Below are 55,123 nucleotides of genomic sequence, written 5' to 3' on the forward strand. Positions count from 1 at the left end.
CGTCATCAGGCTGCTCTGAGCCAGCTCCTGTCTGTTCCCGACGACATAACCGATACATGCCCCCACGGCCAGCACCACCAATAACTTCACGATTTGGGACATAAGGCCTCTTCTATATGCCGACATCAACACAGCCGGTTTCTTTTCACTATACGCGACCATGCCGGATTGATACGGATAAACAAAGAGTTAACCGGTCGCGATGCTGCTTTCACCCCGGTTTTGACGCGCAGCAAGCCGTAAAGTTCGCTCCAGGATCTGGGAATAGATAGGGCGCCCCCCCAACCATTGCGCCACCAGGGTTGCCCCTATGGTGGTGATCATCATGGGCAGGATCAGCTGATAGTTGTCGGTCATCTCGGTCACCAGCACGATGCCGGTAATGGGGGCACGCACGGTGGCGGCGAAGAGCGCCCCCATGCCGGCGATGGCAAAGGCGCCTGGTTCGATGCCGAGATCGGGAAATGCAGAGTGGAACAGGTGACCAAAGATCACCCCGAACAGGGTGCCCAGCGCCAGGGTCGGCGCAAAGACACCACCAGGGGCCCCCGAGCAAAAGCAGATGAGGGTACCCACCAGTCGCACCGAGAAGATGATGAAGAGCGTCGCCATCGCATAGTCTCCCCCCGTCAGATGCGGGATGAGCTCGATTCCCCCTCCAGTGACCGAAGGGGCGAACAGCGACAGCATGCCAAAGGTTCCAGCCACCACCATGCCGATGATGACGAAGCGGTGGCGCTTGTTCTGATGCAATGCCAGGTAACCATCCTGACAGGCGAGCACCAGCTTGTTGAAGACGAACCCCAGCACACCAAAGCAGCCCCCCATGAAAAGAAACAGCCAGAGCGCCTTCAAGGCCGGAGCGTCGTAGTGAGGCAGCATGATGACGGGGGATTGCCCTTTCATGTTCTGCAGCATCAGGGTCGCCATGACGGCCGAAATCCCGACCGCCTTGATGGCGAGGAAGGAGTAGCGAAATTGCGGTCGCATCTCTTCCATGACAAACAGTATCCCTGCCAGCGGGGCATTGAAGGCCGCAGCGAGACCACCCGCCGCACCGGCAGCCAGCAGGGCATGGCCATGCTCCTTGGGCAACCGGAAGATATCCGCCACCATCTTGCCGAGGTTACCCCCTATCTGCACCGAGGGCCCCTCCCGCCCCAGCACCATGCCGGAACTCAGGGTACAGACCCCGCCAAAAAACTTCACCGGCAACACCCGCCACCAGCGTACCGGGCGCAGGTCGTCCATGGCCCCTTCAATTTCCGGGATACCGGATCCCCCCGCCTCGGGGGCAAAGGCATGAGTGAGGAAATAGCCAACCAACCCCAGCAGGGCGCTGAAACCAAAGCCGAGCAGGCCAAGCTGCCACCAGGGGCGATCGGCCAGCAAGTCGACACGCTGCTGGGCCAGCCAGTGAACGCAAGACTCGAACAATCCGCACACCAGGCCTGCCAGCAGGCCGACCAGGGCCGCCAACAGAAGCACCAGCAGCGGCATCTTGTCCCGCCGTATCAGGCGCTGCAAGACTGGAGGACGACGCAGCGAGGCCGCGTCGGCGGAAGGAATGGCTTGTTGCTCCATGGATAATCACGCTCATCTAACGAGGACCAGACACACCTCGGCCTCGGCTGCCCAGCTCTGGGCCTTTCTGCTATAGTCGGCCCGTTTCATGTATCACGGGCGAGAGTCCGGGGCGAGAGCGCAAAGCATACTCCTCCCGCCATCCCCTGCCGAGCCGCAATCGGCAGCCTGCGCCCGGGTAACGACCAAAATCCCATTAAGGATGATCCATGTCAAAATCAGATCAGCTGTTTGAACAGGCCCGCCAGACCATTCCCGGTGGCGTCAACTCACCGGTCCGCGCCTTCAACGGGGTCGGCGGCACACCCCGCTTCATCGATCACGCCGATGGCGCCTACCTCTATGACGTGGACGGCCAGGCCTATGTGGATTACATCGGTTCCTGGGGCCCCATGCTGCTGGGCCACAACCACCCGGCCATCAAGGCCGCCGTCATCAAGGCAGTGGAAAAAGGGCTGAGCTACGGTGCCCCGACCGAGATCGAAGTGCTGATGGCCGAGAAAGTGCGCCAGATCGTGCCCTCCATGGAGCAGGTACGGATGGTCAACTCCGGCACCGAGGCGACCATGAGCGCCATCCGGCTGGCCCGCGGCTACACCGGTCGCGACAAGATCGTCAAGTTTGAAGGCTGCTACCACGGCCATGCCGACTCCCTGCTGGTCAAGGCCGGCTCCGGCGCCCTCACCCTGGGTCAGCCCAACAGCCCGGGCGTACCGGCCGATTTCGCCAAACACACGCTCACCTGTGTCTTTAACGATCTGGATTCGGTGCGCGAAGCCTTTACCCAGTACGGCAGCGAGATCGCCTGTATCATCGTCGAGCCGGTCGCTGGCAACATGAACTGCATCCCGCCGGTGCCCGCCTTCCTGGAAGGGCTGCGCGCCATTTGTGACGAGTTCGGCGCCCTGCTGATCCTGGATGAGGTGATGACCGGCTTTCGCGTCTCCCTGCGTGGTGCCCAGGGCCACTACAACATCGACCCGGATCTCACCACCCTCGGCAAGATCATCGGTGCTGGCATGCCGGTGGGCGCCTTCGGCGGCAAGAAGAAGGTGATGCAGCACATAGCCCCGACCGGCCCCGTCTATCAGGCTGGTACCCTCTCCGGCAACCCGGTGGCCATGGCCGCCGGCCTCACCATGCTGGATCTGCTGCTGGAGCCGGGCCTCTATGAGCAGCTGAGCGCCAAGACCGCCCGTGTCGCCGAAGGGCTGAAAGCGGCCGCCGCCAGGCACGGCATCCCGCTTGCCATCAACTACGTGGGCGGCATGTTCGGCTTCTTCTTCACCGACGAGACCGAGATCACCCGCTACGAGCAGGTGACCCGCTGCGACATGGAACGCTTCAAGCGCTTCTATCATCTGATGCTGGAAGAGGGTATCTATCTGGCACCGAGCGCCTACGAGGCGGGCTTCCTGTCGCTGGCCCACGGCGACAAGGAGATTGAACACACCCTGGCGGCCGCCGAGCGCAGCTTCGCCAAGCTGGCTGGCTGACAAGCCGCAAGATGTGCAGAGGGCCCCGATGGGGCCCTTTTTTGTTTGCCCGCCCCGACAAGGCACCATAGTAGTGCATCCTTAAGTCCCTCACCGGAGCCTTGCCACCTGCTGGTGCGCCGCGCCGTACACGGGCTGTCATAAATCGGGCCCACAATTTGCAGGCCCCTGCTCAGGAGCCCATTGGACCGAGGTGTATATGGCAGAGATGAGCCCCATCGATGTGCTGCGGCGCTATCAGGAGTACGAAACCGAGCTGGCCCCCCTGCTGCTGGGGCTGCTCACCCTCCCCGAGGCGTCTCTCAAGACCTATGCCTTCGTCGAGGAGGTGAAGAGCCTGGCCCCCCAGCTCAGGCCTGCCATACTGGCGCCCGTTCCGGCGGCCCAGGGGCAACTGCGCCTGCTGGTGCAGGGCCATGGCCGGGAGCTGGAGATCAACCTGCACCAGCTGATCGCCTGGCTGATGGGGGACAGGGAGCGGCGGCGCGCCATTCCCTGGTTCAGGGCCGTCTACGTCGTCCTGAGTCTGGCCCTGTTTCTCATCGTCGGCACCCTCATCTGGCACGGGCTGGAACAGCTCTATCTGCTCCTGTGCGGCACCCAGCAGAACCGACTGGGGGCCTTCAGCGCCATCATCTTCCTCACGCTCGCCCTGGCGGTGTTCGATCTCGGCAAGACCATCCTCGAAGAGGAGGTGTTGCTGCATAAGGACATCTTCCGCCACAGCGCCATCCGGCGCACCATTACCCGCTTTATCGCCGCCATCCTGATCGCGGTCTCCATCGAGGGGTTGTTGCTGCTGTTCAAGGGATCCCTCGGCCAGAGCGAACTGCTCTGGCCTGCGGTGGGGGTGATGGGGTGCGCCGTGGGGTTGCTGCTGGCGCTGGGGCTCTATGTGTTTCTCGGTGCCAGGGCGGAAGCCGCGCTGGTCGCCTCCAGCCAGCAGACCGCCCACCCGGAGGGGGCTGCCAGAGGCATCAGAAGACGCACCAGGACCGGGCGAGCGGGATGACATACCAACGTGGGGCGCCCGTGCAGGCGGGCCTCGCCGACGCCAGCTAGCTCGTCGCCTCTGCCAGCGCGGGCGCTGGCTGTCGCCGCGCCGCCCGCCAGGAGGCGTACATGGTCCAGGAGGTATAGATGACGATGAAGGCCACCAGCCATTTGAGCATCTCCATCTCCATGGATTTGACCAGCATGGCCGCCAGCACCACGCCGATGGGGCCGAAGATGGCCACCGCCAGCACGGCCCGCGCATCGAAAGCCCCCTTGCGAATGAAGGTCCCCGCCGAGAAGACGCTGAGCACGGCGGTGGATCCCATCATGATGGGGAAGGCCACCAGCGGGTTCATGCCGAGCAGATAGACCAGGGTCATGCAGGGGGCGAACAGGCCGATACCGACGTTCATCAGGGCTCCGAACAGGAAGTTGCCGGCAAGGGCGATCCCCAGCTTGTAACCGCTCAGCCCCATGGCCTCACCACCGAGGGGGAAGAGCCCAAGCAGACCGGCAAAGATGAGACCGGCGACCACCAGCAGGGAGACCGCCATGACCAGCCGGATGGTCTGGCGATCAAAGGAAGCCACGTAACGGGCGCCCCAGGCCGCACCGGCCGCCGCTGCCGCCATCATGCTGATGAGGGTGACGGGATCCACGTTGACCACGCCGATGAAGATGAGAGCCTGGGTCACGGTCGGCAGCACGCACTGGCCGTTGAGGGTACCGGGCAGCACCCGATCATCGATCAGCCTGAACTGCTTGTAGCAGGCGGTCTTCACCGCAAAGCTCCCCACCCCCAGGGTATCGAGAAAATTGGCCACAAAACCGATGGCCGCCACCGGCCAGAAAGGGGTGGCTTCGAGCTGGCCATGACGCCGTTTGTGCCACCAGGCACGGACCAGCATAAAGAGAAAGACCAGGGCACAACCGATAAACAAGAGACGCAGAAAAGTGACAAGCATGGGGAGACCTCCAACAACGGGCGGCGATTCTAAGGCAGCGGAGGGAAAAAATCCTGGCCAGGATCATGAGACGACGGGTGCAAACGTTTGGCCGCGACTATTTTGGCTGGCAGAATCCGAATGGGGCTATCCATACTGGTTGGGAGGGCGACAGCCCGGGCTCATCGGGCGTAGTCCTGGTCATTTCGCGACGACCACAGCACCGGTGAGGCGTAAACGAAAGAAGGCGGGGTGACCCGCCTTCTTTTTTCATTCTCCGTCAGGCAATCCAGCGTGGCAGCCGGGGAGCCAGGCGGTCGATCAGGCGATCCGACACGGGAGTGAGCAACAGCAGCGGCAGGCAGATCAGGGAGAGGCAAAGAGCGCCCACATAGACGTCCGTCATCCAGTGCGCACCCGCCAGGATACGGGGCGCTGAAAACAGGGGCACCATCACCACCGCAACCACCCAGGCCCAGCGCGGCAGATAGCGCAGGGCAAAACCGGCGAAGATCATCAGGAAGAGGGCGTGATCACCGGGAAAGCTGTCACCAGCGGAGTCCTTGGTGGGAATCGCACTGATCTCGGTCAGGCGCAGTGCCCCGTCCACCATCAGGGTGGGGCTGGGACGGCTGACCGGCAACAGATGCCCGAGCTGATTGATCACCAGGGCCCCCAGCAGCATCACGACCCCCATGGCCACCAGACGACGGCGCTCCTGCCCGTCGGCACGGAAGAAGCAACTGGCGAGGATCCCGCCCATGCAGGCCAGCGCGGCCAGATCGAACAGGCGGTTGTTGGTGATGGCCACCAGATCGGCCCAACGGGGGGAGTGGCCAATCCAGCCATTGACCAGCTGGAAGAGGGCGAGATCCCACCCATCCCAGGGGCCGTGCTCAGGCAGGGCGCCCCAACTGAAGGCGATGAGGCCCCCGGCCAGATAGAAAGGAATGAACTTGCTCATGCCGACGTGTCCTTCGAAAAACGCTCATTCTAGGCCAGCCGCAAGATGACTTGCATCACAAAAGTGTAAGAATTCGTGTAACAAAGGTATTCCATCGGCTCTTCTTTTGGCGCCGCCGACCAGGTGGGCAAGCGCGCCCCCTCCTTGGCTCTCCCACCGGTTGCGGCTAGTATGGGCGCTCCCTTCGTTCAGGATGATGATGATGCGCAGCTACCTTCGCATGATGTTGTTTGCCCTCGGTTTGCTGGCAGGTGTACAGATCCCCGGGCTGGTCGATCTCTACTTCCAGCGGCTGGATGCCCGGCTGCAGCAGGCCGGTCTGGCGCTGGCCCCCTTCCAGCGCACGGCGGACCAGCACTTCAATGGCGATCTGCAGGCGCTGGTCGCCCATTACGGTGCCAGCCAGGATCCCGTCTTCACCCAGGATGCCACCAGCCTCCAGCAACTGGTGAACCAGCAGCAGCACCTTCAGGGGGAGATCGCCGTGCGGGAGAGCCCCTGGTACCAGCAGCTCTCCCACCTGTTGCTGCGCGCCGATCCCGCCCTCTGGCAGGATACCCTGCACAACTACGGCTATGTGGTCCCCCTCAAACAGGCCGCCATTTTCTGCGGCGTGGCGGCGGGTCTGCTGGCCTCCCTGGCGGGGGATCTGCTGCTCGACCTCCTGCTGCTGCCATTTCGCTCCCGCCAGCGCGTCCCCCGTCACGGCCTGCGCTGATCCCCTCTCACTGCCAACCGGGGGGCCCGCCCCGGTTGGCGGCTACTCGAAGGGTTCGAGATAGGCTTCTATGGCCTTCTTCAGCCAGGCCAGCACCTTGCCGTGATGGGCGTTCTCCGACAGATAGACTCCGTAATCACGCCACTGCAGGCTGAACTTGTGCTTCAGGGTCAGCAGTTCCCCCTGGCGCAGCTGGCTCTGGATAAGGGGTGAAGGCAGCACCGCCCAGCCCAGACCATCCAGCACCGCATCCCGCATCAGTTCGAAACTCGACAACCCGATATGCTGCCCCCCGATGGGCAGCAGGCTCTTGACCGAAAACGCGTCCACATAGGAGAGAGTGACCTGGGTGTGATCGGTCAGATCCTGCTGCAACACCCGCTTCAGCCCAGCCAGCGGGTGGCTTGGCGCGACCACCATCAGGGTGCGGATCGGGTTGAGCACGTCGATGCAAAGACCGCTGCGCTCCTGTTCCTCGGTGATGAGGCCGAAGGCGGCATCCACGAACCCCTCTTCCACCAGGGCCGGCAGCTCCGGCGGTGAGGCCAGCACCAGGGAGATGCTGGTGCCCGGAAACTGGCGACGCAAGGCCCCCAGCATCTCGCGCCATACCACCTCGGGAATGGCGTCGTCCCGGGCTACCCGCAGCGCCACCTCGGCACCGGAGGCATAGTGCTCGCACTTGAGCTTCAGGCTGTTGGCGGCCTGCAACAGCCGCCGACAGTCGTCCAGCACTTGCTCGCCGATTTCGGTCAGTCGGCTCTGGTTCGCCCCTCGTTCGAAAAGTTCGACGCCAAGCTCCACTTCCAGGGTTGCTATCGCCGAGCTCACGGCGCTGCGACTCTTGCCAAGTCGTCTGGCGGCATTGGCTATCGAACCACTGTCTGCTGTTTCTACAAAGAGTTGTATCTGATTTAGCTTCATGACTTCAAACTGGCGGCAGATTATTCCATCACCACCTTATCCCCTGGCCCGCCCCCAAGGCAAACTAGCAGCGACAGCTTTCTCGACGCTCAGCGATAACCTTGCCCGTTTCGGGTGCCGTTATCCTCTCATCGTCGCAGCAACAGAAGGAAACTGCATGTCATCCCGTCCCCTGCTTTTGGCCCGCCTCTTCCTGACGGGGGCCATCCTGACCGAGGTCGCCGGCACCTCCTCCATGGCCCTGATCCCAAAGAGCGAGAGCGGCTGGATCCACTATCTGCCGATGTGGCTCCTCATCACCCTCTCCTACCTGCTGCTCGCCAAGGCCGCCAGGACAATCTCCATTGGTATCGCGTTTGCGCTGTGGGAAGGGTTGGGGATCGCCCTCATCACCGCCGTCTCCGTCCTGTTCCTCGGCTACGAGCTGAGCATCCAGGAGTGGATCGGACTGACGCTGGCCATAGTGGGGATTGTCATGGTGACCCTGGGCGAGACCCATGATGTACCAGCCCCCACCCGCCAGAGGAGGGAAGCACCATGCACCCGTTGATCATCGTACTGGGCGCCGCCCTGCTGGATATCGGCGCCAACATGGCGATCAACCGCTCCGTCGGTTTTCGTGACAAGGGGTGGGGCGTCCTCGGCATTCTGCTGGTGCTCTGTGCCTTCACTCTGCTCAGCGAGGCGGTCAGTACCGGCAAGATCGATCTGGCCGTGGCCTATGCCACCTGGGGCGCCATCGGCATCCTGGGCACCGCCCTCGGGGGCCTGCTGCTGTTCGGCGAGCGCCTCAGACCCGTCGGCTGGCTCGGCATGATGGTGATGGCGGTGGCGGTCGCCCTGCTGACCACAGCATGATCCCCTCTCCAACCCCATGAAAAAAGCCGCCCTGTTCCCAGGGCGGCCTTTTCATGGTCAAACCGATCATCCAGATTGCAACAGGCAGCCTAACGCGCTGCCTCGTACAGCTCCAGCGGCAGGCCGTCGGGGTCGGCGAAGAAGGTAAAGCGCTTGCCGGTCAGCTCGTCCACCCGCACCGGCTCCACTTCCACCCCGTGCTGCTCCAGGTGGGCGATGACCCGGTCGAGATCCGCCACCCGAAACGCCAGGTGGCGCAACCCGCACGCCTCCGGCCTGGAGGGGCGGGGGGGCGGCGCCGGGAAGCTGAACAGCTCCAGCTGGCTGCCGTCCGGCAGCGCCAGATCCAGCTTCCACGACTGGCGCTCTGCCCGCAGGGTCTCGGCAATGATGGGCAACCCCAGCACCTGGTGATAGAAGTGGCGCGAGCGCGGATAGTCGCTGGCGATGATGGCCACGTGATGGATGGCCTCAAACAGAGGATGGGTCATGGCAATCCTTGCAAAACGGGCAGCCTGCGCTGCCCGTCTTCGTCAGTTGAAGAAACCGTTGAACCAGTTGTCCAGGGCATTCGCCGGGTCCGAGACCGGGCTGGCACAGCTCATGGGCTCGGCCAGACCGGCCAGCTTGGCCGGCACCTGGAGACTGCCGGGACAATCGCTGGCCACCCGGGCACCGCTCGAGCGGGAGAAGTTGGCCCAGCTCACCCCTTCGGGCATCTTCAGCCCCAGGCTGTTGACCCCTCGCTGGCTCATGTAGCCGCTGAACAGCTGCAAGGCGCCACTGGCACCGGTCAGCCCGGCCGGTGTGTTGTCGTCACGGCCGACCCAGACGCTTACCAGCTCGTTGTTGTCCATCCCGGCAAACCAGGAGTCACGCAGCTCGTTGGTGGTACCGGTCTTGGCGGCCATGGTGGCCCCGGGGAACTTGGCACCGAGCGCCCGGGCCGTCCCCTGGCTCACCGTCTTGGTCATGGCGAACAGGGTCAGCCAGCTTGCCTGGGGATCCGTCACTCGCTTGGCCGCTTCGTCATGCTGGTAGAGCTGGCGCCCCTCGCCATTCACCACGGCCCGGATGGCCGACAGGGGCTGGGTCAACCCCTGGTTGGCAATGGGCAGGTACATCTGGTTCACCTCCATGGGCGAGAGCGCCACCGCCCCCAGCACCAGGGACGGATAGGGCTGGATCTCCTGCTGCACCCCCAGCTTGTGCAGGGTGTCCACCACCTTGTCCAGGCCTATCTGCATCCCGAGGTTGACGGTCGGCACGTTGAGGGAGCTGGCAAGCGCCTCCATCAGGGGCACGCTCTGGCGGAACTTGCGGTCGTAGTTCTGCGGCGTCCAGATCTGGCCATCCTGGCCGCGAATCCGGATCGGCTGATCTTTAAGCGGCGTGCCCAGGGTCAGGCCGTTGGAGAGGCCGGTCAGGTAGACCGCCGGTTTGACCAGGGAGCCAATCTGACGGCGGGCATCCAGCGCCCGGTTGAAGCCGGCGTAGCGGGGATCCCGTCCCCCCACCATGGCGACCACCTCGCCCTTGTGCCAGTCGGAGACCACCATGGCCGCCTCCAGCTTCTTCTTGCCACGCTGCTTCTCGATGGTGGCCAGACCCGACTCCACCGCCTGCTCGGCGGCGTGCTGGGCGATGGGATCCAGACTGGTGAAGATCTTGAGGCCGGACTGCTTGAGCAGATCCGGGCCGAAGCGGTTCTGGATCTCCCGCTTGAGCAGCCCCATGAAGGCCGGGGTACGGCCATAGCTCATCTGGCCGCGGGCGATGATGCCAAGGGGCTGCTTGCTGGCCAGGTCATACTCGGCCTGGGTCAGGCTGCCGTGATCCGCCAGCAGTTTCAGCACCAGATCCCGGCGCGCCTTGGCCCGGTCCGGGAATCGCCAGGGATCGTAATAGGAGGGGCCCTTCACCATGCCCACCAGCAGGGCCACCTGATCGATGTCCAGCTCGTTGACCGGAATGCCGAAGTAGAAGTAGGAGGCGAGCCCGAAACCGTAGACCCCCTGGGAGAAGTTCTGCCCCAGATAGACCTCGTTGAGGTAGGCCTCCAGGATCTCGTCCTTGCTGTAGCGGTAGTCGATGAGCACCGCCATGTAGGCTTCCTGCAGTTTGCGCCACAGGCTGCGCTCACGGGTCAGGAAGAAGTTCTTGGCGAGCTGCTGGGTGAGCGTACTGCCCCCCTGCACGGTGCGACCCGCCAGCAGGTTGGCTGCCATGGCGCGCATGATGGCCACCGGCGAGACGCCGCCGTGCTGGTAGAAGTCCCTGTCTTCCGTGGTGAGCAGCGTCACCAGCAGGCTGTCCGGCACCTCGGAGAGGCGTACCAGCAGGCGGTCTTCCCGATCCTCGGTGTTGAGGCGATCGAGCAGCACCGGGTCCATCTGGGCATAGCCGAGCTGGCGCTGGTTCTCCAGGGACTGGATCCCCTCGAGGCGCGCCCCGTTGAAGGTGAGACGCAGGCCACGGGCGCCGTCGGCACCGTCGTGGAACTCGAACGGCCGGCGCACCAGCTCGATGCGGTTGCCGCTCACCGCGTACTCACCCGGGGTATGGGGCTGACGCACCTGCTTGTAGCTCAGCATGTTGAGCTCGCGCAGCATCTGGGTCTGGGAGAGCCGCTGGCTGGGATAGAGCTCCAGCGGGCGGCTGTAGACCATCACCGGCAACTGCCACTTCTCCCCGTCGAAGCGCTCGCGCACCTTGGTGTCGAGATAGATGCCAAACACCACCATGAAGGCCGCCACCACCAGAGAGAGCTTGAAGCCCAGCCAGAACAGGGTGCGCCAGATGGTGCGTTTGGGCGCCGCCTTCTTGGGCGTGCGCTTGCGTCGTTGGGTTGCCATAAATCCTCTTGTCGTTCTCCTCGCCATCCCGCTGATGCGAGCGGCCTGCGATGCCTGTTGTGGAGGGGACTGTGCCACCGCCATCTTGTTCTGATCGTACCGACCGATCACTGCCCCGTCGGCTACTCCTGCAATCCCATCTTTTTCTTGGTCACCCGGGTCGGCATCGCCTCCAGCGGGTTGTCCGGCCAGTAGTGACGGGGGTAGCGCCCCTTCATCTCTTTTTTCACCTGCTCATAGGATCCCGCCCAGAAGGCGGCGAGATCCGCGGTGATCTGCAAGGGGCGCTGGGCCGGGGAGAGCAGCTCCACCACCAGGGGCACCCGGCCATCGGCCACGCATGGGGTGGCGCCCAGCCCGAACATCTCCTGGATGCGCACCGGGATCGCTGGCGCCTGACCCGGCTGGTAGCGGATCCGCACCCGGCTGCCGGTCGGTGCGGTGAAGTGGCTCGGCAGCGCCTCGTCCAGCCGCCTTGGCAAAGGCCAGGGCAGAGACTGGCGCAGGATGTCGCTCATGTCGAGCCGCTTCAACTGCTCCAGCCGGGTCATGCCGCTCACCGCCGGCAGCAGCCACTGCTCGAGGTCGGCCAGCAGGCTCTCCTCATCCATGGCGGGCCAGGCTTCGTCGGGCAGCCAGTCGCGGGCGCAGCGCAAGCGGGCCAGCAGCCCCTCGCTGCTCTCGTCCCAGGGCAGCACGTGCAGCCCCTTGCGCCGGATGCCTTGCAGCAGGCAGCGCCCCTTCTGTTCATCGGAGAGATCCGTCAACGGCCGCTGGCCGAGCACCAGCTCGCCGAGCACCTGCTGGCGCTCCGCCCGCACCCGTTCCTCCCGATCGTCCCAGTCGAACCACTGGCGCTCGCCGACCAGCTCGGGCAGCTGGCGCACCAACTCATCCAGCGCCACCGGCTCGGCGATGAAGATGCGGCTGCCGCGCTCGTTCTGACCCATTTCGACGGCCACGATGGCCCCCTGCCCCTGGCAGGGATGCCCTTCTACCAGATCGCAGCTCACCCCGCCACTGAGCTGATAGCGGCTGCCACTGCGCAGCTTGCCGATGCGATCGGGCCAGGCGAGGGCGCACAGCAACCCCAGCCATTGACCCTGCGGGCTGCTTGCCCGCACGCCGAGCCGCTCGAACCAGCGGGCCGCCCCCTGGCGCAGGGCGCCCTGACGGCGGTGGAACAGCACGGACAGGCGCTCCGATCCTCGCAGATCTTCTTCCAGCAGCGCCACCAGGAAAGCCGCATCGGCGACAATCCCTGTCAGACCCTCGGATTCCAGCTCCCGGGCCCGCAGCAACATGCGGGCGAGGCGGGGATGGGTGCCGAAGGCCGCCATGGCACGGCCTGCCGGGGTAAGTTGTTGCTCACCCTCCGGGGCCATGGCGCCCAGGGCCACCAGCAACCGCCGGGCGCTGGCCACGGCGGCAGGGGGCGGCATGTCCAGCAGGGGCAGCGCCTCCACCCGGGCCCCCCACTGGGCGGCGTCCATCAGCAGGCCGGTGAGCTCTTGCGTCAGGATGTCGGGGGGACTCTGCTCGGCGAGGCGCTCCTGCACCTCGCTGCTCCAGAGCCGGTAGCAGACGCCGGGGCCAAGCCGCCCTGCCCGCCCCGCCCGCTGGGTGGCGGAGGCTTTGGCGATGGGCCGGGTCTCCAGCCGGGTAACGCCGCTCTTGATATCGAAGGTGGCGCGCCGCTCCAGCCCGCTGTCGATGACCACGGAGATCCCCTCGATGGTGAGGGAGGTCTCCGCCACGTTGGTGGTGAGCACCAGCTTGCGACGACCCGCAGGCGCAGGCTCGATGGCCGCTTGCTGGGCCGCGAGGTCAAGACGGCCATAGAGGGGAGCCAGGGTCACATCCCCTGGCAACCGCCCTTCCAGCCACTGTGCCAGCCGCTCTATCTCCCCCTGTCCCGGCAGGAACACCAGGGCACTGCCAGCCTGACTGGCGAGCGCCTCCAGCACCACGGCGCCGACCTGGGGCTCCAGCCACTGCTGGCGATTGGCGGGGCGATAGTGGTACTCGATGGGAAAGCCGCGCCCCTCGGAGCGCACCACGGGGGCACCTGGCAGCAGGCGCTCCAGGGCCATGCCATCCAGGGTGGCGGACATCACCAGCAGCTTGAGATCATCGCGCAACCCCTGCTGGCTTTCGATGGCGAAGGCCAGCGCGGTATCGGCGTGCAGGCTGCGCTCGTGGAACTCGTCAAAGATGACGAGCGACACGCCGGTGAGCTCAGGATCCTGCTGCAGCATCCGGGTCAGCACCCCCTCGGTCACGATCTCGAGCCGGGTCTGGCTGCTGGTGCGGCTCTCCCCGCGCACACGCAGGCCGATGCGCTCGCCCACCTTCTCCCCCAGCTGACGCGCGAGGAAGCTCGCGATGTTGCGCGCCGCAAGGCGCCTGGGCTCCAGCATGATGATGCGCCCGGGCAGCCGGTGCTGGCGCACCAGCTCCAGGGGCAGCAGGGTCGATTTGCCCGCGCCGGGGGGTGCCTGCAGGATCACGCTGGTATGGTTGTCGAGGGCTGCAAAGAGTTCGGGCAACACCGGGACGATGGGGAGGGAAGACAAAGCGATGGGCACCTTCTGTGACACTCCTGAAAAGGGGTCCATTCTGCCACAGCCTCCCGGCCATCGTAAGCGCCCCTGCCGGGCAGGGGCAGGAAGCGTCAGGTGCAACACGGCAAGACATCCCGGGAGCGGCTGCCATAGAATGGCCCTTATCCGATGCCCATCACGAGGACCGACACGCCGCATGCCCAAACTCTTCTTTGCCCTGCCACTGCCAGAGCTTGCCCCCGAGCTTGCGACCTGGCGAGACCAGCGCCCCTGGCCCGGCCAGCCGGTGCCCGAGAGCAACCTGCACCTGACCCTGGCCTTTCTCGGGGAGGCCGACGAAACGACCCAGGCTCGCCTGATCGCGGCCGCCGAGCGACAGCACTGCCCCCCTTTCACCGTCCATCTGGATCAGACCGGCTGGTTTCAGCGCGCCAAAGCCGCCTGGGTGGGGCCCGGTGAGTGGCCGAACGAGCTGACCGTGCTCGCGAGGGCACTGCGCCGCCACGGTGAAAAACTCGGGCTGGGCAACGGCGAGCAGGGCTATCGCCCCCACGTCACCCTGTCGCGCAAGGCGGGTGAGGCCCCCGACGAGCTGCCTGCGCCGGATTTTCTGCTCAGGGCCGATCGCTTCTGCCTCTATCAATCCGTCAGCACGCCGGACGGCGTCCACTACGAACCGCTCGCCTGCTGGCCCCTGCGGGCCCGCGTCAAAAACCCGCACCGCGAGGAGCTCACCCCATGATCTTCGATCCCCCCCTGCAGTCCGGACAGCTGATCTCCCGCTACAAGCGCTTCCTGACGGATGTCGCGCTCGACAACGGCGAGGTGATCACCATCCACTGCGCCAATACCGGTGCCATGACCGGCTGCGCCCTGCCGGGCACCCGGGTCTGGTACTCCACATCCGACAACCCCAAGCGCAAGCTGCCAAACAGTTGGGAAATCGCCGAGAGCCCGGCGGGTCACTTCATCTGCGTCAACACGGCCCGTGCCAACCAGATCGCCCGGGAGCTCATCGAACAGGGCGCCCTCGCCCCCCTGGCAGGCTATGCCAGGCTGCGCACCGAAGTGAAATACGGGGAAGAGAACAGCCGCATCGACCTGTTGCTGGAAGATGACCACAGACCGGATTGTTACATCGAGGTGAAATCCGTCACCCTGCTCGACGAGCGGGAGCAACCCGGCATGGGGTACTTCCCCGATGCGGTCACCACCCGCGGCGCCAAGCACTTGCGTGAATTGATGGCCATGAAGGCGGCAGGGCACCGGGCCGTGCTGCTGTTCATGGTATTGCACTCCGGCATCGCGAGAATGCGCCCTGCAGCCCATATCGATCCGCACTATAGTCAGCTTGTTGAACAGGCGATGGCGGCAGGGGTTGAAATTTTATGCTATCGCCCCCATGTTGGGGTGCAGGGCATGGTGGCTCAGGATTTTATCCCATTTGAATCTGACCATATGCTACCCGAGGGCAGAGAATAAATGCAGAAGTGGGTAACATTATTGATAAGGCTTGTTTGCCTCCCGTTGACCCTTCTGCTATAGATGTCGCCCTCAATTTATGGATGGCACGGGTAGCGTGCTGAATTAGGAGACAGGGCATGCCAACAGGCGAAAACAGGAAATCTCTGGGCCCCCTGGCCATTGCGGGTGTAGAGCCTTACCAGATGAAAGCCGGTGAGGAGTACATGAATGACCAACAGAAGGTACATTTTCGCAAGATCCTGGGAGCCTGGCGCAACCAACTGATGCAGGAAGTTGACCGCACCGTCGACCACATGAAGGATGAGGCTGCCAACTTCCCGGATCCCGTGGATCGCGCCGCGCAAGAAGAAGAGTTTGCTCTCGAACTGCGCACCCGCGACCGTGAACGCAAGCTGATCAAGAAGATCGAGAAAACCTTGCTGCTGCTCGAAGAAGATGACTTCGGTTACTGCGAGCATTGCGGCATCGAGATCGGCATCCGCCGTCTGGAAGCCCGTCCGACCGCAGACCTCTGCGTGGACTGCAAGACGCTGGCCGAGATCAAGGAAAAACAGATGGCTGGCTGATGCCGCCCATCCACAGAAACGAAAAGGGAGCCCAGGCTCCCTTTTTTATTGAGCTTTTGGTCGGGCCGTCCCAGAATGCAGCCTCAATGCATCGCCTACCCGAATTGCCATGGTCATGACATCCCCCCCCTCCCGACGCCCCTATGTGGGCCGCTTCGCCCCCTCGCCGTCCGGTCCGCTCCACTTCGGATCCCTGGTCGCCGCCCTTGGCAGCTTCTTGCAGGCCAGGGCACAGCAGGGCCGCTGGCTAGTGCGCATCGAAGACATCGACCCCCCGCGGGAGATGCCGGGAGCGGCTGACCTTATCCTCACCACCCTGGAGGCACACGGTCTTGGCTGGGATGGGGAGGTGATGTTCCAAAGCGCGCGCCATGGCCGCTATGACGAGATCATCGATCAGCTCTATCGGGCCGGGGATCTCTACTGGTGCCGCTGTACCCGGCGCGAAATCATGGCCGCAGGGGGATTCTACAACGGTCATTGCCGCGCCCTGGGGCTGACCGCCGAGGGGTGTGCCGCCCGTTTGCGCCAGCACCACCCGGTCTATCGGTTCGAGGATGCGCTGCAGGGAGAGATCACCGTCCCTGCGGCGCTGGCGGAGGAGGACTTCATCGTGCGCCGCCGGGACGGGCTCTACGCCTACAACCTGGCGGTGGTGGTGGATGACATGGACAGCGGCATCACCGAGATCGTCCGCGGCGCCGATCTGCTGGAACCCACGGTGCGCCAGATTGCCCTCTACCAGACTCTGGGGGCAGAGGTGCCCACCTGGGTGCACTTGCCGCTGGCGGTGCAAGCGGATGGCAACAAGCTCTCCAAGCAGAACCATGCGCCGGCGCTGTCGCAGGACGAGGTACGGCCGGCCCTGTGGCAGGCGCTGCACTTTCTCGGTCAGTACCCGCCGCCCGAGTTGATGGCGAGCCGGATCGACGAGATCATCGGCTGGGGCATCGCCCACTGGCAGCTGGTCCGGGTGCCCCGCCAGCAGAAGATCCCGCAAGGGCAAAGCTAGCCCCGGCTGCATTTCTTGCCCCAAAAGGACCAATCAAGGGGAAGCAGGCCACACCGTTTCTCATTTGGTTGGGGCTGAGCTATGATAGGCCGCTATTTTTTTGGCCTCCCGTCAATTTGAAGTCATAACGAGGTGTACCATTTTTTCCCAGATCGCAAATTTTTGCCGCAAAGTGCTCGGCAAGGAAGACGGCGAGCAGTCGGTGGAGTCCCCCATTCCGGCCCGTGTCGCCGGACAGCGCCGAACCTTGAGCCGTGACCAGCACCCGATTTCGCGCAAAGAGATCAGCGAGAATGCCCTCAAGGTGCTCTATCGCCTGAACAAGGGGGGCTATGAAGCCTACCTGGTCGGCGGCGGCGTCCGTGACCTGCTGCTCGGGAAGACCCCCAAGGATTTCGACATCGCTACCGACGCGACGCCGGAACAGATCAAGGCGCTGTTCAGCAACTGCCGCCTCATCGGCCGCCGTTTCCGCCTGGCCCACATCGTCTTTGGTCGTGACGTGATCGAAGTGGCCACCTTCCGGGGTCACCACCATCAGGTCAATACCAGCAAGCATGTGTCGGCCCAGTCCGATGAAGGCATGCTGCTGCGGGACAACGTCTACGGCACCATCGAAGAGGATGCCGAGCGTCGCGACTTTACCGTCAACGCCCTCTACTACAGCGCCAAGGATTTCACCCTGCACGATTTCGAGGGCGGGCTGGAAGATCTGGCCGCGCGCAGGCTGGAGCTCATCGGCGACCCCGAGACCCGCTACCGGGAAGATCCGGTGCGCATGCTGCGCGCCGTGCGCTTCGCCGCCAAGCTGGACATGACCATCAGCCCGCGCACCGCCGCGCCCATCCGGGAGCTGGCCCCGCTGCTGCAGGACATCCCGGCCGCCCGCCTGTTCGAGGAGACCCTCAAGCTGTTCCTGGCGGGGGACGGTCTGGCCACCTACAAGCTGCTGCGGGAATACGGGCTGTTCCAGCCGCTGTTCCCCCAGGTAGCCGCCCTGTTCACGCCCCACGGCAACTCGCCCTACGAGCAGTTCATCGAGCAGGCGCTGATGGACACCGATACCCGGGTCCGTGAAGAGAAGCGCGTCACCCCCGCCTTCCTCTACGCCACCCTGCTGTGGGGCGCCGTTGAGGCCCGCGGCCGCGTGCTGGAAAACGAGAGCGGTCTGCCCTGGTACGATGCCTTCATGCTGGCCATCAACGAGGTGCTGGACAACCAGGTGCGGATCATCGCCGTGCCGCGCCGATTCACCACGGACGTGCGCGACATCTGGGCCCTGCAACAGCGCCTGACCCGCCGCCAGGGCAAACACCCCGAGCGCGCCATGGAGCACCCGAAATTCCGTGCGGCCTTCGACTTCCTGTTGCTGCGCAACCAGGTCGAGCGCGGCCTCGGCGAGCTGGCGAGCTGGTGGGAGCGCTATGTGGCCTCCAACCCGGACGTGCGCCCGCAACTGCAACGGGAGGCGACCCGCCGCCCGGCGAGCGGCGAGCGCGCCGACTCCCGCAGCGGTGATGGCGAGAAGCGCAGCGGCAATGGCCGCAACCGCCGTCGCCCCCGTCGCCGCAAGCCGAAGTCGGCAGAGTAAGGATCCGCCGATGATCGAGGTCTTCGTCGCCATCGGCTCCAACCTGGCCGACCCCCTCGGCCAGGCTCGTCGCGCCATCGCCGCGCTGGCGACCCTGCCCGAGTCCGAGCTGCTGCAGACCTCCCACCTTTACGGCAGCCGCCCCATGGGCCCTGCGGATCAGCCGGACTACGTCAATGCCGTGGCGCGCCTTGCCACCCGCCTCAGCCCTCTGGCGCTGCTGGACGAACTGCAGCGCATCGAGCAGGCACAGGGGCGAGTGCGCAAGGATGAGCGCTGGGGCCCCCGGACCCTGGATCTCGATCTGCTGCTGTACGGCGACGAAGTCATCCGGCATGAGCGCCTGACGGTGCCTCACTATGGCATGAAGGAGCGGGAGTTCGTCCTGCTGCCCCTTGCCGAGATAGCCCCCTCCCTGGTGCTGCCCTGCGGCACCCCGCTCACCGAACTGGTTGCCCGCTGCCCGCGCAATGGACTCGCGATCCTGGCCGGTGCAGCAGGCGAGTAGAGAAGAGTAGGAACAACGTAATGAGCAAGATCACCACTACCCATCTGCAGAAGATGAAGCAGGACGGACAGAAAATCACCGCCATCACCGCCTATGACGCCACCTTCGCCAAGCTGTTCGACGACGAGGGCGCCCAGGTGCTGCTCATCGGCGACTCCCTCGGCATGGTATTGCAGGGCGGAGACGACACCCTGGCGGTCAGCATGGACGAGATGGTCTATCACACCCGCTGCGTGGTGCGTGGCACCACCAATGCCCTGGTGGTGACCGACATGCCGTTCATGAGCTACGCCACCCCGGAGCAGACCTACCAGAACGCGGCGCGCCTGATGGCGGCCGGTGCCCGCATGGTGAAGATGGAAGGGGGGGACTGGCTGTGCGACTCCATCCGCCACCTGACCCGTAACGGGGTGCCGGTGTGCGGCCATCTCGGCCTGACCCCGCAATCCGTCCACGTGTTTGGCGGCTTCAAGGTGCAGGGGCGCGACGAGTTCCACGCCCAGGAGATCTACCGCCAGGCGCTGGAGCTGCAAGCGGCCGGCATCCAGTTGCTGGTACTCGAGTGCGTGCCCGTCTCTCTGGCAGAGCGCATCACCAAGGCGCTGCGCATTCCGGTGATCGGCATCGGTGCCGGCCCTGCCACCGACGGCCAGATCCTGGTGATGCACGATGCCTTCGGCATCACCTCCGGTTATGTGCCCAAGTTCACCAAGAACTTCCTGGCCGAGACCGGTGACATGCGTGCCGCCATTCGTCTCTACGTGCAGCAGGTGAGCGAGGGGACCTTCCCCGGCCCCGAGCACTGCTTCAACTGACTTTCTGTCGTCATGAGCGCGGGGGCCTGTGCCCCCGTCTCGCCCTCCCCCCTGACGACCCCCTCTTTTATTGATTCATCTGAAGGTGAACTGACGATGTTGGTTGTGAACAATCCCGCCGCGCTGCGCGAGCAGATCGGTCAATGGCATCGCGAAGGCCGCGCCATCGCATTCGTGCCCACCATGGGCAATCTGCATCAGGGTCATCTCACCCTGGTCGAGGAGGCCCGCCGCCATGGCGACAAGGTGGTGGTCAGCATCTTTGTGAACCCCTTGCAGTTCGACAAGGCCGAGGATCTCGCCAACTACCCCCGCACCCTGGAGCAGGATTGCGCAGCCCTGGAGGCCGCCGGTGTGGACCTGGTCTTCACCCCGACGCCGGAGATCATGTATCCCCAGGGGCTCGCCAGCCAGACCTTCGTCGAGGTGCCCGGCATCTCCAGCCTGCTGGAAGGGGCGCTGCGTCCGGGGCATTTTCGCGGGGTCAGCACCGTGGTCACCAAGCTGTTCAATCTGGTACAGCCGAACGTGGCCTGCTTTGGCGAGAAGGATTACCAGCAGCTCGCGCTCATTCGCAAGATGGTGGCCGACATGGCCATGCCCATCGAGATCGTGGGCGTGCCGACCGTGCGGGCCGAAGACGGGCTGGCCCTCTCTTCGCGCAACGGCTATCTGACCGCTGCCGAACGGGCCATCGCCCCCGAGCTCGCGCGCACCATGAACTGGATTGCCGAGCAGATTGAAGCGGGGAACAGTCACCTCCCCTCCCTGGTTGCCCAGGCCAGCCAACGCCTCGACAACGCGGGATTCAGGACGGATGCCATCGACATCGTCGATGCCGACACCCTGGAATCCGCCAGCGCCGAGAGCCAGCGCCTGGTGATCCTGATGGCCGCCTATCTGGGCAAGGCCCGCCTCATCGACAACCGGGTCGTCGCCCTGCGGGGTTGAGACACGGCAAGGAGACCACGATGTCCAAGAAGGTTTACTGCATCGCCCAGTTCCAGCCCAAGCCGGGCCAGGAGCAGGCCCTGTTCCGCGTCCTGCAAGGGCTCGAACCCGACACCCTGCGTGAAGATGGCTGCCTGCAGTACATCGTCACCCGCCATATCCAGAGCCCCTTTGCCGAGGGGGAGAGCTTCCCCATCGTCTTCAACGAGATCTGGCGCGACATGGCGAGCTTCGAGGCCCACTGCCAGCGCGCCGGTATCAAGGCCTTCTTCGAGCGCTACTGCCTCGCGGATGATGGCCTCGCGGCCAAGTGGAACGTCTGCGTCTACAGCGACGAGCCCGCGGACTACGACGCCCCGGCCCTCTGAGACCGACATGTGCAAATAAAAAGGCGCCCGAGGGCGCCTTTTTGCTGGCGGGTGTGCGCCTCAGTGGCGCAGACCGGTGCCGCGGGAGATGAGCCACCAGGCCATCCCGTAGAGCACCAGGATGAAGCCGATGATGATGAGATAGGCGGTGCCGAGGGGCACGTCGGAGATCCCGAGGAAGCCGTAGCGGAACGCGTTCACCATGTAGATGATGGGGTTCACCTGGGAGACCCCCTGCCAGAACGGCGGCAGCAGGGTGATGGAGTAGAAGACGCCCCCCAGATAGGTCAGGGGAGTCAGGATGAAGGTCGGGATGATGCTGATGTCATCGAACGACTTCGCGAACACCGCGTTGATGAGCCCCCCCAGGGAGAAGAGGATGGAGGTGAGCAGCACGGTCACGCAGACGCTGAACAGGTGATGGATCTGCAGCGGCACGAAGAACAGCGACACCAGGGTGACGATGAGGCCGACACAGAGGCCGCGCGCCACGCCACCGCCCACATACCCCGCGATGATGATGTAGTTGGGCACCGGCGCCACCAGCAGCTCCTCCACGTTGCGCTGGAACTTGGCGCTGTAGAAGGAAGAGGCGACGTTGGAGTAGGAGTTGGTGATGACCGACATCATGATGAGGCCGGGCACGATGAACTCCATGTAGCTGAAGCCCCCCATGTCGCCGATGCGCGAGCCGATGAGGTTGCCGAAGATGACGAAGTAGAGGCTCATGGTGATGGCGGGCGGCACCAGGGTCTGGATCCAGATCCGGGTGAAGCGGCTCACTTCCTTGGCCAGAATGCTCTTGAAGGCGATGTAATAGGTCATGGGGTTCATGCTTTGCGACCCTCCTCTACCAGATTGACGAACAGCTCTTCCAGCCGGTTCGCCTTGTTGCGCATGCTGAGCACCTTCACCCCCTGGGCGGAGAGCTGCTCGAACAGGCTGTTGAGGGACTGGCTCTTCTCCAGCTCCACTTCCAGGGTGTTCTCATCCTGCATCCGGCCGTTGAACTCGGGCAGGGCCGGTACGGTGGAACCCGGCACCAGATCCAGCAGGAAGGTCTCGCGACCCAGCTTGCCGAGCAGGCTCTTCATGCTGGTGTTCTCGATGAGACGGCCCTTGTCGATGATGCCGATGTTGCGGCACAGCATCTCGGCCTCTTCCAGGTAGTGGGTGGTCAGGATGATGGTCACCCCCTGCTCGTTGAGATCCTTGAGGAAACTCCACATGGAACGGCGGATCTCGATGTCCACCCCGGCGGTCGGCTCATCCAGGATCAGCAGCTTGGGCTCATGCATCAGGGCGCGGGCGATCATCAACCGGCGCTTCATGCCACCGGAGAGAGTGCGGGCCGCCATGTCGCGCTTGTCCCACAGATCGAGCTGGCGCAGATACTTCTCGGCGCGCACCTTGGCCTCGGCCCGCGGCACCCCATAGAAACCGGCCTGGTGAGTCACTATCTGGCTCACCTTCTCGAACTGGCTGAAGTTGAACTCCTGGGGCACCAGGCCGAGCTGGGACTTGGCCAGCTCCAGATCGGTATCGATGTCATGACCGAATACCTTCACCTTGCCGGCACTCTTGTTGACCAGTGAGCTGATCACGCCGATGGTGGTGGATTTGCCCGCCCCGTTGGGACCGAGCAGGGCGAAGAAATCCCCCTGTTTGACGGTGAGATCGATGCCCTTGAGGGCTTCGACGCCCCCCTGATAGGTCTTCTTCAGACCGCTGATTTCCAATGCGTTCATTGCAACCCCTGTGATGGATGAGCCCATCTCGAGACAGAAAAGGCGGCTGTGACGCCGCCTGAAGACAGTCGATGGCGGGCCGGCCAGCCTGCCTTGCTACTTCGGACCCGGCTTACTCTTGCGGTACCACCTTGCCGATGAAAGGCAGGTTACGGTACTTCTGGGCGTAGTCAATGCCACAACCCACCACGAACTCGTCCGGGATGGAGAAGCCAAGCCAGTCCACCGGCACCTGAACCTCGCGGCGGGACGGTTTGTCCAGCAGGGTGCAGATGGCCAGGGATTTCGGCTCGCGCAGAGAGAGGATCTCGCGCACCTTGTTGAGGGTGTAACCGGTGTCGATGATGTCCTCCACGATCACCACGTCCTTGCCTTTGATGTCGTCATCCAGATCCTTGAGGATGCGCACGTCACGGGTGCTGTGCATGCCGGAGCCATAGCTGGAGGCAGTCATAAAGTCCAGGGTGATGGGCAACTGGCACTGACGGCAGAGATCCGCCAGGAAGACGCAGGAGCCGCGCAACAGGCCGATCATGACCACTTCCTCGGAGCCCTGGTAACGGGCGGTAATCTCTTCACCCAGCGTGGCGATCCGGGCTGCAACCTCGGCCTCGGGGATCATCACCTCGACAATGTGTTTCATCACATACTCCAATAATGACCAAAGGGTTATTGGCCGTTCATTAACGTCAAAACCGAGGATTCTACCACTCCAACCAGTGGGCGTCAGGCATACGTGATGCTTTTATCGGCTTATTTTAATTGATAGAGTTAGCAAGCCTTCGGGCATTATCGGTGACAATACTATAAACACCATAATCAATAACTATTAGATGAAAAAACTATGGAACCACGCGCAGAAATAAGACGTCGAACCCGGCTTTCGCCGGAGGCTCGCCGTGATCAATTGATGGAGTGTGCCGTCGAGGTATTTTCCCGTCGCGGCATCGGCCGTGCCGGGCATGCCGAAATAGCCGAACAGGCAAAGGTCTCGGTTGCGACCGTTTTTAACTATTTCAATACTCGTGAAGATCTGGTCGACGAAGTGCTGACAGAAATCGAAGCCTTCGTACAGCAGATCCTCGAACAGGCCTACAACGGTCAGGGCTCCGCCAGGGAGAGCATTCACCGCCACGTGAAGCTGTTCGTTGACGCCGCCTATGACAAGCCCGATCACGCCAGCATCTGGCTGGAGTGGAGCTCCTCGGTGCGGGAAGAAGTGTGGCCTCGCTACACCCGGCTGCTGGACAAGGCGCTGGAGCGCATTGCCCCCCACCTGCAACGGGCCATCGACAACGGCGAGATCCAGAGCGTGCTGTCGGCGCAGGATCTGGCCCGCTCCCTGACCGGTTTTGGCTATGTGATGATGCAGATGATCAATCAGCCGCAGCGTCCGAGCCGGGAAGAGGTGACTGATTTCCTGTTCAAGTACGTGACGGCCCCCATCCAGGCCAGCTGACTCGCGCAGATGTTGACAAAGCGGCGCCGGGCTTTAGAGCCCGGCGCCGCTTTTTGTCCGCTCCCCGCAGTATCAGTGGCTGGCATAACCCCAGCGACTGGTCAACTCATGCTCGACACCCAGATGATCGAGGATGCGGGCGACCATGAAGTCCACCAGATCCTCGATGCTTTTCGGTTCATGGTAGAACCCTGGCGCCGCCGGCATGATGGTCACGCCAAGACGGGCAAGCTTGAGCATGTTCTCCAGATGGATCGCCGAGAAGGGGCTCTCCCGGGGCACCAGAATCAGCTGGCCCCGCTCCTTGATCACCACGTCTGCCGCGCGCTCCAGCAGGTTGTCCGAGGTGCCGTTGGCAATGGCCGAGACGGTGCCCATGGAGCAGGGGCAGACCACCATCTGTTTGGGGGCCGCCGAGCCGGAAGCCACCGGCGAGAACCACTCCTCCTTGCCGCAGGCGACGATCTGACCCTCTTTGGCACCATAATGGCGACAGAGGTACGCCGACAGCTCCCTGGGGGAGCCCGGCCAATCCTGCTGCTGCTCGGTCTTGAGCACAACCCTGGCCGCCGAGGAGGCGAGCAGGAAGACCCGATAGTCCGCCTGCACCAGGCATTCCAGCAGGCGCAGGGCATAGGGAGCGCCGGAGGCGCCTGTCAGCGCCAGGGTGATGGCCTTGTTCATGATGCGCTCTGCAGCTCCTTCAGGCGGGCGATCAGCTTGTCGTGAATGCCGCCGAAGCCGCCGTTGCTCATGATCAGAATATGATCCCCTGGGCGGCTCTCGGCCACCAGGGCGCCAATCAGGGCATCAAGGCCCTCGAATACCCGGGCAGGCCGGGTCATGTGGGCCGTCACCTCCCCCAGATCCCAGCCGATGTTGGGGGGCTGGAAGAAGAACACCTCGTCGGCACCGTCAAAGCAACCGGCCAGCTCCTCCTTGTGAACCCCGAGCTTCATGGTGTTGGAGCGGGGCTCCAGCACCGCCAGGATGCGGGCCTTGCCCACCTTGGCGCGCAGTCCACCCAGGGTGGTCTCGATGGCGGTGGGGTGGTGAGCGAAGTCGTCATAGACGCTGATGCCGGCCACTTCCCCTTTCAGCTCCATGCGCCGCTTGGGGGACTTGAACTGGCAGAGGGCGTTGATCCCGTGCTCTACCATGACACCGGCATGGCGGGCGGCGGCGATGGCCATCAGACCGTTGTTGACGTTGTGCTCTCCGATGCACTCCCAGTGCACCTCCCCCTGTTTCACGCCATCCAGCCACACCTCGAAGGCGGAGCCGTCATCGGCCAGCTTCACCGCCTTCCACTTGGCATCGTCCTGGCCAACCAGCTCCACCTCGCTCCAACAGCCCATCTCGCGCACGGCGGTAAGGTTGTCATCGCCTTTGGGGAAGAGCACCCGGCCGTTGCTCGGCACGGTGCGCATCAGGTGGTGGAACTGGCGCTGGATGGCGGCGAGATCCGGGAAGATGTCGGCGTGGTCGAACTCCAGGTTGTTCATCACCAGGGTGCGCGGATGATAGTGGACAAACTTGGATCGCTTGTCGAAGAAGGCGCAGTCATATTCGTCCGCTTCAATCACAAAGAAGGGAGCCGAGCCGAGACGGGCGGAAACCGGGAAGTTGCCCGGCACGCCACCGATGAGGAAACCGGGTTCCAGCTTGGCATACTCCAGCACCCAGGCCAGCATGCTGGCGGTGGTGGTCTTGCCATGGGTGCCCGCGACGGCCAGCACCCAGCGATCCTTCAGCACGTGCTCCAGCAGCCACTGGGGGCCGGAGATATAGGGCAGATTGCGGTCCAGCACATATTCCACACAGGGGTTGCCACGGCTCATGGCATTGCCGATCACCACCAGATCCGGCGCCGGATCGAGCTGGGAGGGGTCGTAGCCTTCGGTCAGTTCGATGCCCTGTTGCTCGAGCTGGGTGCTCATGGGGGGATAGACGTTGGCGTCGGAGCCGGTCACCCGATAGCCAAGCTGTTTTGCCAACACCGCCAGACCACCCATGAAGGTGCCGCAGATCCCGAGAATGTGAATGTGCATACCGCTGCCTTTTCCAGTAAAGGGAGTGCGCATTCTAGGGTCTGTTGACCCGGTGGCACAAGCCGCGCCCATGGGGAGCGAAGGCATCCGCGCCCGCAGACGACAGAAATCGGGCAAGCGCGGGGAAAAGCCACCCTCCGCCACGCCACCCGGCCCTTGAAATATGGTCATTTGACGGGACATCGCTATAATGTCGGCCTGCAAACTTGACTCCAACACTCAAAGGAAACGTCATGAGCCTGAACCTGGTACCGGCCGGCAAGAGCCTGCCTGACGACATCTACGTCATCATCGAAATCCCGCAGAACGCCGACCCGATCAAATACGAAGTCGACAAGGACAGCGGCGCCATCTTCGTTGACCGTTTCATGTCCACCCCGATGTTCTACCCGTGCAACTACGGTTACGTGAACGCCACCCTGTCTCTGGACGGGGATCCGGTCGACGTGCTGGTTCCTACTCCCTACCCACTGCTGGCCGGCTCCGTCATCCGCTGCCGCCCGGTCGGTGTGCTGAAGATGACCGACGAATCAGGCGAAGACGCCAAGATCGTGGCCGTTCCCCACTCCAAGCTGACCAAGCAGTACGATCACATCCAGGATGTGAACGATCTGCCCGAGTTGCTGAAAGCTCAGATCCAGCACTTCTTCGAGCGCTACAAAGAGCTGGAAGCGGGCAAGTGGGTCAAGGTGGAAGGTTGGGGCGACAAGGCCGCTGCCGAAGCCGAGATCAAGACCTCTGCCGAGCGTTACGCTGCAAAATAAGCGTATTCCTCGCAAAAAAGGCGCCTTATGGCGCCTTTTTTATTGGTCGTTGCGGGGACGCTCCGGGGGGATCCCCCTGGATATAGAGGTCGCGCCCGTTTTGCCGATAGGGGCGGTAATAGTCATCACCGCAGCGATATTCCTGACCGGCGCCTCCCACCAGATCGCAGTTGACCGGCAGCACCTCCAGCCACTTGATGGCCTGCTGGAAGCGCAGCCACTCCTGCCATTCATGCTCCCGGGCCAGCTGATCCCGCAGGGCGAAGGTATCCGCGCTGGACAATCCCTGATTGACGATGACCTGCCCCGCCAGCGCCGGCGTGCCCACCAATATCAGCAGAAACCGTGAAACAAGCTTCATGATGATTTCCTCCATGACTTATTTCCTGAATTAAATTTAAAGTCAGATCAGATAATTACCAATATATCTGTCACCAGACCAATCCAAATGCCGGTCACTCACCTAGTTGTTTATTATCAACCCAGGCGGAGGCGCACCATGAAACTGGCACAAGGCTTTCTGTGCAGTCTGCTCTTCGGCACCATGGCGCAGGCCAACGAGATCAACCTGAGCTGGCAGTGGCAATCTGCGGATGGTCAGCAAAAGCACCTGCAATTGACGGCGGATGAGCGCACCTTTTCAGCCAGCCGTCACGAGATGACACAGCTCGACACCGCCCTCAACTTCCCGCTGGAAACACTCTACTCCTACATCAGTCCGCGCCTCTACAACAGCATCAACCAGATCAACCAGCACAGCCCGGAGACGGCCACCAAGTTCCGCAACCTGGAACAGGCCTTTACCCTGCACGACAGCAGCCTCGAATCCGCCCAGTTCTGGCAGGCCTACCGGCAATATCAGGAGGACGCCTTCTACGAGATGCGGGTCCAGCCCTGCGTGCACCCGGCCAATCAGAAGCTGCCCTGTGTGCGCCCCAACTACTCCCAGCTGTTCTATCAGTTCAAGGGAGACCTCAAACCCCTGGCACAGCAGTTTTCGGCCAAGGATCTCGCCACCAGCGTCACCCTGCTGCAGGAGTGGCTGAGCGGCATCCCCACCCCGCCCGAGCAGATGGACCACTTCGCTCCGCCCTTGCAGGCCCTGCAGGACAACAAGGCCGACAGCGACGAGAAGGCGCTGCTCATGGCCAGTCTGCTGGCGGAGCTGGCGCCCCAGTACAGTCTCAGCATCATCTATCCGAACATCAGCATCGGCAGCGTCTCGCCGGCCTGGCTCGCCATCACGGCCGACAGCGGCCTTGAGGGAGACACCCTGGTAATCGGCAATCAGCGCCACGTGCTGCTCACCGGTTCTCCCCTGCTGGCCCAGCAGATGACCATGGCCCAGATTCCCTTGATCAGTGAACCGCTCTACTAGCCTCTTCTGACCATCACTTGCTTTTGATGGATGACATGCCATCCTTGCCGCCGTCATTGGGGGGATGGCGACCATGTTGACAAGATCACCGTCGCACCCTGCATTATTTAACACTTTTTAAACAGATCCGATCAGTTTAGGATGTTCAGGGTCCCATTCCCTCGACCCAAAAATCGTTATAACATCACAAAGGAGTGTCATCCGGATGAAACATCTCGTGCTTACTCTGGCGCTGCTGCCAACCCTGGTCATGGCCCACAACATCAAGGAATCAACCCAGGTGCCGCTGGTCAACATCAGCGACAAGGGGGAGCTGGTGCTCAAGGAGAAGGAGATCAGCTATCAGCCCTGGCAGAGCAAGGTCCTGACCGGCAAGGTCTTCCTGATCCAGCACATCGCGGGTCGCTCCAGCGCCAAGGAGCTCAATGCCCCCATGATCGAGGCGATCAAGGCGGCCAAGCTGCCCCACGACAAGTACCAGACCGTCACCATCATCAACAGCAATGACGCCATTTGGGGCACGTCCGGTTTCGTGAAGAGCAGTGCCGAGGACAGCAAGAAAGAGTTCCCTTGGTCCGCCATGGTGCTGGATGCCAAGGGGATGGCCCGCAACGCCTGGGCGCTCACCCCGGAAAGTTCGGCCATCATACTGCTGGATAAAGAGGGCAAGGTGCTGTTTGCCAAAGATGGCCAGCTCGATGCCGCCGAGATAACCAAGGTGATGGGGCTCATCCAGTCCCATCTCTGAATCAGAGAGAAGGGCGCTGATGGCGCCCTTTCCACAAGGGTCTATGGGTCGTTCCACACTGACAATCTGGGTGTTGCTGCTGGGCTGGTTGTGGATGCAACCGGCGCTGGCACAGCACCCTCTTGAAGCGGCCCTGCCCGATCACGGTCATGCCTGCACCCTCTGCGTCCTGCATCTGGATGGCAAGCTGGCACTGACGCCGACCCCCGTTCTCCCTCCCCTCTCCTGTGGCATCGACCGGTATATCGGCACTCCCCAACCGAGGGCGGCCATCGGCTCCACGGGACATCGCCGTATCCGCGCCCCGCCGCCCCTTCATTGTTTCTTTTTTTGAACCAATCTTTTCTCTATTTATTCAAAAGGATTAACGATGAAAGCAGTCACCCTGTTGCTGGCCGCTGCCGCCTTCGGCGCCCAGGCCCATCACGACGAACACGAAAGCCACAGCCACGGTGCCCATGAGCACGGTCACGGCCACCTCAACCTGGTACTCGACGGCAACCAGCTGATGATCGAGTTGCAGGCCCCTGCCGCCGATCTGGTGGGCTTCGAGCATGCCGCCAACACCGATGAGGAGAAAGCGCAGTATGCCAAGGCGGTGGCCCGCCTCCAGCAGCCCGACGCCCTCTTCCGTTTCGACCCGGCCGCCGGCTGCAAGCTGACCCAGCAGGAGCTGCAGGCCGCCAAGGAAGATCATGACCATGAGCACGAGCACGAGCACGAGCACGACAAGGCTGATGGCGCTCACGATGAACACCATCACGACGACGCGGGCCATGCGGACATGGGGGCCATGTACACCTACACCTGCGCTACCCCGGCCAAGCTCACCGGTCTCGAGGCCACCCTGTTCAGCCTCTACCCGAGCCTGGAGAAGCTGAGCGTGCAGGGCATACTGCCCACCGGCCAGACTGCCGCCGAACTGACTCCGTCCGCCAACAAACTGGGCTGGTAACACCATGAAACATGCCGTGGTTGAGATCCGTGATCTGGCCTTTGCCTGGCCGGGTCACGAAGCCGTCCTCGATCTGCCCGCCCTTCGCATCCACGAGGGTGAGCGCGTCTTCATCAAGGGCCCATCGGGTTGTGGCAAGTCCACCCTGCTCGGGTTGCTGGCCGGTATCCAGACCGCCAACCACGGCAGCCTGGAGGTGCTGGGCCAGCCCCTGGCCCGGCTTTCCAGCCGCGCTCGTGACCAGTTCCGGGCGGCCAATCTGGGGTACATCTTCCAGCAGTTCAATCTGCTGCCGTTTCTCTCGGTGCAGGACAACGTCACCGCTGCCCTCACCTTTTCACCCGCCAAGCGGGCCCGCCTGACAGGGAGCCCCGAGCAGGAGGCGCGCCGCCTGCTGGCAGAACTGCAACTGCCGGATGAGGCGCTCCATCGCCCCGTCCACGCCCTCAGCATCGGCCAGCAGCAGCGAGTCGCCGCCGCCCGCGCCCTGATAGGCTCCCCTCCTCTGGTGATCGCCGACGAGCCCACCTCGGCCCTGGACACCGACAACCGGGCCGCCTTCATCCGGCTGCTGTTCGAGGAGTGCGACAAGCAGGGGTCTACCCTGGTCTTCGTCAGTCACGATCCCTATCTGGAGCCCCTCTTCCCCCGGGTGGAGAACCTGCAACAGCTCAACCGGAGGGCGGCATGACCACACGCCATCATCTCGCAGCCCGTCCGGCCATCTCCCCTTCACTGCGGAGGCTTTCATGCTGAAACTCGCCCTGCAAAGTCTCTGGGCCCGTCGCCTCACCGCCGGGCTCACCCTGCTGGCCGTCGCCATCAGCGTCACCCTACTGCTCGGGGTGGAGCGGGTGCGCAGTCAGGCACGGGACAGCTTCGCCAACACCGTCTCGGGTACCGATCTCATCGTCGGCGCCCGCTCCGGCCAGGTGAACCTGCTGCTCTATTCGGTGTTTCGCATCGGCAACCCCACCAACAACGTGGGCTGGGACTCCTACCAGGCCATCAAGGCCAGGCCCGGTATCGCCTGGACCATCCCCCTCTCCCTTGGCGACTCCCACAAGGGGTTTCGCGTGCTCGGCACCAATGGGGACTACTTCACCCACCTGAAGTACGGCCAGCAGCAGGCGCTCGTCCTGCGCGAAGGTCGCCCCTTCGAAACGCCGTTTGAAGCGGTGCTGGGTGCCCAGGTGGCCGAAAAGCTCGGCTATCACCTGGATCAATCCATCGTCATCGCCCATGGCGCCGGCAACACCTCGTTCAGCCAGCACGACAACATGCCGTTCAAGGTGGTGGGGATCCTGGCCCCCACCGGCACCCCCATCGATCGCACCATTCATGTGCCGCTGGCGGGCATAGAGGCGATCCACCTGGGCTGGGACACCGGTCGTCACAGCAAGAACGTGACCCCGGAACAGGCGATGGCGCTGGATCTCACCCCCAAGACCATCACCGCCTTCATGGTGGGGCTGAGCAACCGGATCCTGGCGTTCCAGTTGCAGCGCAGCGTCAACACCTATCCCAGGGAGCCCCTGATGGCCATCCTGCCGGGGGCCGCCCTGCAGGAGCTCTGGGGGCTGATGAGCGTGGCGGAGACCGCCCTGTCGGTGATCGCGGGCTTCGTGGTGGTGGCGGGCCTCATCGGTATGCTGACCACCCTGCTCGCCGGCCTCAACGAGCGGCGCCGCGAGCTCGCCATTCTGCGCTCCCTGGGGGCGGGCCCTGCCCACCTCTTCCTGCTGCTGGCGCTGGAGGCGATGGCGCTCACCACGGCGGGCATCGCCCTCGGGGTGGCCGCGCTCTATCTCGGTCAGGGGCTTGCTAGCCCCTGGCTGCTCAGCCACTATGGCCTGCAAATGAGCCTGGGTCTGCCGAGCGCCTATGAGTGGCAACTGCTGGGCCTGGTCTGGCTGGCGGGCATGGTGATCGGGCTGCTGCCTGCCGCCCGCGCTTACCGCTACAGCCTGAGCGACGGCATGAGCATTCGCGTCTGACCCGACGCATCCGACCAAGAGAGAAGAACAGATGATGAAGTGGAAAATAGTGGCGCTGCTGGCCAGCCTGCTGGTACTGCCTGCCATGGCCGTAGATTACAAGACCATCGACTGGGATATCCTCATCCCGGAGGGGGAAAAACTGCTGCCACCGCCCCAGGTCAGCCATGACGGCGACTTCTCCTCGGTGCCGCAGCCGGTGGGGGGCGTCAACAAGAAGCTGGACAATCAGGAGGTGCGGATCCCCGGGTTCGTGGTGCCCCTGGAAGGGGATGCCAAGACCGTCACCGCCTTCCTGCTGGTCCCCTACTTCGGCGCCTGCATTCACGTACCGCCCCCGCCCACCAACCAGGTGATCTACGTGAGCTACCCCAAGGGGGCGCCGGTGGATGACCTCTGGGACGCCATCTGGGTCAAGGGCAAGATGCACACCGTCAGCTCCAGCCACGAGATGGCCACCGCTTCCTACTCCATGGACGCGGTCGAGGTCAGCGTCTACGAAGAGTGAGCCCCTGATGGCCTCCCCCGGGAGGCCATTTTTTTATCCCGTGACGACCCCGGCAAAGGGATTGTTCATGGATCTGGTTGGAGTAACATTCACTACCAGACCTTGCCATCACGGAGCCAGCATGGCTGACCTGCCCCCCAAGAAAGAGAGTTCCATCCTGAGCAGCCAGGAGCAGACCCTGCGCCTGGCCCGCAGCCGCGGCATCGATGGCATGCTCACCCGCAACAGCGACAGCACCTTCGAGCAGCGCGCCACCTTCCGCCAGCTGGCGGAGCAGGCCACCCGCCAGCGCAATCTGGAATCCATCATGGTGATGGCCGCGCGCCACTGCGAAGAGACTGCCGCCGGCGGCGAGATAGACAGCGACTGGCTTACCCGCTTCCTGCAACTGGCCGAAGACATCAGCATGACCCCCATGCAGCAGTTGTGGGGCCGCATCTTCGCCCTGGAAGTGGCGACCCCGGGCCGCTTCTCCATCCGTGCCCTCAACACCCTCAAGGAGATGACCCAGCGCGAAGCCCAGCTGTTCCAGCGCATCTGCGCCCTCTCCTGTCACTACGAGGGCAGCGACGAGCAGCGTCTGCTGCTGGGCATGCACAAGGGGGCCAGCCTGCTCAGTCGCGCCAAGGTCACCCGGATGGGGCTCGGCAAATACCGGGTGCCCTACAGCGCCCTACTGCTGCTGTGCGATCTCGGGCTGCTGCACCGTGGCGAGCTCGAATCCGGTCCCCTGCCCGCCGACGGGGTCGAGCTGGCCTTTGGCAACCAGCGCTGGCGTCTGCGCCAACGCCAGAGCAACCTCACCCTGCTCTATTACCGGCTCACCCCCATCGGCAACGAGCTTGCCCTGCTGCTGGACGAGCCCCCCCTGGAAGAGTACCTGCAGGATCTGAAGACCCTGCTCTCCACCCACCTGCTGATAGAGACCCAGATGCCGGCCCCGGTCAGCGAGCCGGATCTGCCCGCCTGAGACTGGCGGAGGCCCCGGCCCCGCCTTGCCAAATTGCGAAACCCGCCCCGCCATTGCCAAAACGGCTCCCAAAAAGCGAATCCTGGCGGCAGGGGCAGACGCGAGCCCGGGCCATGCTCCCCCCTCTGCGGGTTTTGAGCGCAAAAGAGACATATAGAACGCAATTTAAGCGTTTTTGGGCACTCTGGTGTACGAATTGCAACCAGACTCTCTTTCCTCTGTCAGGCAGGAAGTACCATGAGAGTCAATCAACCCGTTACCCAGCGTGAGCGCCTCTACCCGTCGCACCAGAACCTGATTTCCACCACGGATCTGGAGAGCCGCATCACCTATGCCAACGACGAGTTCTGCCAGATAGCCGGCTTCACCCTGGAGGAGCTGCAAGGGGCGCCCCACAACCTGGTCCGCCACCCCGACATGCCGCCCCAGGCGTTTGCCGACATGTGGCGCCATCTGCGGGAAGGCAAAAGCTGGATGGGCCCGGTCAAGAACCGCTGCAAGAACGGGGATCACTACTGGGTCAACGCCTTCGTCACCCCCATTCAGGACGCAAGCGGCAAGGTGGTGGAGTACCAGTCGGTGCGCACGGCGCCGGACGACGCGATCAAGCAGCGTGCGGAGCGGGTCTATGACGAGATGCGCCGCGGCAAGACCCCCCGGGCCCTGCGCCTGCCCCCCTGCTGCCACACCCTGGGGATCCACCTCTGCCTGATGGCGCTGCTGGCCAGTCTGGTCACCCTCGGCTATCAGCACGGCCCGGGCTGGCCTCTGCTCATCGGCGCCCTGCCCCTGGTGGTTGCGCTCGTCATCTGCCAGACCCTCTCCCGGCGCCTCGCCCGGCTGGAGACCCTGGCCCGCCACCGTTTCGACAACCCCTTGATGCAACTGCTGTATACCGGTCGGGTCGATCGTCTGGCTGCCGTCGAGCTCGCCATGAAGATGAACCAGGCCGAGTTCAATGCGGTGCTGGCCCGCACCCAGCAGACCTGCCAGCAGATCGTGCAGGCGGCGCAGACGGATCTGAACAATGCCGAGTCCATCACCGGCAACCTGCAACAACAGCAGGCCCAGACCAACCAGGTCGCGACCGCCATCACCGAGATGACGGCGTCCATTCGCGAGGTCTCCCACAGCTCGATCGCCTCCTCGGACAGCCTGGACAACACCGCCGTGCTGTTTCGGGAGGGCAATCGCAGCGTGCTCGATACCGTGGCGGCGGTGGAAGGGGTTCACGGCGAGCTGCTCACCTCCCGCGCCGTGATAGAGGCGCTGGCCAGCCAGTGCCGCGCCATCGACGGCATCCTGGATGTCATCAACAACATCGCCAACCAGACTAACCTGCTGGCCCTCAATGCGGCCATCGAGGCGGCCCGGGCGGGCGAGTCCGGTCGCGGCTTCTCGGTGGTGGCGGACGAAATCCGCACCCTCGCCATCAAGACCCAATCCTCCACCGGCGAGATCCAGCAGATGATAAGCCTCTTGCAGGCCAGCGCCGACGATGCCCAGCAGGCCATGGCGCAAGGGGAACAGCTCTCCGCCAGTTGCCGCCTCAAGGCCGCCGCCACCGGCGATATCCTGCAACAGATAAGCGAACGCCTGTTGCAGGTGACCGCAGGCAGCAACCAGATAGCCCAGGCAATGCAGGAGCAATCCCTGGTCACCCAGGACATCCACCACAGCGTGCTGGACATCAAGCGTCTGGCCGACGACTCCAGCCAGGGCAGCCGCCACGCCGTGCAGGGCATCATTGCCCTCGTGAAGCAGCTCGGGGATCTGGAGCGGCTGGTACGCCAGTTCCAGCAGCATCCCGCCACCCGGCCAACCAGCACCGCCCTGACCAGCGGCCAACCCCTGCTGGCACGCTAAGCCTTCACGGAGCAAACCAGACCCAAAGACCGTGCGTTAACAATAAAAACGGGCCCCTGCCGTCACCGGCAGCGGGCCCCTCTTTTGGGTGGTGCATGGGCGTCTGAGCGGGTTTCACATTCGAGTCCTCGACTGAACCCGCGGCTCTTTCGCCCCATCCCAACCACCTGCTCGCCCGTGCCAGGCCGACCCTCTCGGCTGCACCGCATGGCCCTCGGCAGGGCAATGACCTCACTCCCCCATCCATACACCGTGAATGTTGGGCGTTAGGCCTTGAGCGTTGAGCGGGAAGCGGGAAGCGGGAAGCGGGAAGCGGGAAGCGGGAAAGCATTGCGCCTTGAGATCCCTCTTATCCAACCTGCCGCAGGCCCCGCTGCCCCCCAATTTATTGATCTTACCCGAGAAATCGCCCGCTCCCTCTTCCCTAACCAGCTCCGTTCGGTAACATGGCAATCGGGATCACCTCTTGTCGGAGTCAGCCATGAACCAGACCGGAGCAACACCGCAGGGAAAGCGCAGCAGGCTGGAGGCTGAAATTCAGGGGCGGTAGCGTGTTTTTTGCCGGTTGGTGCAGAGCGCAGCGGCGCCCAACAGACGAGCATGGTCACATGAACCAGAGTGGGATAAAGATGGATGGGGTCGAACGGTAACTAAAAATAGGTGATGCAACCAAAGTCAGACTGGACTTCCAGCCACGTTGTATTGCTCCTGATGAGGTTGATGTCCCTCTCGGTTTTGGCGTTGAAATTCTATTTTCTGCTGCACACATGATCGATATTGAACGACCACCTCAAGAGTATATTGATTGGCAATGAGGTCAAAAGCCAGAGGGAACCTGGTCACGAAACGGATGCACAATCGATGCGTAAAAAGAAACTGTCATCGCTCGGTGTTTTCATTCCCATTGACCTAAATGGTTATTTTTGTTGCCGCAGAGTTTAGCGGTTGTATGTTATCAGCCCCTTGGTGGGCATTACTATTCACAAGGACGTGTCATGAAAAAATCCTCTATTGGTGCTGTGTTTTTACTTAGTTCAAGTGCGTTAGCCAACCCATATAAAAGTGAATTTGTTGATGTGGCATTTCAAATACAAGAAGGAAAGAATACATTTCAACTGGTCTGTCAACCCAAGCTCACCATGGGGGAACTGCCCAAAAACTGGGTTGATACCTGCAATGAGATTGGCAAGAAGTTTTTGGAGTTGGCTGTCGAAAGCGGAATAAAGGTTGACCCCATTGACAACGCGTTTGGTTTGGCTGGTGAACTTGCTCAAAAAATGTCGAGTGACTTGCCAGAGAATGTTGTCCCCACACAAATTATTAGCCGTGAATTTGGTGGTTAATCGCTTATAGCAAGATGATATTGTCAACAGCAGCCAGGCTGGGGCGATTTACACTGCGCTTCAGCCGCCCCAAAGCCTGGCGTTAGGAATAGATTATGAAACATATTTTCACCATTATGCTTTCTTTACTTTTTATAATCGCATGTGACGACATGTCTGTCACCACATCAACTGGAGAACATGCCTCTTCCAGCTCATCCACGTCATCATCTTCGGAGAGGGAAATCACGCTATCAGGTGAGAGCGGGCATGCCTTCATTGGTGAGGATGAACTCGTATTAAAAGACGAGATGGTTTTTATAAATGGTAAACTATTCGCGAACGCGCCTTCTGGTTCAACCGTCTGGTATGTTATCAAAAACGATGTTAAATCACTTTATGTAAATGAAAAATCAATTCCTATCGGGAACTAATTTCTTCCCGAAAAAATTAAATTGATTATTTTTTCATGAAAACGTGCACAAGGTCTTCCACCATAACTGAAACATTAGGCTTTCAGGGTAAAATCGAGGCGATGAGTTATATATTATATTCGGTCACTGGTGGCTATTTATATCATTCCTGGAAAATGAATACTTCGGTAGCTATTGGGACACTCACCATTTCCTCATCACTATTAGGTCAAGAAAAATGCAAATCCGGGCAATATCTTTACTCTTGCTCCTTTTGACATGCTCAGTGAGCGCGAAAGATATCATGACTCGTACAGCGAGTAGAGACGATAGCTCTCATATCTCGTATTATTTGGTTCCACATTCCTATGACACAGATACACTGCTGTTGATCCTGCAAGGCTCTGATTGCAATAGTGTGTTGAAAATAGACTCTATACTCACCGACTATAAGAATGTCTGGCCAGGAGCTGATGTTTTGCTAATCGAAAAGTACGGCATCAATCGCAAATTAAAATACAGTAAAGATGCCGAACGCAAGGATTGCCCTGCTCAGTACCTTGAAAAGGACAGCCCTGCCCAGCGGGTCGCGGATATCAACACTGTGCTCGGTATCGTTCGAAAAGACGGGCAATACAAAAAGCTCATCCTCTTGGGCGGCAGTGAAGGGGCCGTTATCGCCAACCTGGTGAGTGCAGATATTGACTCTATCGATGCCACCATCGCCTTTAATGGCGGTGGCCGCTGGTTTATCGATGACGTCTCACACAGCATCGCGGTAAAGCATAAAAACCCCGAAGCGGCGAGAAAAGAGATCGACGGTTTTAAAGGGTTTGCCGAGCATATGCTTAACAACGAACCCTTTGAGCTTGATGTGAGCGGACATGGCTATCATTGGTGGCAGCAGATGCTCTCCATCGATCAGCTTGATATCCTTAAAAAGGTAAAGTCTCCTTTGCTGGTCGTGCAGGGGGGAATGGATACTTCGGTATCACCGCAAAAAACAGATGAAATGATGCAGCGCCTTGAAGAATTCGGGAAGAATAATATCGAGTATCGGCGTTACGAAGCACTCGATCACGGGTTGAAAGACAGCGACGGGAAAAGCCTGCGCAAAGAGGTTATCCGCGATATAAATATATGGTTAAGGTCGAAGCTAGGTAACCCAGCCAATACATCCAGCGGCAACTGATTGAAGCTAGACTGGCTGGTAAATGCCCTATTTATACCGTGATAGCAGTTTGTTAATTCACCTCTTGCCGCAGTCAGCTATGAGTCAGACCAGAGCCACACCACAGAGAAAACGTAACAAACTGAAGACTAGAATTCAGGGTCGGTAGCATTGTCGGTGCTTTTCTTGGTCGACCCCCTTACTGTTTCTATATTCGGTGGTAATAGTTGCGTCAAAGAGAGGAAGTCCAGTAAACACGTTCAACTTCAAAGGCTGGCATGTAATTCATTTATTTAAAATGTCATTTCTCATGCCCTTTATCAGGGTGAACCGGAGTTAGATGGAAGGCGGAATTAACGTGTTAGTACCGCCCTCCATCTAACCACTCTTATGCTTACAGGAGTAATGCATGTCACTTGACGTCGCATATAGCATTGAAGTAGATGACTATGTAGACCCAGACAAGGCATACGATCTCTATTGGGCAGGCCTAATAGCGGATAAACAAGCATTCCTTTGCCCGGGCACTGACTGCACAGCTCAAGTCACCTGCTGCAACATAGATAAAGATACACAAAACATGAGGGTCATTCCTCATTTCAGAATTTATGGAAAAAATCATGCAAAGACCTGTGAAGTTGCTCGCGGCATCGACTATACAATAAATTACACATTACTAAAAAGTAAGGATAAAGAAAAAGCATCCATCGACAGCTCTATCGTCGATGAATTTATTATTAATCGTCCCAGCTCATATTACGACGAGCGACTTCCTGGAAGCCCTGAGGCCAAAAATGCAAAAAAACAATTAATGTACAAAGGCGGCAGCCTTGAGGAAAGACTGAGGGAAATCGGGCACTCCAGCAAAATATACTCTGTCAGATCTGTAGTTAGTCGCCGCATCAGATATGAGAAAGATGGATCCCTACACTCAAGAAGGGTTAACGTACTTGGGAAAGATGTTGCCTACAAATCAATAATGAAATGCATCTGGGAACAAGATCTAGAAAAATTGCCAGAATATCCTGTCATCTATTACGGTTGGGCATATATTGATCGGCTCAGCTCAAATCAAGGCTACAGAATAAAATTCAAAAAGAAATTAAAGTTTGGCCAAAAAATGCTAGATGCAACAATTATTATTTTCGACAGTTTAATCGATTCATACAAAATCAAAAAGCTCGTCTCAACTAGACTTACAAAAATAGTTTCTGGCAGCAAACAAGCCTTCGTGTTCGTCTACGGCAAGCCAGAAATCAACCAAAGTAAACAAACTGATAAAGTATATGCCAATTTCAAAATAACCAATCTTGACATGATAGATGTCAACCATGAATCACCTTTCCCGAAGCCCGGTGAATAGTAAATATAAAAATACGCTCACCTGTCGCTCACTTCGTTCGCTGGACAGTCAAAAACTGAGCTTTTTCCTGCCTATTAGCAGGATCTTTATAAATCAAGGATACAACATTGAATACTGAAGCAGTAAAGTTTGCTAAACGGTATGATTCATTGTTTAAAAGTAAAACATCAGGCTTAAAGGGTAATGAAATCCCATTATTTAGGGCCATGAAAGATTCATTAATGGGAGCCGCAAATAAATTTTACATAGAGGAATATCATGGTACAAAAAATCAAGTAAGATTTACTGGCGATGGTATAAATGCTCGTAAAAATGCTAGGTGTGAGCTTAGTGATTTGATGATAATAGTTTTCTCATCTAAAACTCGAGAAGCAAGGTTAACATATTTACAAGCAAAATCTGAAAGAACTCATGTAATACCATCTTTTAACAGTCAATTTATGGCTAACTATGAACAGTGGTATCTACTTGCTAAACGCCCAATAATCCACGGTGTTGGTGCCTTTCAGCCTCCTCAGGATCTATTAAACAATGCTATTTATTCATCTATAGGAACATTCGCTTTCTTTTATCAAACAGATTCCGGAAGATATGAAACATTTTATGTCTCAGCGGACAACTTAGCTCCAATAAAAACAAACAAATCTAAAAAAGGGAAAGTTGAGATCTTTGATAAAAGCAATTACTTCTCCAAAAAGAATTCTTACAAGGAATGTATATCAAGCATAAACAATTATTTCTTTGCATATCACTTATACAATATGACCATTGGAAGTCCAATATCATATAAATTGACTTCTACTCAAGCCATAAGAAATTGGATATGTAACACTCTTAATTCAACAATGACAGAACAATCAAGAAATGATAACTCAAACGAATTAGCTAAAGAGTTGATTGATATTCTGGAACCTAATGAACCAATGAAAAAAACTTCTGGATTTGGTTCCAAGTATTTATTAGTGCTAAAGTCAAACAATGATTTATAACAAGCCGCTACAATTTTACGAAAATACCTGTCACGAATTTCTCTTAGCAAAATATAGTGCCAGGTATTTTTGCAACTGAGCTCAGCATTAGTCAGAGAATATTTCCCCTTTTGAGTATCATATAACGCCCCCATTCAGTTTTTCACCACTGACAACAACCGGCCTCAAACCGGTGTCTTGTTTACGCTACTTTAGTGCGCACTTCCTTCGGTATCAATTTCAGACCCTTCTTGAACATGCTGTAGGGCGTTTGTCCTTCCATCATCCTGCCCTGATGTGGTCGCTGGTTGTTGTAGTGATCCAGATAGCTGTCCAGGTCTGTCTGCATCTGCTCCACCGACTCATACCAGGTTGTCCTCCCTTTGATACGGAAGTGTTCATCCAACAAGGTTCGATGCAACCGTTCGATAAAGCCGTTGCTCTGTGGCCTGCGTACCTTGGTGGTCCGGTGCTCAATCCCCTCCAGTTGCAGGAACAGCTCGTAGGGATGATGGTCAGGGCGCCCGCAGAACTCGCGCCCATTGTCCGACAAGATGGTATAGACCCGTGCCTCATGGGCTTCGAAGAACGGCAGCACCGTTTCGTTGAGTACATGGACCGACGTCACCGGCAGCTTACTGGTGTAGAGCCGTCCCCAGGCGTGGCGGCTGTAGCAATCGAGCACGGTTTGCAGATACACCTTGCCCACCCCCTTGAGTGCACCGACGAAGAAGGTGTCGACCGCCACCAGTTCCCCGGTGTAGTGGACATCTATCTGGCGTTCGCGGAACTCGGGGCTGAAGCGCTCGAGCAGGCGAATTTGCTCGTCATTGAGCTCAATCGTCTGCTCCCTATGGGTTTTCTCGAGGCGCAACAAGCGGTCATGTTTGGAGAGCAAATCGTGACGTTGCCACACGCCACGCACACCGCCCGCACTGACGTTGATGCCTTGCAGAGCGAGTTCTTGCGCGACCCGCAGCGGGCCATGGGTTGGTCTGGTGAGAGAGTAAGCGAGGATGGCCTGTTCAATCTCGGGAGCGACCCGGTTGGGATGCGCCCCTTTACAGCCGGGGAGTTTGTCGAGCAAGCCCTCGGCGCCATAGGTCTGGTAGTTACGGCGGATCTCGTAGAACTGCTGGCGGCTGTAGCCGATGAGCTTACAGGCTTTGCTGACGTTATTGAGCTCTTTGGCGAGCTCTAGCAGGCTGAGTTTACGACGTGCTACTTTCTCGTTGGTGGTCATACGGTGACTCCGGATAACACGGTAGGGGTACCGTTTTGTTATCCGGTTTGAAGCCGTATGACCACTCCCTTTTGTGGGCAACTGTCAGGTGAATACCATCTCCATACAGACAAGGGAAATAGCCGGCAAGCAATAAACAAGGGGGCCAAGGCCCCCTCTGCTATGAATGATCGGCGGATAAAATGGGCATCAATCGATCAACCCCCGCAGCCTTAGCGCAGTCAGCAACTCCTCCACCAGCACTTCAACTGGTTTTCCGGCATTCAGCAGATGGATCTCCGGTTGCTCGGGGGCCTCGTAGGCGGAGTCGATACCGGTAAAATTGCGGATCTCCCCTGCCCGCGCCTTTTTGTAGAGCCCCTTGGGGTCGCGCTCTTCACAGACTGCGAGCGGCGCATCCACAAACACCTCGACAAACTCCCCTTCACCCACGAGATTGCGCACCAGTTGTCGCTCGGCACGGAACGGCGAGATAAAGGCGGTGAGCACGATAAGCCCTGCATCCACCATGAGTTTTGCCACTTCGCCGACCCGGCGGATATTCTCCTGGCGGGCGGCGTCATCGAAGCCGAGATCGCCACAGAGGCCGTGGCGCACATTGTCCCCATCCAGCAGATAGGTGTGCTTGCCCGAGGCGGCCAGCGCCTGCTCCAGCGCCCCCGCCAGGGTGGACTTACCCGCCCCGGAGAGCCCGGTAAACCAGATCACCAGCGGCTTTTGCCCCTTCTGCTCGGCCCGACTCTGTTTGTCGACGGCATGGGCATGCCACACGATATTGCTCATCCAACACTCCTTGATTGGCGCTCACGCCTCAAAACTTAAACTGTCCGGCACCGCGGGGAGCCGCCTCGGACTATCAGCCGACAACGTGCTGATGCCATGGCATTGCTCATCCAACACTCCTTGATTGGCGCTCACGCCGCAATACTGAAAACTGTCCGCTACAGCGGGGAGCCGCCTCGCGATGAGGCGGCAAGGTGCTGATGCCCTGATATTGCGCATGCAACCCCCCCTGATTGGCGCTCACGCCTGGATACCAGTGCCCTGGCACTCCCCTGTATCATAAGCAGCCTTGATAAAAGCCGCGTTAACATAAGCAGCCCTTAACACATCCCCCGGTATCAGACATTAAAACGGAAACAGCAGGGGCACCATGACGATCACCCCGATGCTGTAGGCCAGGGAGACCGGCAGGGCCAGCTTGAGGTAATCCGGCATCTTGTAGTTGCCCGCCGCATAGACCATCAGGTTGGTCTGGTAGCCGTAGGGCAGGATAAAGCTGGAGCTCGCCCCGAACAGCACCGCCAGAATGAACGGCATGGTCGAAACGTCCATGCTGAGCGCCAGCTGGAATCCCATGGGGAAGGCCAGGGCCGCCGCCGCGTTGTTGCTCATCAGCTCCGTCAGCACCAGGGTAAACAGATAGATCCCCACGAAGGCGATAAAGGGACTGGCCCCGTTGAACTCCCCCATCAGCCAGTCGGCGATGAGCTTGGCCAGGCCGCTCTTCTCCAGCTGATCGGCGATGGCGAGCGCCCCGCCCACCACCAGCCAGATATCCAGGGGAAAGCGGCGGCGGATCTCGTCCAGGGTCAGGATGCGGGAGAAGAGCAGCACCACCAGCATCACCAGCAGCCCCTTGAAGAGCGGCACCAGATCGAGCACAGACAGGGTCAGCACCCCGAGGAACCCCGCCACCACGGCGGCGCTGCGCGTGGCATCGAGCCGGGTGGAGGCCTCCAGCCCGCTCACTACCACGAACTCCCGGGAGAGGGACTTGTTGCCAGCAAACTTGGGGCCTGGGGCCAGCAGCAATGTGTCCCCTGCGTGCAGTTCAATCTGGCCGAGGCCGCCGGTGAGCTGGGTCTCGCCCCGGCGCACCGCCAGCACCACCGCATCGAAATGGGTGCGAAACTCCGCATCCTTGATGGTCTGACCCACCAGGCGCGAGCTGTGGCTGACGATCACCTCCACCAGGTGCTGGCCGTTGAGGCGATGCTGGCCGTAGAGATCCAGCCCCTTGAGCTCCTGCAACACGCCGACGCTCTCCACGTCGCCACAGAACAGCAGCATGTCCCCCTCGTGCAGCTCGTGTTCCGGCTGCACCGGGCAGATCACCTGGTTGCCCCGGATGATCTCGGCGAGATAGAGGCTTTTCAGGCTGCGCAGGCCGTTCTCCTTGACGCTGCGCCCGGCCATCGGCGAGCCGGGGCCCACCTTGGCTTCGAGAAAATAGCCGGATTCCCGGCTCATCTCGGTGTCCTGCTCCGGCAGGTGGCGGGCAAACAGCAGCACGGCGATGAGGCCGGTCAGCAGGGTCCCCGCCCCCACCATGAAGAAGTCGAACATGCCGAGCGGCTTGGCCCCCATCTTGATGAGGAAGCTGTTGACGATGAGGTTGGTGGAGGTGCCGATCAGGGTCAGCACGCCGCCAAAGGTCGCCGCGAAGCACATGGGCAACAGCAGCCGGGAGGGCGCATGGTTGGGGTTGCGCTTGACCGCCCCCAGCATGGAGGCCACCACGGCGGTGTTGTTGACGAACGCCGATAGGAAGGCGGTGGAAAACCACACCTTCACCAGCACCTTGTTGAAGGAGCCGGTGCCCACCAGGTTGGCAAACCAGCTCATGACCCGGGTCTTCTCCACCGCGAGCGACACCAGCAGCAGCAACACCAGGGTCAGCAGGGCGCTGTTGGTGTAGCCCGCCACCACGGCGTTGATGTCCGCCAGGCCGCTCAGGTAGGTGATGAGCACGGCGCCCGAGAAGAGCAGCGCCGGCCGGAGTTTGCCCTGGATCAGCAGGGCGACGAGGGCAGCCAGCAGACCCAGCACCAGGGATTGTTGCCAGGTCATGGGCTTACTCCTTGCCGGAATCGTTGCTGATGGTCAGCGCCTGCCAGTGGGGGAAGTGCTTGCGCACCAGGGCGTTGAGTTCCACTTCGAACTCGCTGTACTGCCCTGCCACCGCCTTGGCCGCCAGCCCTTCCACTATCATGCCGGCACCCACGGTGACGTTGGTCAGCCGGTCGATGAGGATGAAGCTGCCGGTATCGCGGATCTCCTGGTAGGGGTCGAACGCCACCGGGTCGGTCAGGCTGAATTCGCACAGGCCGATCTCGTTGAGCTTGAGCTCGGAGGCGGGCAGCTCGTCGAGCTTGTTGATCTCGATGCGGTGGCGGATGGCCTCCACCTGGCCACGGCTCTTCTTGGTGGCCAGCTTGACGTCATAGACCCGGCCCGGTTGCAGGGACTCTTCCCCCATCCAGACGATGTGAGCCAGCACGTTCTGGGTCACCTGGGGCTTGTTCGCCGCGTCCACCAGCAGGTCGCCCCGGCTGATGTCGATTTCATCCGCGAAGGTGACCGTGATGGCCTGACCCGGCAGGGCGTACTCCAGATCCCCGTCGAAGGTGACGATGCGGGTCACCGTGCTCTCTTTGCCGGACGGCAGCACGGCAAGCTTGTCGCCCACCCGCAGGATGCCGGAGGCCAGGGTACCAGCGAAGCCGCGAAAATCGAGGTTGGGGCGGTTCACGTACTGCACCGGCAGGCGCACCGGATGACGCTCCAGCTCGCGCTCCACTTCGGCGGACTCCAGCAAGGAGAGCAGGGTCTCGCCCTGATACCAGGCCAGCTTGTCGCTTTGGTTCACCACGTTGTCACCGTCCAGGGCCGAGACCGGCACGATGTGGATGGTGTCGACGCTGAGTTTCTTGGCGAATTCGCGGTACTCCAAGCTGATGCGCTCGAACACCTCCTGGCTGAACTCCACCAGGTCCATCTTGTTCACTGCCACCACGAACTGCTTGATGCCGAGCAGGCTCGCGATAAAGCTGTGGCGGCGGGTCTGATCCAGCACCCCTTTGCGGGCATCGATCAGGATGATGGCCAGATCGCAGGTGGAGGCGCCGGTGGCCATGTTGCGGGTGTACTGCTCATGGCCCGGGGTGTCCGAGATGATGAATTTGCGCTTGGCGGTGGAGAAATAGCGGTAGGCCACGTCGATGGTGATGCCCTGCTCGCGCTCCGCCTGCAGGCCGTCCACCAGCAGGGCCAGGTCCAGCTTCTCGCCGGTGGTGCCGAGCTTCTGGCTGTCGGACTCCAGTGCCTTCAGTTGATCTTCATAGATTTGCTGGGAGTCGTGCAGCAGGCGGCCGATGAGGGTGCTCTTGCCGTCGTCCACGCTGCCGCAGGTGAGAAAACGCAGCAGGCTCTTGTGCTGCTGGGCGTGCAGGTAGGCTTCAATGCCCTGTTCGCTGATGGCGGTCTGAATGTGGTTGTTCATGTTGCGATTCCTTAGAACATTTTTTTAGAAATAGCCCTGACGCTTCTTCTGCTCCATGGAGCCTGCCTGATCGTGGTCGATGAGCCGCCCTTGCCGCTCGCTCGAGGTGGTGATCAGCATCTCTTCGATGATCTCCGGCAGGGTGGTGGCATTGGATTCGATGGCCCCGGTCAGCGGGTAGCAGCCGAGGGTACGGAAGCGCACCAGCTCCTGCTTCACTTCGTCTTCCGGGCCGATGGGCATGCGATCGTCATCCACCATGATCTTGATGCCGCCGCGATCCACCACGGGGCGCATGGCCGCGAAGTAGAGCGGGACTATATCGATGTTCTCGAGATAGATGTATTGCCAGATGTCCAGCTCGGTCCAGTTGGAGAGCGGGAAGACACGGATGCTCTCCCCCTTGTTGACCTGGCTGTTGTAGACGCGCCACAGCTCCGGGCGCTGGTTCTTCGGATCCCAGCGGTGGGACTTGTCGCGGAAGGAGTAGACGCGCTCCTTGGCGCGGGATTTCTCCTCGTCGCGACGGGCACCACCGAAGGCGGCATCGAAGCCGTATTTGTTGAGCGCCTGCTTGAGCCCCTCGGTCTTCATGATGTCGGTGTGCTTGCTGCTGCCGTGCACGAAGGGGTTGATGTCCATGGCCAGACCATCCGGGTTCTTGTGGACGATGAGATCCAGCCCGTACTTCTTGGCGGTCTCGTCCCGGAACTTGATCATCTCCTTGAACTTCCAGTTGGTGTCCACGTGGAGCAGGGGGAAGGGGATCTTGCCCGGGTAGAAGGCCTTGCGGGCCAGGTGCAGCATGACGGAGGAGTCCTTGCCGATGGAGTACATCATCACCGGGTTTTCAAATTCGGCGGCCACCTCGCGGATGATATGGATGCTCTCGGCTTCCAGTTGCTGCAGGTGAGTCAGTCGCTCGCGGGTGACACCTGCACGGATGCTTTGTGCATCGGATGGCTGCAGTTGGGTCAGTCTTTCACGGTCCATGTCTGGGTCCTCGGTTCATTGCTATCGCACCTGCTCGGGGCGCGGTTCTGGTTCAGTTCGGTGCCGCCTTGGCCGCACCGTCAAATCGATTCGGGTCTCGCCTCTCAGGCCAGGCTCACCAGCTTGAGCTCGTGGCCGCTTTCTGCCTCCTGCCCCTGTTCGCCAAACCAGGCGAGTTGCTGGCGCAGGGCCACCACTTCACCGATGACGATAAGCGACGGGCTCACCGCCTGCTGGGCCAGTTCGGCCAGATCCGCCAAGGTGCCGGTCAGCACCCGCTGACGGGCCGTGGTGCCCCGCTCGATGATGGCGATGGGGGTGGCGGCGCGTCGGCCATGGCTTACCAGTTGCTGCTGGATATGCTCGGAGCGCATCAGCCCCATGTAGATGACCAGGGTCTGGTTGGTGGCCGCAAGCTGCTGCCAGTCGGGCTCCTTGCCCTCCTTCTGGCAGTGGCCGGTGATGAAGACGGCGCTCTGGGCATGGTCGCGGTGGGTGAGCGGAATGCCCGCATAGGCGGTGGCACCGGCGGCGGCGGTGATGCCGGGCACCACGGAGAAGGGAATGCCCTCCTCGGCCAGCACTTCCAGCTCCTCGCCACCACGGCCGAACATGAAGGGATCGCCCCCTTTGAGGCGCACCACCCGGTTGCCCGCGCGGGCGTATTCCACCAGCAGCCGGTTGGTCTCTTCCTGGGGCACGCTGTGGGCACCCGCCTTCTTGCCGACCGACACCAGGGTGGCGTCGCGGCGCACCAGGTCCAGGATCTCGGGGGAGACCAGCTGGTCATAGAGCACCACTTCGGCCTGCTGGATCTGTTGCAGCGCCTTGAGGGTCAGCAGGCCAGGATCCCCCGGGCCCGCCCCCACCAGCACCACTTCGCCCACTTCGGTACCGGCTTTGTCCAGTCCCTCGTTCAGCCACTGCTCGGCCCCCTGCCAATCGGCTTTCTCAATCAGACCGGCCAGGGTGTTGGAGGCAAAGGCGCGCTCCCAGAAGCGGCGGCGATCGGAGAGGGAGGCCAGCACCTGCTTGGCCCGGTGGCGCACCCGGCCGGAGAGCTCCGCCAGACCGCCAAGATGGCGGGGCAGCAGGCTCTCGAGCCGCTCGCGCAACAGGCGCACCAGCACGGGGGCCTTGCCGCCGCTGGAGACGGCCACCACGATGGGGCTGCGATCGATGATGGAGGGGAAGATAAAGCTGGAGCGCTCGGGGTCATCCACCAGGTTGACGAACAGACCGCGCTCGGTGGCGCTCTGGTAGACCAGGGCGTTGACCTCGAGATCGTCGGTCGCGGCCACCACCAGGATCTGCCCTGCCAGGTGGGCCGGGTCGAAACGCGCCGCCACATGGGTGAAGCGACCGGCAAATTCATGGAACTCGGGCTCGAGCGCGGGAGAGACCAGGGTGATCCGGGCACCTGCCGCCAGCAGCAGGCGCGCCTTGCGCAGGGCAACCTCGCCCCCGCCCACCAGCAGTACCGGGCGGCCTTCCAACCTGGCAAACATAGGTAAATAATCCATCAGGGCCCGCTCCTCGGCATCGCGACATCTGGGGCGACTATAGGCAGGAGCGCTTATCCCTCAAAATAATAAAAAATGCTCTTTAATGCTTTTTGGTAATTAGTAAAGCCGTGTGGCGGCAATAGAGAAGCGAATCTGCTTGTGGTGGATGGCACCAGACCCTAGGCTAGTGAAAGTGTTTCATAAGGAGCTTAATCATGAATGAGTCATTGATTGTATTGGGGATCTTCATATTCCTGGTACTCGCCACCCTGAGTGCCGGCATCAAGATAGTGCCCCAGGGTTACAACTGGACCGTGGAGCGCTTCGGCCGCTACACCCGCACCCTCTCCCCGGGCCTCAACCTGCTGATCCCCTACATCGACCGCATCGGCCACAAGATCATCATGATGGAGCAGGTGCTGGACATCCCGGCCCAGGAGGTGATCTCCCGGGACAACGCCAACGTCACCATCGACGCCATCAGCTTCGTGCAGGTAGTGGATGCCCGCAAGGCGGGCTACGAGGTCAACGATCTCACCAGCGCCATCCGCAATCTCACCATGACCAACATGCGGACCGTGCTCGGCGCCATGGAGCTGGACGAAATGCTCTCCCAGCGCGACACCATCAACGAGAAGCTGCTGCGCACCATGGATGCGGCCACCGCCCCCTGGGGCATCAAGGTGACCCGGATCGAGATCAAGGATGTGCGCCCGCCCCTCGCCCTGGTGGAAGCCATGAACGCCCAGATGAAGGCCGAGCGCCAGAAGCGGGCCGAGGTGCTGGAGGCCGAAGGGGTGCGCCAGTCCAAGATCTTGAAGGCCGAGGGGGAGAAGCAGTCCCAGATCCTGAAAGCCGAGGGTGAGCGTCAGGCCGCCTTCCTCGCCGCCGAAGCGCGGGAGCGGGCCGCCGAGGCGGAAGCCAAGGCGACACACATGGTCTCCCAGGCGATCGCCGAGGGCGACATGCAGGCCATCAACTACTTCGTGGCCCAGAAATACACCGAGGCCCTGGCCCGCATCGGTGAAGGCCCCAACAGCAAGATCATCATGATGCCCCTGGAAGCGGGCAGCCTGATAGGCTCGGTGGCGGGCATGGCCGAGCTGTTCAACAAAGACGGCAAGGCGGGCAAATCATGACAGCCCTGTTCGAGGGGCTGACCCACTGGCACTGGCTGGGACTCGGCTTCGTGCTGCTGGCCATCGAGGTGATGGGGTCGGTGGGCTTTCTGCTCTGGACCGGCATCGCCGCCCTGGAGGTGGGGCTCTTGCTGCTGGTCTGGCCCTTCGGCTGGCAGGCGCAGTTGCTGCTCTTCGCCCTGCAATCCCTGCTCACCACCTGGGCCTGGTGGCGCTGGCAGCATCGCCGGGATCGCTCCGGGCTGGATGCCGCCGCTCCCATCAACGAGCGGATGCAAAGCTACATGGGCCGCGAGCTGACCCTGCTGGACGAGGTCAGCCAGGGGATGAGCCGGGTACATCTGGACGACACCGTCTGGACGGTGCGCTGCAACGCGCCGCTGCCGGCCGGCAGCCGGGTCAAGGTGGTGGGGGCCGACTCCCACATCCTGCTGGTGGAACCCCTCGGCTGACCCGGCAACGCCCCGCCATGGCCATAAAAAAACGGGCCCGGCGCGAGTGCGCCGGGCCCGTTTTTCAATGAGGTGCTGGCTTAGTTGGCCTTGGCATCGCTCACGGCAGCTTCAGCCTTGGTGGCCACGTCAGCGGCAGCCTTCTCGACAGTAGCGGAAGCTTCGGAAGCAGCCTTCTCGACGGTAGCAGACGCTTCGCTAGCGGCTTTCTCGACAGTGGCAGCAACGTCTGCGGCCGGGGTCGCAGCCGGAGCGGCAGCTTCTTCTTTCTGACCACAGGCGGTCAACATCAGACCCAGGATACCGGCTACCAGTACTTTGTTCATGTGCATACCCTCAAAAAAAGATGGAGAGATGGTGCAGGGACCATCACTGTACGCCCCGGCTCCTGTCGGCACACCGGCCGCTGGAGCCCGAAGGCGCGCGAAATATATCCCCATATGCGGCCGATGAAAACGCGTATCACAATGATATTTTCTCGTTGGCATGATAAGAAACACTGCTGCAACGACAAATATTAATATAAAACACCCATTCATCACCACATTCGCACAACAAATCGCCAATTACTTGACGATTGCCAGTCAGCCATTGTCTTTCTGTCAGGCTCTCGGCGCAGCCGGATTACGCCGTCAGTCAGACAGCTTCTGACAAGGCAGGCGCTGCCCCTGCTGGTCGCTCTCCCGGGCCAGGTCCAGCAAGGCCATCACCGCCAGGGCCTCGTCGGCCGGCACCGGGTTCTCCCCTTCTCCCCGGATGGCAGCGCAGACACCGCGATAGTAGGCGCCGTAGTCCCCCGCCTCGCCAGCCACGGTCTGCTGCACGAGCTGACCGTCCCGGATCTGGCTGAGCTGGCCGAGGGCGGGATCCACGCCCCAGTCCGCCGCCGGAGGCCGCTTGCCCTCCTTGAGCTGCTCCTCCTGCACGTCCATGCCGAACTTGATGAAGGAGCCCTGACTGCCGTGCACCACGAAGCGGGGCATCACGGCCGACACCAGACAACTGCCGTGCAGAATGACCCGCATCTCGCCATAGCCGAGCACCACGTGGAAGTAGTCGTCCGCCAGGGCTCCGGGGCGCTGCTTGCCCAGATCCGCCTGCAGCCAGTCCGGCTGACCGAACAGCTGGAGCGACTGATCGAGGATATGAGGGCCGAGATCGAACCAGAGACCGGAGCCCGGGCCGCCCGCCTCGCGCCAGCGCTGGCGCACCTCGGGGCGATAACGGTCGAAGTGGGATTCGAACTGGGCGACTTGCCCCAGCGCCCCCTCCGCCAGCAGACGGCGCACCGTGAGGAAATCCCCGTCCCAGCGTCGGTTGTGGAAGATGCTGAGCAGCCGTTGCTGCTTCTCCGCCAACTCGACCAGCGCCTTCGCTTCGGCCAGATCCAGGGCAAACGGCTTGTCGATCACCACATGCTTGCCCGCCAGCAGGGCCTCGCGAGCGATGGGGGCGTGGGTGTCGTTGGGGGTGGCGATCACCACCAGATCGAGGCTGTCATCGGCCAGCACCTGCTCCAGGGTGCCGACCCGGGTGCCGGGCAACGCGGCCTGTACCTTGGCGGCATCCCGGCTCACCACCCAGCGCAGGGTCAGGCCCGGGGTCGTGGCCAGGAAGGGGGCGTGAAAGGTCTGTCCTGCGAAGCCGTATCCCACCAGGGCGGCGTTGATTGTGTGGCTCATCCGGTTTTCTCCACGGGTCTGTGATCATGCGAGGCAGGCGGGTCGCCTGAAAAAGAGAAGGGGGCTCAAGGCCCCCTGAGTGTGCTCATCAGAGCACAGGATTTATTGCAAACACAAGCGGCGACCCTGGCGGGTCATCAGCATCACCAGCGGGGGCAGCAGCAGCCACATGTGCAGGGCCAGCTGGCTCAGGGGATCCGGCATCAGCCAACCGGTGATCCCCACCAGGGCGCCGGAGCCGCTCATCTGGAACAGGCCGAGCAGGGCGGCCGCAGTGCCGGCGCAGTGGCCGAAGGGGGCCAGCGCCATACCCGCGGCGGCGCCCAGGATCATCGCAAAGCCGATGCTGGAGAGGAACACCGGGCCCATCATGGCCAGCGGGTGCGGGATGTGCATGGCCAGGGTCAGGGTGATGGCGGAGAGCAGCACCACCAGCAGGCCGATGCGCAGGGTCCGTCTTGGCCCTACCCGGGCGATGAAGCGCGGGGCCAGGAAGCAGGCCAGGATGTTGAGGGCCGCATTGGCGGTAAACCAGTAGCTGAAGCCACTCATGTCCAGCCCCAGGGTCACCATCAGTTGTACCGGCGCCGCCGTCACGTAGGCGAGGATCACCGCCATCGCCAGCATGCACAGCGCCGCGTTGAACAGGAAGCTCGGGGAGCGCAGCACCGGGCTGTAGCGGGACCAACTGATGAGCGGGCCAGCACTGCTGGTCTCCTCAGGGCGGGTTTCCGGCATCCGCCACAGCAGCCAGCTGCCGACCACGACGGCGTAACCCGCCATGAACCAGAAGTTCGCCGACCAGCCCGCCTTGGCGGTGAGCCAGCCACCCAGCAGGGGCGCCAGTGCGGGGATGAAGCAGATGGCACCGTTCAGATAGGAGATCATCTGACCGCTCTTCTTGGGGCCATAGCTGTCACGGACCACCGAGAAGGCGGCCACCGAGGTGGCGCAGGCCCCGAAGCCTTGCAGCACCCGCGCCAGCATCAGCTCTCCCAGGCTGGCGGCAAAGCCGGCTGCCAGGGCGCTCAGGCCGTAGAGCAGCACGCCCCCCAGGGCGATGGGTTTGCGCCCGTAGCGATCAGCCAGCGGCCCCACCAGCAGTTGCCCCAGCCCCATGCTGAACAGGAACCAGGTGATGGTGCCCTGCATCAGGGTCACTTCGGCCCCCAGCTGCTCGGCCATCTGGGGGATGGCAGGCAGATAGATGTCGATGGCCAGCGGGCTGAACAACACCAGGAGTACAAGCAAAAGAATCAATGGCATCAGTCACCTCAAGCCCTAGGAATATCGATTGGGCCGCGAGTCTACTGACTCAGAGTAATGAATTGAAATGGTATTTAATCACTTCGGTTATTCCCTGTTGGAAACATGTATCTCCTCTACCTCTCAGGGGGTGGAACCAGGATCCCCCGTTGGCACCGGATCCCGGGCAATTGGCGCTTTTACTAAACCCCTCCCCCGCATAGAATGCGCAGATTATTTTTGCGGAGGTGTGTGATGAACAAGCTTGTCCTGGCAACAGGGAACCAGAAAAAGGTGAAGGAATTGGCCGCCATGCTGGCCGATATGAAGATCCAGGTGATCCCGCAGAGCGAGTTTGCAGTCTCCGATGCCGACGAGACCGGCACCACCTTCGTCGAGAATGCCATCATCAAGGCCCGCCACGCCGCCCGTGTCACCGGCCTGCCCGCCGTGGCCGACGACTCCGGTCTGGAAGTGGATCTGCTGCACGGCCGCCCCGGCGTCTACTCCGCCCGTTTTGCCGGTGCCGGTGCCAGCGACAAGGAGAACATCGACAAGCTGCTGGCCGAGCTCAAGGGCGCGCCGGATTACCTGAAAAGCGCCCGCTTCTGGTGCGTGCTGGTCTACATGCGCCACGCCGACGATCCCACCCCCATTATCTGCCAGGCCAGCTGGGAAGGGATGATCATCGACGAACCCCGCGGCCAGCACGGCTTTGGCTACGACCCGGTGTTCTTCGTCCCCGATCACGACTGCACCTCGGCCCAGATGCCGGCGGAGCTCAAGAACCAGCTCAGCCACCGTGGCCAGGCGCTGGCCAAGCTCAAAGCGGCCCTGGCGGCGGTCAACTAAAGCGCTGTCTCCCGCCGCGTTGTCATCTACAATGGGGGCCGTCGGCCCCCGTTTCGTTCGCGGCGCCCCGCCCGTTGTCACCGACAACCAGGGCCACCCGACCCCTTCTGATTGTTGAATACTGGAAATCCCATGCTGCAACTGCCGCCCCTCTCCCTCTATATCCACGTGCCCTGGTGCGTCCAGAAGTGCCCCTACTGCGACTTCAACTCCCACGCCCAGAAGGGGGAACTGCCCCACCTCGAGTACGTGGCGGCCCTGCTGGAGGATCTGGAGCAGGATCTGCACTGGGCCCAGGGGCGCCCCCTCTCCTCCATCTTTATCGGTGGCGGCACGCCGAGCCTGCTCTCCGTCAACGCCATGCAGGTGCTACTGGACGGGGTGCGCGCACGCATCGCACTGACCCCGGACTGCGAGATCACCATGGAGGCCAACCCGGGCACGGTGGAGGCGGACAAGTTCGCCGGCTTCCAAAAAGCGGGCATCAACCGCATCTCCATCGGGGTGCAGAGCTTCCAGCAGGAAAAATTGACCCGGCTCGGCCGCATCCACGGCCCTGAGGAGGCGCGCAAGGCCGCCGAACTGGCCCACGCCATCGCGCTTCCCACCTTCAACCTGGATCTGATGCACGGCCTGCCGGATCAGAGCCTGGACGATGCGCTCTACGACCTGCAGCAGGCCATCGACTGCGCGCCGCCGCACCTCTCCTGGTATCAGCTCACCATAGAGCCGAACACGGCATTCGCCTCCAAGCCCCCCACGTTGCCGGAAGATGACACCCTGTGGGACATCTACGAGCAGGGCCACGCCATGCTGACCGCCCGGGGCTATCAGCAGTACGAGATCT

At 61.4% G+C, this 55,123-nt stretch carries 57 protein-coding genes (2 of these 57 cut by a window edge); 34 read left to right on the forward strand and 23 right to left on the reverse strand.

Annotated features, from left to right (window positions below):
• Together I6L48_RS00085 and clcA are read right to left on the reverse strand one after the other, a co-directional pair.
• On the reverse strand, positions 1-102 hold the 5' portion of the coding sequence (locus I6L48_RS00085; RefSeq protein WP_113068933.1) for a DUF6776 family protein. Its footprint begins 591 nt before the window's first position; the window shows 102 of its 693 coding nt (coding positions 1-102); it begins with the start codon at positions 100-102; the stop codon falls past the left edge of the window.
• 87 nt (positions 103-189) lie between these two features.
• Positions 190-1,584: a H(+)/Cl(-) exchange transporter ClcA gene (clcA, locus tag I6L48_RS00090; protein ID WP_045521911.1), complete on the reverse strand. Its 1,395-nt coding sequence runs from the start codon at positions 1,582-1,584 to the stop codon at positions 190-192.
• A 209-nt stretch (positions 1,585-1,793) separates the two neighbouring features.
• On the opposite strand from clcA, the gene hemL reads away from it, so the two are divergent.
• Together hemL and I6L48_RS00100 are read left to right on the forward strand one after the other, a co-directional pair.
• On the forward strand, positions 1,794-3,080 hold the full coding sequence (hemL, locus tag I6L48_RS00095) for a glutamate-1-semialdehyde 2,1-aminomutase (protein WP_216987666.1): 1,287 nt from the start codon (positions 1,794-1,796) through the stop codon (positions 3,078-3,080).
• Positions 3,081-3,279: 199 nt separating this feature from the next.
• Entirely contained in the window at positions 3,280-4,092 is an 813-nt protein-coding gene (locus tag I6L48_RS00100) for a hypothetical protein (RefSeq protein WP_113068934.1), read from the forward strand.
• A 46-nt stretch (positions 4,093-4,138) separates the two neighbouring features.
• Here I6L48_RS00100 and I6L48_RS00105 read toward each other — a convergent pair whose 3' ends face one another.
• Together I6L48_RS00105 and I6L48_RS00110 are read right to left on the reverse strand one after the other, a co-directional pair.
• On the reverse strand, positions 4,139-5,041 hold the full coding sequence (locus tag I6L48_RS00105; RefSeq protein WP_042878447.1) for a sulfite exporter TauE/SafE family protein: 903 nt from the start codon (positions 5,039-5,041) through the stop codon (positions 4,139-4,141).
• Positions 5,042-5,300: 259 nt separating this feature from the next.
• The gene (locus tag I6L48_RS00110) at positions 5,301-5,984 is read right to left on the reverse strand and encodes a phosphatase PAP2 family protein (RefSeq protein ID WP_113068935.1); all 684 of its coding nucleotides are present in this window, start codon (positions 5,982-5,984) and stop codon (positions 5,301-5,303) included.
• A gap of 202 nt (positions 5,985-6,186) precedes the next feature.
• Between I6L48_RS00110 and I6L48_RS00115 the strand changes: the two genes are divergently transcribed.
• Positions 6,187-6,702, forward strand: coding sequence for a DUF2937 family protein (locus I6L48_RS00115; RefSeq protein ID WP_216987667.1), 516 nt, complete (start codon positions 6,187-6,189; stop codon positions 6,700-6,702).
• 42 nt (positions 6,703-6,744) lie between these two features.
• Here I6L48_RS00115 and I6L48_RS00120 read toward each other — a convergent pair whose 3' ends face one another.
• Positions 6,745-7,626 (reverse strand): LysR family transcriptional regulator, encoded by an 882-nt coding sequence (locus tag I6L48_RS00120; protein ID WP_113068936.1) that lies wholly within the window; start codon positions 7,624-7,626, stop codon positions 6,745-6,747.
• A gap of 157 nt (positions 7,627-7,783) precedes the next feature.
• Here I6L48_RS00120 and I6L48_RS00125 point away from each other — a divergent pair, with 157 nt between their 5' ends.
• Positions 7,784-8,176 carry a multidrug efflux SMR transporter gene (locus tag I6L48_RS00125; protein WP_216987668.1) on the forward strand — a complete coding sequence of 131 codons (393 nt, stop codon included), beginning with the start codon at positions 7,784-7,786 and terminating at the stop codon, positions 8,174-8,176.
• Complete coding sequence (locus I6L48_RS00130) at positions 8,164-8,484, forward strand: SMR family transporter (RefSeq protein WP_010675564.1); 321 nt, start codon at positions 8,164-8,166, stop codon at positions 8,482-8,484. Before I6L48_RS00125 ends, I6L48_RS00130 begins: the two co-directional genes overlap by 13 nt.
• A gap of 89 nt (positions 8,485-8,573) precedes the next feature.
• On the opposite strand, the gene I6L48_RS00135 is transcribed toward I6L48_RS00130, so the two are convergent.
• The 3 genes from I6L48_RS00135 to hrpB all read right to left on the reverse strand — a co-directional run bounded on the left by I6L48_RS00135 (position 8,574) and on the right by hrpB (position 13,915).
• Entirely contained in the window at positions 8,574-8,975 is a 402-nt protein-coding gene (locus I6L48_RS00135; RefSeq protein ID WP_010675565.1) for a VOC family protein, read from the reverse strand.
• 42 nt (positions 8,976-9,017) lie between these two features.
• Entirely contained in the window at positions 9,018-11,339 is a 2,322-nt protein-coding gene (gene mrcB, locus I6L48_RS00140) for a penicillin-binding protein 1B (RefSeq protein ID WP_010675566.1), read from the reverse strand.
• Between the two features lie 122 nt (positions 11,340-11,461).
• Positions 11,462-13,915 (reverse strand): ATP-dependent helicase HrpB, encoded by a 2,454-nt coding sequence (gene hrpB / locus I6L48_RS00145; RefSeq protein WP_048208334.1) that lies wholly within the window; start codon positions 13,913-13,915, stop codon positions 11,462-11,464.
• Between the two features lie 184 nt (positions 13,916-14,099).
• On the opposite strand from hrpB, the gene thpR reads away from it, so the two are divergent.
• From thpR to I6L48_RS00190, 9 genes are all read left to right on the forward strand, one after another.
• Positions 14,100-14,645: an RNA 2',3'-cyclic phosphodiesterase gene (thpR, locus tag I6L48_RS00150; RefSeq protein WP_113068937.1), complete on the forward strand. Its 546-nt coding sequence runs from the start codon at positions 14,100-14,102 to the stop codon at positions 14,643-14,645.
• On the forward strand, positions 14,642-15,385 hold the full coding sequence (sfsA, locus tag I6L48_RS00155) for a DNA/RNA nuclease SfsA (RefSeq protein WP_010675569.1): 744 nt from the start codon (positions 14,642-14,644) through the stop codon (positions 15,383-15,385). Before thpR ends, sfsA begins: the two co-directional genes overlap by 4 nt.
• 119 nt (positions 15,386-15,504) lie before the next feature.
• Positions 15,505-15,954, forward strand: a complete 450-nt coding sequence (gene dksA / locus I6L48_RS00160; protein ID WP_029314801.1) for an RNA polymerase-binding protein DksA — start codon at positions 15,505-15,507, stop codon at positions 15,952-15,954.
• 109 nt (positions 15,955-16,063) lie between these two features.
• Positions 16,064-16,966, forward strand: a complete 903-nt coding sequence (gene gluQRS, locus I6L48_RS00165; protein WP_113068938.1) for a tRNA glutamyl-Q(34) synthetase GluQRS — start codon at positions 16,064-16,066, stop codon at positions 16,964-16,966.
• 100 nt (positions 16,967-17,066) lie between these two features.
• Complete coding sequence (pcnB, locus tag I6L48_RS00170) at positions 17,067-18,557, forward strand: polynucleotide adenylyltransferase PcnB (RefSeq protein WP_113068939.1); 1,491 nt, start codon at positions 17,067-17,069, stop codon at positions 18,555-18,557.
• 10 nt (positions 18,558-18,567) lie between these two features.
• The gene (folK, locus tag I6L48_RS00175; protein ID WP_039040848.1) at positions 18,568-19,065 is read left to right on the forward strand and encodes a 2-amino-4-hydroxy-6-hydroxymethyldihydropteridine diphosphokinase; all 498 of its coding nucleotides are present in this window, start codon (positions 18,568-18,570) and stop codon (positions 19,063-19,065) included.
• 20 nt (positions 19,066-19,085) lie between these two features.
• The gene (gene panB, locus I6L48_RS00180) at positions 19,086-19,880 is read left to right on the forward strand and encodes a 3-methyl-2-oxobutanoate hydroxymethyltransferase (protein WP_039040847.1); all 795 of its coding nucleotides are present in this window, start codon (positions 19,086-19,088) and stop codon (positions 19,878-19,880) included.
• Positions 19,881-19,976: 96 nt separating this feature from the next.
• Positions 19,977-20,831, forward strand: coding sequence for a pantoate--beta-alanine ligase (gene panC / locus I6L48_RS00185; RefSeq protein WP_010675575.1), 855 nt, complete (start codon positions 19,977-19,979; stop codon positions 20,829-20,831).
• 20 nt (positions 20,832-20,851) lie between these two features.
• Positions 20,852-21,199 (forward strand): putative quinol monooxygenase, encoded by a 348-nt coding sequence (locus I6L48_RS00190; RefSeq protein WP_010675576.1) that lies wholly within the window; start codon positions 20,852-20,854, stop codon positions 21,197-21,199.
• A 60-nt stretch (positions 21,200-21,259) separates the two neighbouring features.
• Here the strand turns inward: I6L48_RS00190 and I6L48_RS00195 are convergent, their stop codons facing one another.
• The 3 genes from I6L48_RS00195 to hpt form a co-directional block, all read right to left on the reverse strand.
• Positions 21,260-22,033: an ABC transporter permease gene (locus tag I6L48_RS00195; RefSeq protein ID WP_010675577.1), complete on the reverse strand. Its 774-nt coding sequence runs from the start codon at positions 22,031-22,033 to the stop codon at positions 21,260-21,262.
• Positions 22,030-22,947 (reverse strand): ABC transporter ATP-binding protein, encoded by a 918-nt coding sequence (locus I6L48_RS00200; RefSeq protein WP_039040845.1) that lies wholly within the window; start codon positions 22,945-22,947, stop codon positions 22,030-22,032. The genes I6L48_RS00195 and I6L48_RS00200 overlap by 4 nt, the downstream gene beginning before the upstream one ends.
• A 112-nt stretch (positions 22,948-23,059) precedes the next feature.
• The gene (gene hpt / locus I6L48_RS00205; RefSeq protein WP_010675579.1) at positions 23,060-23,590 is read right to left on the reverse strand and encodes a hypoxanthine phosphoribosyltransferase; all 531 of its coding nucleotides are present in this window, start codon (positions 23,588-23,590) and stop codon (positions 23,060-23,062) included.
• A gap of 201 nt (positions 23,591-23,791) precedes the next feature.
• On the opposite strand from hpt, the gene I6L48_RS00210 reads away from it, so the two are divergent.
• Positions 23,792-24,406, forward strand: coding sequence for a TetR/AcrR family transcriptional regulator (locus tag I6L48_RS00210; RefSeq protein WP_029314803.1), 615 nt, complete (start codon positions 23,792-23,794; stop codon positions 24,404-24,406).
• A 72-nt stretch (positions 24,407-24,478) separates the two neighbouring features.
• Here the strand turns inward: I6L48_RS00210 and I6L48_RS00215 are convergent, their stop codons facing one another.
• Positions 24,479-25,090 carry a flavin prenyltransferase UbiX gene (locus I6L48_RS00215; protein WP_043155755.1) on the reverse strand — a complete coding sequence of 204 codons (612 nt, stop codon included), beginning with the start codon at positions 25,088-25,090 and terminating at the stop codon, positions 24,479-24,481.
• Entirely contained in the window at positions 25,087-26,457 is a 1,371-nt protein-coding gene (gene mpl, locus I6L48_RS00220) for a UDP-N-acetylmuramate:L-alanyl-gamma-D-glutamyl-meso-diaminopimelate ligase (protein ID WP_216987669.1), read from the reverse strand. Before mpl ends, I6L48_RS00215 begins: the two co-directional genes overlap by 4 nt.
• Positions 26,458-26,690: 233 nt before the next feature.
• Here mpl and ppa point away from each other — a divergent pair, with 233 nt between their 5' ends.
• Positions 26,691-27,221 (forward strand): inorganic diphosphatase, encoded by a 531-nt coding sequence (ppa, locus tag I6L48_RS00225; RefSeq protein WP_005335667.1) that lies wholly within the window; start codon positions 26,691-26,693, stop codon positions 27,219-27,221.
• 25 nt (positions 27,222-27,246) lie between these two features.
• On the opposite strand, the gene I6L48_RS00230 is transcribed toward ppa, so the two are convergent.
• Positions 27,247-27,597 carry a hypothetical protein gene (locus I6L48_RS00230; protein ID WP_216987670.1) on the reverse strand — a complete coding sequence of 117 codons (351 nt, stop codon included), beginning with the start codon at positions 27,595-27,597 and terminating at the stop codon, positions 27,247-27,249.
• Positions 27,598-27,720: 123 nt separating this feature from the next.
• Between I6L48_RS00230 and I6L48_RS00235 the strand changes: the two genes are divergently transcribed.
• The 14 genes from I6L48_RS00235 (at position 27,721) to I6L48_RS00300 (ending at position 40,901) form a co-directional block, all read left to right on the forward strand.
• A complete protein-coding gene (locus tag I6L48_RS00235; RefSeq protein WP_010675584.1) occupies positions 27,721-28,599 on the forward strand; it encodes a hypothetical protein in 879 nt (292 codons plus the stop codon).
• 205 nt (positions 28,600-28,804) lie between these two features.
• Positions 28,805-29,347: a YtfJ family protein gene (locus tag I6L48_RS00240; protein ID WP_010675585.1), complete on the forward strand. Its 543-nt coding sequence runs from the start codon at positions 28,805-28,807 to the stop codon at positions 29,345-29,347.
• 43 nt (positions 29,348-29,390) lie between these two features.
• Entirely contained in the window at positions 29,391-29,681 is a 291-nt protein-coding gene (locus I6L48_RS00245) for a hypothetical protein (protein WP_128273883.1), read from the forward strand.
• A 36-nt stretch (positions 29,682-29,717) separates the two neighbouring features.
• The gene (locus I6L48_RS00250; RefSeq protein ID WP_183148895.1) at positions 29,718-30,302 is read left to right on the forward strand and encodes a DUF2796 domain-containing protein; all 585 of its coding nucleotides are present in this window, start codon (positions 29,718-29,720) and stop codon (positions 30,300-30,302) included.
• 4 nt (positions 30,303-30,306) lie between these two features.
• Positions 30,307-30,993: an ABC transporter ATP-binding protein gene (locus I6L48_RS00255; RefSeq protein WP_216987671.1), complete on the forward strand. Its 687-nt coding sequence runs from the start codon at positions 30,307-30,309 to the stop codon at positions 30,991-30,993.
• Positions 30,994-31,051: 58 nt separating this feature from the next.
• Positions 31,052-32,299: an ABC transporter permease gene (locus I6L48_RS00260; RefSeq protein WP_039040840.1), complete on the forward strand. Its 1,248-nt coding sequence runs from the start codon at positions 31,052-31,054 to the stop codon at positions 32,297-32,299.
• Positions 32,300-32,330: 31 nt separating this feature from the next.
• Complete coding sequence (locus I6L48_RS00265) at positions 32,331-32,807, forward strand: DUF3299 domain-containing protein (protein ID WP_216987672.1); 477 nt, start codon at positions 32,331-32,333, stop codon at positions 32,805-32,807.
• Between the two features lie 121 nt (positions 32,808-32,928).
• Positions 32,929-33,777: a TIGR03899 family protein gene (locus I6L48_RS00270; RefSeq protein ID WP_216987673.1), complete on the forward strand. Its 849-nt coding sequence runs from the start codon at positions 32,929-32,931 to the stop codon at positions 33,775-33,777.
• Between the two features lie 237 nt (positions 33,778-34,014).
• A complete protein-coding gene (locus tag I6L48_RS00275) occupies positions 34,015-35,643 on the forward strand; it encodes a PAS domain-containing methyl-accepting chemotaxis protein (RefSeq protein WP_216987674.1) in 1,629 nt (542 codons plus the stop codon).
• 995 nt (positions 35,644-36,638) lie between these two features.
• Complete coding sequence (locus I6L48_RS00280; protein WP_052815243.1) at positions 36,639-36,986, forward strand: hypothetical protein; 348 nt, start codon at positions 36,639-36,641, stop codon at positions 36,984-36,986.
• Between the two features lie 95 nt (positions 36,987-37,081).
• Positions 37,082-37,399 carry a hypothetical protein gene (locus I6L48_RS00285; RefSeq protein WP_162726109.1) on the forward strand — a complete coding sequence of 106 codons (318 nt, stop codon included), beginning with the start codon at positions 37,082-37,084 and terminating at the stop codon, positions 37,397-37,399.
• Positions 37,400-37,682: 283 nt separating this feature from the next.
• Positions 37,683-38,570 (forward strand): S9 family peptidase, encoded by an 888-nt coding sequence (locus tag I6L48_RS00290; RefSeq protein ID WP_254203227.1) that lies wholly within the window; start codon positions 37,683-37,685, stop codon positions 38,568-38,570.
• Positions 38,571-38,958: 388 nt separating this feature from the next.
• On the forward strand, positions 38,959-39,912 hold the full coding sequence (locus tag I6L48_RS00295) for a hypothetical protein (RefSeq protein WP_113068947.1): 954 nt from the start codon (positions 38,959-38,961) through the stop codon (positions 39,910-39,912).
• Between the two features lie 107 nt (positions 39,913-40,019).
• On the forward strand, positions 40,020-40,901 hold the full coding sequence (locus I6L48_RS00300) for a hypothetical protein (RefSeq protein ID WP_162726111.1): 882 nt from the start codon (positions 40,020-40,022) through the stop codon (positions 40,899-40,901).
• Positions 40,902-41,082: 181 nt separating this feature from the next.
• Here the strand turns inward: I6L48_RS00300 and I6L48_RS00305 are convergent, their stop codons facing one another.
• The 6 genes from I6L48_RS00305 to cysG all read right to left on the reverse strand — a co-directional run bounded on the left by I6L48_RS00305 (position 41,083) and on the right by cysG (position 48,924).
• Positions 41,083-42,123, reverse strand: a complete 1,041-nt coding sequence (locus tag I6L48_RS00305) for an IS481-like element ISAs19 family transposase (protein WP_216987676.1) — start codon at positions 42,121-42,123, stop codon at positions 41,083-41,085.
• Positions 42,124-42,312: 189 nt separating this feature from the next.
• Positions 42,313-42,906, reverse strand: coding sequence for an adenylyl-sulfate kinase (gene cysC, locus I6L48_RS00310; RefSeq protein WP_216987677.1), 594 nt, complete (start codon positions 42,904-42,906; stop codon positions 42,313-42,315).
• A gap of 345 nt (positions 42,907-43,251) precedes the next feature.
• On the reverse strand, positions 43,252-44,976 hold the full coding sequence (locus tag I6L48_RS00315; RefSeq protein WP_042007068.1) for an SLC13 family permease: 1,725 nt from the start codon (positions 44,974-44,976) through the stop codon (positions 43,252-43,254).
• A 4-nt stretch (positions 44,977-44,980) separates the two neighbouring features.
• Positions 44,981-46,408 (reverse strand): sulfate adenylyltransferase subunit CysN, encoded by a 1,428-nt coding sequence (gene cysN / locus I6L48_RS00320; RefSeq protein ID WP_216987678.1) that lies wholly within the window; start codon positions 46,406-46,408, stop codon positions 44,981-44,983.
• A 24-nt stretch (positions 46,409-46,432) separates the two neighbouring features.
• Entirely contained in the window at positions 46,433-47,401 is a 969-nt protein-coding gene (gene cysD / locus I6L48_RS00325; protein WP_104454738.1) for a sulfate adenylyltransferase subunit CysD, read from the reverse strand.
• Between the two features lie 104 nt (positions 47,402-47,505).
• The gene (cysG, locus tag I6L48_RS00330) at positions 47,506-48,924 is read right to left on the reverse strand and encodes a siroheme synthase CysG (RefSeq protein ID WP_216987679.1); all 1,419 of its coding nucleotides are present in this window, start codon (positions 48,922-48,924) and stop codon (positions 47,506-47,508) included.
• A gap of 197 nt (positions 48,925-49,121) precedes the next feature.
• Between cysG and I6L48_RS00335 the strand changes: the two genes are divergently transcribed.
• A complete protein-coding gene (locus tag I6L48_RS00335) occupies positions 49,122-50,045 on the forward strand; it encodes an SPFH domain-containing protein (protein ID WP_029314806.1) in 924 nt (307 codons plus the stop codon).
• Complete coding sequence (locus I6L48_RS00340; protein ID WP_010675601.1) at positions 50,042-50,497, forward strand: NfeD family protein; 456 nt, start codon at positions 50,042-50,044, stop codon at positions 50,495-50,497. The genes I6L48_RS00335 and I6L48_RS00340 overlap by 4 nt, the downstream gene beginning before the upstream one ends.
• 80 nt (positions 50,498-50,577) lie before the next feature.
• Here the strand turns inward: I6L48_RS00340 and I6L48_RS00345 are convergent, their stop codons facing one another.
• The 3 genes from I6L48_RS00345 to I6L48_RS00355 form a co-directional block, all read right to left on the reverse strand.
• Positions 50,578-50,823 carry a hypothetical protein gene (locus tag I6L48_RS00345; protein WP_010675602.1) on the reverse strand — a complete coding sequence of 82 codons (246 nt, stop codon included), beginning with the start codon at positions 50,821-50,823 and terminating at the stop codon, positions 50,578-50,580.
• A gap of 306 nt (positions 50,824-51,129) precedes the next feature.
• Positions 51,130-52,179, reverse strand: a complete 1,050-nt coding sequence (locus tag I6L48_RS00350; RefSeq protein WP_216987680.1) for an oxidoreductase — start codon at positions 52,177-52,179, stop codon at positions 51,130-51,132.
• A gap of 102 nt (positions 52,180-52,281) precedes the next feature.
• Positions 52,282-53,445, reverse strand: coding sequence for a multidrug effflux MFS transporter (locus I6L48_RS00355; RefSeq protein ID WP_029314807.1), 1,164 nt, complete (start codon positions 53,443-53,445; stop codon positions 52,282-52,284).
• A 234-nt stretch (positions 53,446-53,679) separates the two neighbouring features.
• Between I6L48_RS00355 and rdgB the strand changes: the two genes are divergently transcribed.
• Positions 53,680-54,276: an RdgB/HAM1 family non-canonical purine NTP pyrophosphatase gene (gene rdgB / locus I6L48_RS00360; protein ID WP_010675605.1), complete on the forward strand. Its 597-nt coding sequence runs from the start codon at positions 53,680-53,682 to the stop codon at positions 54,274-54,276.
• 132 nt (positions 54,277-54,408) lie between these two features.
• Positions 54,409-55,123, forward strand: partial view of a radical SAM family heme chaperone HemW gene (gene hemW, locus I6L48_RS00365; protein WP_216987681.1) — the 5' portion only. Its footprint extends 431 nt past the window's final position; 715 of the gene's 1,146 nt are visible here — the first part of the coding sequence; it begins with the start codon at positions 54,409-54,411; the stop codon falls past the right edge of the window.

This window comes from Aeromonas sp. FDAARGOS 1418 (genome assembly GCF_019048585.1).
Taxonomy (GTDB): Bacteria; Pseudomonadota; Gammaproteobacteria; order Enterobacterales; family Aeromonadaceae; genus Aeromonas; species Aeromonas caviae.

Excerpts from the sequence above, each read along its gene's own strand:
- mpl (WP_216987669.1), bottom strand. The coding sequence starts at position 26,457 with ATGCACATTCACATTCTCGGGATCTGCGGCACCTTCATGGGTGGTCTG.
- rdgB (WP_010675605.1), top strand. The coding sequence starts at position 53,680 with ATGAACAAGCTTGTCCTGGCAACAGGGAACCAGAAAAAGGTGAAGGAA.
- cysG (WP_216987679.1), bottom strand. The coding sequence starts at position 48,924 with ATGGATTATTTACCTATGTTTGCCAGGTTGGAAGGCCGCCCGGTACTG.
- hpt (WP_010675579.1), bottom strand. The coding sequence starts at position 23,590 with ATGAAACACATTGTCGAGGTGATGATCCCCGAGGCCGAGGTTGCAGCC.
- panB (WP_039040847.1), top strand. The coding sequence starts at position 19,086 with ATGAGCAAGATCACCACTACCCATCTGCAGAAGATGAAGCAGGACGGA.
- I6L48_RS00215 (WP_043155755.1), bottom strand. The coding sequence starts at position 25,090 with ATGAACAAGGCCATCACCCTGGCGCTGACAGGCGCCTCCGGCGCTCCC.
- I6L48_RS00255 (WP_216987671.1), top strand. The coding sequence starts at position 30,307 with ATGAAACATGCCGTGGTTGAGATCCGTGATCTGGCCTTTGCCTGGCCG.
- I6L48_RS00135 (WP_010675565.1), bottom strand. The coding sequence starts at position 8,975 with ATGACCCATCCTCTGTTTGAGGCCATCCATCACGTGGCCATCATCGCC.
- gluQRS (WP_113068938.1), top strand. The coding sequence starts at position 16,064 with ATGGTCATGACATCCCCCCCCTCCCGACGCCCCTATGTGGGCCGCTTC.
- I6L48_RS00355 (WP_029314807.1), bottom strand. The coding sequence starts at position 53,445 with ATGCCATTGATTCTTTTGCTTGTACTCCTGGTGTTGTTCAGCCCGCTG.
- I6L48_RS00340 (WP_010675601.1), top strand. The coding sequence starts at position 50,042 with ATGACAGCCCTGTTCGAGGGGCTGACCCACTGGCACTGGCTGGGACTC.
- folK (WP_039040848.1), top strand. The coding sequence starts at position 18,568 with ATGATCGAGGTCTTCGTCGCCATCGGCTCCAACCTGGCCGACCCCCTC.
- I6L48_RS00260 (WP_039040840.1), top strand. The coding sequence starts at position 31,052 with ATGCTGAAACTCGCCCTGCAAAGTCTCTGGGCCCGTCGCCTCACCGCC.
- ppa (WP_005335667.1), top strand. The coding sequence starts at position 26,691 with ATGAGCCTGAACCTGGTACCGGCCGGCAAGAGCCTGCCTGACGACATC.
- I6L48_RS00245 (WP_128273883.1), top strand. The coding sequence starts at position 29,391 with ATGGGTCGTTCCACACTGACAATCTGGGTGTTGCTGCTGGGCTGGTTG.
- I6L48_RS00295 (WP_113068947.1), top strand. The coding sequence starts at position 38,959 with ATGTCACTTGACGTCGCATATAGCATTGAAGTAGATGACTATGTAGAC.
- I6L48_RS00100 (WP_113068934.1), top strand. The coding sequence starts at position 3,280 with ATGGCAGAGATGAGCCCCATCGATGTGCTGCGGCGCTATCAGGAGTAC.
- sfsA (WP_010675569.1), top strand. The coding sequence starts at position 14,642 with ATGATCTTCGATCCCCCCCTGCAGTCCGGACAGCTGATCTCCCGCTAC.
- cysC (WP_216987677.1), bottom strand. The coding sequence starts at position 42,906 with ATGAGCAATATCGTGTGGCATGCCCATGCCGTCGACAAACAGAGTCGG.
- I6L48_RS00290 (WP_254203227.1), top strand. The coding sequence starts at position 37,683 with ATGACTCGTACAGCGAGTAGAGACGATAGCTCTCATATCTCGTATTAT.
- I6L48_RS00350 (WP_216987680.1), bottom strand. The coding sequence starts at position 52,179 with ATGAGCCACACAATCAACGCCGCCCTGGTGGGATACGGCTTCGCAGGA.
- I6L48_RS00280 (WP_052815243.1), top strand. The coding sequence starts at position 36,639 with ATGAAAAAATCCTCTATTGGTGCTGTGTTTTTACTTAGTTCAAGTGCG.
- I6L48_RS00285 (WP_162726109.1), top strand. The coding sequence starts at position 37,082 with ATGAAACATATTTTCACCATTATGCTTTCTTTACTTTTTATAATCGCA.
- I6L48_RS00335 (WP_029314806.1), top strand. The coding sequence starts at position 49,122 with ATGAATGAGTCATTGATTGTATTGGGGATCTTCATATTCCTGGTACTC.
- dksA (WP_029314801.1), top strand. The coding sequence starts at position 15,505 with ATGCCAACAGGCGAAAACAGGAAATCTCTGGGCCCCCTGGCCATTGCG.
- I6L48_RS00315 (WP_042007068.1), bottom strand. The coding sequence starts at position 44,976 with ATGACCTGGCAACAATCCCTGGTGCTGGGTCTGCTGGCTGCCCTCGTC.
- cysN (WP_216987678.1), bottom strand. The coding sequence starts at position 46,408 with ATGAACAACCACATTCAGACCGCCATCAGCGAACAGGGCATTGAAGCC.
- panC (WP_010675575.1), top strand. The coding sequence starts at position 19,977 with ATGTTGGTTGTGAACAATCCCGCCGCGCTGCGCGAGCAGATCGGTCAA.
- I6L48_RS00275 (WP_216987674.1), top strand. The coding sequence starts at position 34,015 with ATGAGAGTCAATCAACCCGTTACCCAGCGTGAGCGCCTCTACCCGTCG.
- I6L48_RS00345 (WP_010675602.1), bottom strand. The coding sequence starts at position 50,823 with ATGAACAAAGTACTGGTAGCCGGTATCCTGGGTCTGATGTTGACCGCC.
- thpR (WP_113068937.1), top strand. The coding sequence starts at position 14,100 with ATGCCCAAACTCTTCTTTGCCCTGCCACTGCCAGAGCTTGCCCCCGAG.
- clcA (WP_045521911.1), bottom strand. The coding sequence starts at position 1,584 with ATGGAGCAACAAGCCATTCCTTCCGCCGACGCGGCCTCGCTGCGTCGT.
- I6L48_RS00265 (WP_216987672.1), top strand. The coding sequence starts at position 32,331 with ATGATGAAGTGGAAAATAGTGGCGCTGCTGGCCAGCCTGCTGGTACTG.
- I6L48_RS00120 (WP_113068936.1), bottom strand. The coding sequence starts at position 7,626 with ATGAAGCTAAATCAGATACAACTCTTTGTAGAAACAGCAGACAGTGGT.
- I6L48_RS00305 (WP_216987676.1), bottom strand. The coding sequence starts at position 42,123 with ATGACCACCAACGAGAAAGTAGCACGTCGTAAACTCAGCCTGCTAGAG.
- I6L48_RS00270 (WP_216987673.1), top strand. The coding sequence starts at position 32,929 with ATGGCTGACCTGCCCCCCAAGAAAGAGAGTTCCATCCTGAGCAGCCAG.
- I6L48_RS00250 (WP_183148895.1), top strand. The coding sequence starts at position 29,718 with ATGAAAGCAGTCACCCTGTTGCTGGCCGCTGCCGCCTTCGGCGCCCAG.
- I6L48_RS00235 (WP_010675584.1), top strand. The coding sequence starts at position 27,721 with ATGAAACTGGCACAAGGCTTTCTGTGCAGTCTGCTCTTCGGCACCATG.
- hemL (WP_216987666.1), top strand. The coding sequence starts at position 1,794 with ATGTCAAAATCAGATCAGCTGTTTGAACAGGCCCGCCAGACCATTCCC.
- cysD (WP_104454738.1), bottom strand. The coding sequence starts at position 47,401 with ATGGACCGTGAAAGACTGACCCAACTGCAGCCATCCGATGCACAAAGC.
- I6L48_RS00195 (WP_010675577.1), bottom strand. The coding sequence starts at position 22,033 with ATGAACCCCATGACCTATTACATCGCCTTCAAGAGCATTCTGGCCAAG.
- I6L48_RS00105 (WP_042878447.1), bottom strand. The coding sequence starts at position 5,041 with ATGCTTGTCACTTTTCTGCGTCTCTTGTTTATCGGTTGTGCCCTGGTC.
- I6L48_RS00190 (WP_010675576.1), top strand. The coding sequence starts at position 20,852 with ATGTCCAAGAAGGTTTACTGCATCGCCCAGTTCCAGCCCAAGCCGGGC.
- I6L48_RS00125 (WP_216987668.1), top strand. The coding sequence starts at position 7,784 with ATGTCATCCCGTCCCCTGCTTTTGGCCCGCCTCTTCCTGACGGGGGCC.
- I6L48_RS00130 (WP_010675564.1), top strand. The coding sequence starts at position 8,164 with ATGCACCCGTTGATCATCGTACTGGGCGCCGCCCTGCTGGATATCGGC.
- mrcB (WP_010675566.1), bottom strand. The coding sequence starts at position 11,339 with ATGGCAACCCAACGACGCAAGCGCACGCCCAAGAAGGCGGCGCCCAAA.
- I6L48_RS00210 (WP_029314803.1), top strand. The coding sequence starts at position 23,792 with ATGGAACCACGCGCAGAAATAAGACGTCGAACCCGGCTTTCGCCGGAG.
- I6L48_RS00110 (WP_113068935.1), bottom strand. The coding sequence starts at position 5,984 with ATGAGCAAGTTCATTCCTTTCTATCTGGCCGGGGGCCTCATCGCCTTC.
- I6L48_RS00115 (WP_216987667.1), top strand. The coding sequence starts at position 6,187 with ATGCGCAGCTACCTTCGCATGATGTTGTTTGCCCTCGGTTTGCTGGCA.
- I6L48_RS00240 (WP_010675585.1), top strand. The coding sequence starts at position 28,805 with ATGAAACATCTCGTGCTTACTCTGGCGCTGCTGCCAACCCTGGTCATG.
- I6L48_RS00230 (WP_216987670.1), bottom strand. The coding sequence starts at position 27,597 with ATGGAGGAAATCATCATGAAGCTTGTTTCACGGTTTCTGCTGATATTG.
- I6L48_RS00200 (WP_039040845.1), bottom strand. The coding sequence starts at position 22,947 with ATGAACGCATTGGAAATCAGCGGTCTGAAGAAGACCTATCAGGGGGGC.